This window comes from Parabacteroides hominis (assembly GCF_014287585.1).
GTDB classification, from domain to species: Bacteria; Bacteroidota; Bacteroidia; order Bacteroidales; family Tannerellaceae; genus Parabacteroides; species Parabacteroides hominis.
In genome coordinates, this window is the sequence record NZ_JACOOJ010000031.1 from 1 (window position 1) to 57671 (window position 57671).

General features: G+C 47.1%; 43 protein-coding genes, 1 tRNA gene and 1 pseudogene (1 of these 45 running past the window's edge). 22 read left to right on the plus strand and 23 right to left on the minus strand.

The features are described from left to right. The first annotated feature begins 119 nt into the window (after positions 1-119). The 3 genes from H8S65_RS15165 (at position 120) to H8S65_RS15175 (ending at position 5135) form a co-directional block, all read left to right on the plus strand. Positions 120-2879 (plus strand): SusC/RagA family TonB-linked outer membrane protein, encoded by a 2760-nt coding sequence (locus tag H8S65_RS15165; RefSeq protein WP_255489244.1) that lies wholly within the window; start codon positions 120-122, stop codon positions 2877-2879. A 20-nt stretch (positions 2880-2899) separates the two neighbouring features. Continuing rightward, entirely contained in the window at positions 2900-4327 is a 1428-nt protein-coding gene (locus H8S65_RS15170) for a RagB/SusD family nutrient uptake outer membrane protein (protein ID WP_186930742.1), read from the plus strand. Positions 4328-4478: 151 nt separating this feature from the next. Further along, positions 4479-5135, plus strand: coding sequence for a hypothetical protein (locus tag H8S65_RS15175; RefSeq protein WP_186930743.1), 657 nt, complete (start codon positions 4479-4481; stop codon positions 5133-5135). A 114-nt stretch (positions 5136-5249) separates the two neighbouring features. Here the strand turns inward: H8S65_RS15175 and H8S65_RS15180 are convergent, their stop codons facing one another. From H8S65_RS15180 to H8S65_RS15200, 5 genes are all read right to left on the minus strand, one after another. Beyond that, entirely contained in the window at positions 5250-6623 is a 1374-nt protein-coding gene (locus H8S65_RS15180) for an MFS transporter (protein ID WP_186930744.1), read from the minus strand. A 104-nt stretch (positions 6624-6727) separates the two neighbouring features. Then, positions 6728-9580 (minus strand): aminomethyl-transferring glycine dehydrogenase, encoded by a 2853-nt coding sequence (gcvP, locus tag H8S65_RS15185; RefSeq protein ID WP_186930745.1) that lies wholly within the window; start codon positions 9578-9580, stop codon positions 6728-6730. Positions 9581-9593: 13 nt separating this feature from the next. Further along, positions 9594-10232 (minus strand): MBL fold metallo-hydrolase, encoded by a 639-nt coding sequence (locus H8S65_RS15190; RefSeq protein WP_186930746.1) that lies wholly within the window; start codon positions 10230-10232, stop codon positions 9594-9596. After that, entirely contained in the window at positions 10229-10900 is a 672-nt protein-coding gene (gene rsmG, locus H8S65_RS15195) for a 16S rRNA (guanine(527)-N(7))-methyltransferase RsmG (RefSeq protein ID WP_186930747.1), read from the minus strand. Before rsmG ends, H8S65_RS15190 begins: the two co-directional genes overlap by 4 nt. Before the next feature lie 36 nt (positions 10901-10936). Then, positions 10937-11788, minus strand: coding sequence for a DUF3298 and DUF4163 domain-containing protein (locus H8S65_RS15200; RefSeq protein ID WP_186930748.1), 852 nt, complete (start codon positions 11786-11788; stop codon positions 10937-10939). Positions 11789-12401: 613 nt separating this feature from the next. Here H8S65_RS15200 and H8S65_RS15205 point away from each other — a divergent pair. From H8S65_RS15205 to H8S65_RS15230, 6 genes are all read left to right on the plus strand, one after another. Beyond that, a complete protein-coding gene (locus tag H8S65_RS15205) occupies positions 12402-13208 on the plus strand; it encodes an FAD:protein FMN transferase (protein ID WP_186930749.1) in 807 nt (268 codons plus the stop codon). Continuing rightward, positions 13205-14527 carry a Gfo/Idh/MocA family protein gene (locus H8S65_RS15210; protein WP_186930750.1) on the plus strand — a complete coding sequence of 441 codons (1323 nt, stop codon included), beginning with the start codon at positions 13205-13207 and terminating at the stop codon, positions 14525-14527. The genes H8S65_RS15205 and H8S65_RS15210 overlap by 4 nt, the downstream gene beginning before the upstream one ends. Before the next feature lie 2 nt (positions 14528-14529). Then, a complete protein-coding gene (locus H8S65_RS15215) occupies positions 14530-14760 on the plus strand; it encodes a hypothetical protein (protein WP_186930751.1) in 231 nt (76 codons plus the stop codon). A 160-nt stretch (positions 14761-14920) separates the two neighbouring features. Further along, entirely contained in the window at positions 14921-16936 is a 2016-nt protein-coding gene (locus H8S65_RS15220) for a beta-L-arabinofuranosidase domain-containing protein (RefSeq protein WP_186930752.1), read from the plus strand. Positions 16937-17015: 79 nt separating this feature from the next. Beyond that, a complete protein-coding gene (locus H8S65_RS15225) occupies positions 17016-17288 on the plus strand; it encodes a hypothetical protein (RefSeq protein WP_186930753.1) in 273 nt (90 codons plus the stop codon). Further along, positions 17278-17628 (plus strand): type II toxin-antitoxin system RelE/ParE family toxin, encoded by a 351-nt coding sequence (locus H8S65_RS15230; RefSeq protein WP_186930754.1) that lies wholly within the window; start codon positions 17278-17280, stop codon positions 17626-17628. The genes H8S65_RS15225 and H8S65_RS15230 overlap by 11 nt, the downstream gene beginning before the upstream one ends. A 46-nt stretch (positions 17629-17674) precedes the next feature. Here H8S65_RS15230 and H8S65_RS15235 read toward each other — a convergent pair whose 3' ends face one another. Continuing rightward, the gene (locus tag H8S65_RS15235; protein ID WP_186930755.1) at positions 17675-21628 is read right to left on the minus strand and encodes a hybrid sensor histidine kinase/response regulator transcription factor; all 3954 of its coding nucleotides are present in this window, start codon (positions 21626-21628) and stop codon (positions 17675-17677) included. Between the two features lie 218 nt (positions 21629-21846). On the opposite strand from H8S65_RS15235, the gene H8S65_RS15240 reads away from it, so the two are divergent. The 3 genes from H8S65_RS15240 to H8S65_RS15250 are packed head-to-tail and all read left to right on the plus strand — an operon-like array spanning position 21847 to position 28521. Next, positions 21847-24801: a glutaminase domain-containing protein gene (locus H8S65_RS15240; protein WP_186930756.1), complete on the plus strand. Its 2955-nt coding sequence runs from the start codon at positions 21847-21849 to the stop codon at positions 24799-24801. Positions 24802-24851: 50 nt separating this feature from the next. After that, positions 24852-26663: a glycoside hydrolase family 2 protein gene (locus tag H8S65_RS15245; RefSeq protein WP_186930757.1), complete on the plus strand. Its 1812-nt coding sequence runs from the start codon at positions 24852-24854 to the stop codon at positions 26661-26663. A 4-nt stretch (positions 26664-26667) separates the two neighbouring features. Continuing rightward, positions 26668-28521, plus strand: coding sequence for a glycoside hydrolase family 2 TIM barrel-domain containing protein (locus tag H8S65_RS15250; protein WP_186930758.1), 1854 nt, complete (start codon positions 26668-26670; stop codon positions 28519-28521). 1800 nt (positions 28522-30321) lie between these two features. Here H8S65_RS15250 and H8S65_RS21125 read toward each other — a convergent pair. Then, a pseudogene (locus H8S65_RS21125) lies at positions 30322-30483 on the minus strand (acyltransferase family protein); the annotation flags it as partial. A 7-nt stretch (positions 30484-30490) separates the two neighbouring features. Further along, a complete protein-coding gene (locus tag H8S65_RS15255; protein ID WP_186930759.1) occupies positions 30491-31180 on the minus strand; it encodes a DUF421 domain-containing protein in 690 nt (229 codons plus the stop codon). Positions 31181-31364: 184 nt separating this feature from the next. On the opposite strand from H8S65_RS15255, the gene H8S65_RS15260 reads away from it, so the two are divergent. Genes H8S65_RS15260 through rseP form a run of 6 tightly spaced genes read left to right on the plus strand, consistent with a single transcriptional unit; the run spans position 31365 to position 37208 of the window. Beyond that, positions 31365-31970 carry a DUF4290 domain-containing protein gene (locus H8S65_RS15260; protein ID WP_186930760.1) on the plus strand — a complete coding sequence of 202 codons (606 nt, stop codon included), beginning with the start codon at positions 31365-31367 and terminating at the stop codon, positions 31968-31970. Further along, on the plus strand, positions 31967-33271 hold the full coding sequence (gene murA, locus H8S65_RS15265) for a UDP-N-acetylglucosamine 1-carboxyvinyltransferase (protein WP_186930761.1): 1305 nt from the start codon (positions 31967-31969) through the stop codon (positions 33269-33271). Before H8S65_RS15260 ends, murA begins: the two co-directional genes overlap by 4 nt. A gap of 11 nt (positions 33272-33282) precedes the next feature. Beyond that, positions 33283-33804, plus strand: coding sequence for a ribosome maturation factor RimM (gene rimM, locus H8S65_RS15270; protein WP_186930762.1), 522 nt, complete (start codon positions 33283-33285; stop codon positions 33802-33804). A 15-nt stretch (positions 33805-33819) separates the two neighbouring features. After that, a complete protein-coding gene (locus H8S65_RS15275) occupies positions 33820-34692 on the plus strand; it encodes a M23 family metallopeptidase (protein ID WP_186930763.1) in 873 nt (290 codons plus the stop codon). A gap of 5 nt (positions 34693-34697) precedes the next feature. Further along, the gene (locus H8S65_RS15280; protein WP_186930764.1) at positions 34698-35846 is read left to right on the plus strand and encodes a 1-deoxy-D-xylulose-5-phosphate reductoisomerase; all 1149 of its coding nucleotides are present in this window, start codon (positions 34698-34700) and stop codon (positions 35844-35846) included. Between the two features lie 27 nt (positions 35847-35873). Then, on the plus strand, positions 35874-37208 hold the full coding sequence (gene rseP, locus H8S65_RS15285) for an RIP metalloprotease RseP (protein WP_186930765.1): 1335 nt from the start codon (positions 35874-35876) through the stop codon (positions 37206-37208). Between the two features lie 589 nt (positions 37209-37797). Here the strand turns inward: rseP and bioD are convergent. The 14 genes from bioD to H8S65_RS15355 all read right to left on the minus strand — a co-directional run bounded on the left by bioD (position 37798) and on the right by H8S65_RS15355 (position 53482). Continuing rightward, entirely contained in the window at positions 37798-38475 is a 678-nt protein-coding gene (bioD, locus tag H8S65_RS15290; protein ID WP_186930766.1) for a dethiobiotin synthase, read from the minus strand. A gap of 6 nt (positions 38476-38481) precedes the next feature. Then, positions 38482-39246, minus strand: coding sequence for a malonyl-ACP O-methyltransferase BioC (gene bioC, locus H8S65_RS15295; protein WP_186930767.1), 765 nt, complete (start codon positions 39244-39246; stop codon positions 38482-38484). Then, positions 39234-39899, minus strand: a complete 666-nt coding sequence (locus H8S65_RS15300) for a DUF452 family protein (RefSeq protein WP_186930768.1) — start codon at positions 39897-39899, stop codon at positions 39234-39236. Before H8S65_RS15300 ends, bioC begins: the two co-directional genes overlap by 13 nt. Beyond that, positions 39896-41041, minus strand: coding sequence for an 8-amino-7-oxononanoate synthase (locus H8S65_RS15305; protein ID WP_186930769.1), 1146 nt, complete (start codon positions 41039-41041; stop codon positions 39896-39898). Before H8S65_RS15305 ends, H8S65_RS15300 begins: the two co-directional genes overlap by 4 nt. 1 nt (position 41042) lies before the next feature. Next, positions 41043-42323: an adenosylmethionine--8-amino-7-oxononanoate transaminase gene (gene bioA / locus H8S65_RS15310; protein WP_186930770.1), complete on the minus strand. Its 1281-nt coding sequence runs from the start codon at positions 42321-42323 to the stop codon at positions 41043-41045. Continuing rightward, positions 42320-43300 carry a biotin synthase BioB gene (bioB, locus tag H8S65_RS15315; RefSeq protein ID WP_186930771.1) on the minus strand — a complete coding sequence of 327 codons (981 nt, stop codon included), beginning with the start codon at positions 43298-43300 and terminating at the stop codon, positions 42320-42322. The genes bioA and bioB overlap by 4 nt, the downstream gene beginning before the upstream one ends. Then, positions 43297-43710 carry a hypothetical protein gene (locus tag H8S65_RS15320; RefSeq protein ID WP_186930772.1) on the minus strand — a complete coding sequence of 138 codons (414 nt, stop codon included), beginning with the start codon at positions 43708-43710 and terminating at the stop codon, positions 43297-43299. The genes bioB and H8S65_RS15320 overlap by 4 nt, the downstream gene beginning before the upstream one ends. A 21-nt stretch (positions 43711-43731) precedes the next feature. Then, positions 43732-45411, minus strand: coding sequence for a peptide MFS transporter (locus H8S65_RS15325; protein WP_186930773.1), 1680 nt, complete (start codon positions 45409-45411; stop codon positions 43732-43734). A gap of 21 nt (positions 45412-45432) precedes the next feature. After that, positions 45433-46500 (minus strand): DUF4831 family protein, encoded by a 1068-nt coding sequence (locus tag H8S65_RS15330; protein ID WP_186930774.1) that lies wholly within the window; start codon positions 46498-46500, stop codon positions 45433-45435. Between the two features lie 220 nt (positions 46501-46720). Then, positions 46721-47083: a DUF3244 domain-containing protein gene (locus tag H8S65_RS15335; protein ID WP_186930775.1), complete on the minus strand. Its 363-nt coding sequence runs from the start codon at positions 47081-47083 to the stop codon at positions 46721-46723. Positions 47084-47201: 118 nt separating this feature from the next. Further along, positions 47202-48917: a tetratricopeptide repeat protein gene (locus tag H8S65_RS15340; protein WP_186930776.1), complete on the minus strand. Its 1716-nt coding sequence runs from the start codon at positions 48915-48917 to the stop codon at positions 47202-47204. Positions 48918-49193: 276 nt separating this feature from the next. Continuing rightward, positions 49194-50705 carry an NAD(P)H-hydrate dehydratase gene (locus tag H8S65_RS15345; protein WP_186930777.1) on the minus strand — a complete coding sequence of 504 codons (1512 nt, stop codon included), beginning with the start codon at positions 50703-50705 and terminating at the stop codon, positions 49194-49196. A 75-nt stretch (positions 50706-50780) separates the two neighbouring features. Further along, positions 50781-52115 (minus strand): sensor histidine kinase, encoded by a 1335-nt coding sequence (locus H8S65_RS15350; RefSeq protein WP_186930778.1) that lies wholly within the window; start codon positions 52113-52115, stop codon positions 50781-50783. Beyond that, positions 52112-53482: a sigma-54-dependent transcriptional regulator gene (locus H8S65_RS15355; protein WP_186930779.1), complete on the minus strand. Its 1371-nt coding sequence runs from the start codon at positions 53480-53482 to the stop codon at positions 52112-52114. The genes H8S65_RS15350 and H8S65_RS15355 overlap by 4 nt, the downstream gene beginning before the upstream one ends. 479 nt (positions 53483-53961) lie before the next feature. Here H8S65_RS15355 and H8S65_RS15360 point away from each other — a divergent pair, with 479 nt between their 5' ends. Continuing rightward, positions 53962-54294 (plus strand): DUF5053 domain-containing protein, encoded by a 333-nt coding sequence (locus H8S65_RS15360; RefSeq protein WP_186930780.1) that lies wholly within the window; start codon positions 53962-53964, stop codon positions 54292-54294. Positions 54295-54516: 222 nt separating this feature from the next. On the opposite strand, the gene H8S65_RS15365 is transcribed toward H8S65_RS15360, so the two are convergent. Further along, positions 54517-54592: transfer RNA gene (locus H8S65_RS15365), tRNA-Gly, on the minus strand. 77 nt (positions 54593-54669) lie between these two features. Between H8S65_RS15365 and argB the strand changes: the two genes are divergently transcribed. The 3 genes from argB to H8S65_RS15380 form a co-directional block, all read left to right on the plus strand. Beyond that, positions 54670-55437: an acetylglutamate kinase gene (gene argB / locus H8S65_RS15370; protein WP_186930781.1), complete on the plus strand. Its 768-nt coding sequence runs from the start codon at positions 54670-54672 to the stop codon at positions 55435-55437. 261 nt (positions 55438-55698) lie between these two features. Continuing rightward, a complete protein-coding gene (locus H8S65_RS15375) occupies positions 55699-57168 on the plus strand; it encodes an ATP-binding cassette domain-containing protein (protein WP_186930782.1) in 1470 nt (489 codons plus the stop codon). Between the two features lie 11 nt (positions 57169-57179). After that, positions 57180-57671, plus strand: partial view of a DUF6057 family protein gene (locus H8S65_RS15380; RefSeq protein WP_186930783.1) — the 5' portion only. The gene runs 1260 nt beyond the window's last position; only the first 492 of its 1752 coding nucleotides appear in the window; the start codon lies at positions 57180-57182; its stop codon lies off the right edge, out of view.

Here is a 57671-nt window from a genome sequence, read left to right on the forward strand (position 1 = left end):
TTTCTTGTTATTTGATCAGTGTTTAAAAGATTAAATTTGAAAGTTAATTATATTAAGTGTTTCGCAAACATAAAATCAATATAATACTGTAAAAATAGTGACGTAGTTCTGCTAAGACTCTGTTAATTTCGTTTGTGGGAATGGTGAGTCAACAGGTGAGAATACAGTCAGGACTAATGACAATAACTTTAGCCGGTGATAATAGAATATTGGATGAGGTGGTCGTTGTCGGTTATGGGACAACACGTCGGGAAGCGAAGACAGGATCTATTACTTCCGTTTCGAGTGAAGAACTTTCCGAGTTGACGGCTTCTTCTTTTGATAAGATGTTAGCAGGTAAGATGGCTGGTGTCCAGATAACTTCCAATTCCGGTCAACCCGGTGCTAACTCTGAAATCCGTATTCGTGGTATCAGTTCAATCAATGCTGGCAACGAACCTTTATATGTTATTGATGGTGTCGCGGTTATGTCTGGAGAACAAGGCACTTTTACAAACACCTCAAATGCTTTGGCTATGATCAATCCAAATGATATAGAAAGCATTACAGTATTGAAAGATGCCGCTGCCGCTTCTGTTTACGGTTCACGTGCTGCGAATGGTGTTATTTTGGTTACTACGAAGTCGGGAAAAGAGGGAAAAAGCCGTTTTACAGCTCGTGCAAAATATGGTGTTTCTTCTTTGGCAAATGATAATAATTACCGTGCGATGAATGGTCAGGAACTTTGGACATTCCGCCGTGATGCGCTTATCAATGCCGGTTATAATCCTGATGATTCGGAAATGGGATCTTATTATTATCCGCAGAATATGTTGCAGCAGCCAATGACTGATTGGATGGATCATTTTACCCGTGCCGGACATTTGCAAGAATATGAAATTTCAGCAACGGGAGGAAGTAATAAAACTTCTTATTTTAGTTCTGCTTCCTATCATAAAAATGAAGGTGTATTTTATGGAATTAAATTTGAAAGGATTCAGGCACGTGTAAATGTTGATCATGAATTGAATAAATATTTGAAGACCGGTGTCCGTGTGAATGTCGGTTATTCGAATAGTGAAGACGTCGCTATGCAAAGTTTGTATTATTCCAATCCTATTTTTGCAGGAATGACTATTCAACCTTGGACAAAACCTTATAATGAAGATGGTAGTCATTCATTGAATATTCCGGAAAATAGTAATACGAATCCAAGGGCAACAGCCGAATATGACAAGCAGTATGCAAAGAAATATAGTTTTAACGGAAACATGTATTTGCAGTGGACTCCGATAAAAGGTTTGGTTGTCAAAACGACCAACTCTGCCGAAATGAGTTTTGTGCAAGGTATGCGTTACTGGAGTCCTGAAACCAATTATGGTGTGGCAACGACTCAGACTGATAATAATCAATATCGGTTGTTGACTACGTCAAACACTATTACTTATGAAAATGCATTTTTAGAAAATCATAATTATCGTGTCTTGGTTGGCCAGGAAGCATTACACCGGACTTGGTATCAAGATTATGTATATGCAGCAAATGTGGATGGTGGTATTCCTCATCCTCAAACGTCGGCATCCCCAACTGCGGAACATTGGGAAGAGGCGAGTACTATGATGTCTTTCTTCGGTATCTTAGACTATAACTTTGCGAGTCGTTATTATTTGCAAGCCTCTGTTCGCTGGGATGGTAGTTCACGGTTCGGAAAAGAAAATATTTGGGGAACTTTTTATTCGATAGGTGCATCTTGGAACTTGCATAATGAACATTTTATGGAAGATGTAGATTATATCGATTTGTTAAAACTTCGTGCCAGTTATGGAGTGAACGGTAATAATAATATTGATGATTATCAGCAATATGCAAAATATACTGCTGCCCTTTATAATGGTGTAGCCGGTTATTTATTAAATTCTCCGAATAATGATTATTTATCGTGGGAAAAGAATAAATCCTGGAATATTGGTATTGATTATAATTTCCTGAAACATTTTTCCGGTAGTATTGATTTTTACTCCCGTAAGACGACAGATATGTTGCTCGACCGTCCTTTGTCAAGAACGACCGGTTTTACTTCTCAAATGCAAAATGTCGGTTCATTACGGAATACCGGAGTTGAATTCCAGTTTGACGCAAATATAATTGAAACAAAGGATGTACAGTGGAATGCAGGTATTAATATTTCGCATAATAAGAGTAAGATTCTGGATCTGGCAGGCGATGAAATGATTGGCGATGCTGACTATGGAGCCTTGAAGTATATTAAAGGAGAAAAGTTATTTACTTTTTATTTGCGTGATTATCAGGGAGTAGATCCGGAAACTGGAAATGCTATGTGGATGGATAAAAACGGCGAACTTACCAATAAAATTAGCCAGGCTCGTTATATTAACGCTGGTAGTCCGGAGCCGACTGTCACGGGTGGTTTCCATACGGATGTAACTTGGAGAGGTATTACACTGAATGTCCAGTTGGAGGGAAAATTTGGAAATAAAATTTTAATTTCGGAAAATAGTTATTTGCATTCGGATGGCCAGCAGATGTCAATGAACCAAGCTGCAAGTGCTATGAATTATTGGAAACAGCCAGGTGATACGAATTGTAGTCCCAAGCCGGTAGCTTGGAACTCGACAAGTTCGAATTCAAGCGTATCAACACGTTTCTTAGAAAACGGTAGTTATGTGAGAATAAAAGATGTTACATTGGCTTATACTTTACCGAAACAATGGTTGTCTATGATCGGCGTCAATAATTTAAAGGTCTATGCAAGTGGTATGAACGTTTATACGTTTCATGATGTAGATTATTTTGATCCTGAGCGTGGTGTGAAAGGTATGGGATCTGGTATTTATCCGATGACTAAGTCGTTTGTATTTGGTTTGGATGTGACATTTTAATAATTAAAAAAAGAATGAATATGAAAAAGATAATGATATATGGGCTGTCGCTGTTGACACTGGGACTTTCTTCCTGTAATGGTTTTTTGACGGAAGAACCTGTTACGGAGCTTGATACGGAAACAGTTTTGTCAACTTACGAATCGTTAAACAAAGCGATGCTTGGCACGTATAGTGCCTTAAATGATGGAACTTGGTATGGTGCAGGTTTCGTGTTGAGTTGCGAATTACGTTCCGGCAATGCAAAAAATCCGACAAATACGGACTTTACTTCCGGACGATATATAAATGAATATAGTTGGGTCTATCTGGATTCTAATACGTCGGGTTTATGGAACTATGCCTATTTTCTAATTGCTCAGGCAAATAATATAATTAACAATGTCGATGGCAAAGAACTTCCGGATGTGACGACTCAGGATTTGAATAATATTAAGGGGGAAGCGATGTTTTTACGTGCGTTATCTTATTTTGATCTGTTACGCACGTATGCACAACCTTATACTTATGCTCCACAAAGTCCGGGAGTTTCCATCACATTGGTTGTAGATAAAGATGCACGCCCTTCTCGTAATACCGTGGCTGAGTGTTTCGATCAGGTTGTAAAAGATTTATTAGAAGCGGAAAGCCTGATGGATGACGAGTATACGCGTTACGATGCAGCCGATCCTTATTCTGTAGTCAGCAAACCTGCTATTTGGGGCTTGCTCTCAAGAGTGTATTTATATATGGGCGAATGGCAAAAATGTGCAGATTATGCTACGAAGGTTATAGATAGTGGCCTATTTAGTATCTTTACGGAAAGTCAATTGCCAAATGTCTGGGGAAAAGATGCTTCGGATGGAGGAGAAGTAATTTTTGAAGTGTATGGCAGTGATAAAAATTATTATAACGAGTATTGGGAAGATATTTCCTGGATGACGAATCCGGATGGATATGCTGACGTTGCATCTACTGCCGATTTACGTGATTTGTATGAAGCTGGTGATGTTCGCCTTAAATTATTCAAGTCTCACAAAGAGGCTCCTGATCATTTCTGGACGACAAAGTATACCGCAAAGGATGCTTCATCAAGGCCGTCTTATGCAAATATTGTAGTACTTCGTCTTTCGGAAATGTACCTGAACCGTGCAGAAGCATTGGCTCATGGTGCGACTATTGCCGGAGCAACAGCCGACGGTGATTTGTTGGCAATTACTTCAAACCGTGGTGCTTCGCCTGTTACGGCTACATTGGAAAATATCTTGTTGGAACGCCGTAAAGAACTTGCTTTTGAAGGGCATTTGATTTACGACATGGCTCGTACCGGAACATCTTTGCATCGTGTCGATTATCAGGGAGCTGCAGATGCTAAAGATATTGAGTTCCCAAGCTACCGTTGGGCATTGCCAATCCCAAAGAGTGAAATGGATGCCAATCCCAACATGGTTCAGAACGATGGTTATTAATTAATAAGGGGGGGGAGGCGGTATGTCAAAAAAACTCTTGTTTCCGCGTCGAGCGCGGGAACAGGACATTTTTGACACACTTCCATTTCCTCTCTGATAATATTTAATGAGTATGAACTGGTTTGTCAGAATAATAATATTGATTTGTTCTATGTCGTGGGGAATGGGCTCGTTGAATGTAGTTTCCGGTTCCGGCTATGCCCCAACGACAAAGTGGCCTTATTTATATGAAGATTTTGTGGATGGAACCGTTTATTTCTCGAAAGAACAGAAGACGAAGCACATGAAATTGAATGTGCATCTGCAGAATTGCACATTACATCATCTGGATGGAGACAAAGTTCTGCAATCTGATCCTCGTAATGTTGAATTGATCCGGATAGGAAATGATCAATTTGTTTATATGAACGGCGAACTGGTTCGCCTCGTTAAAACAGACAGAGAAGTTTCTTTAGTAAAATTGGTCAAAGCTGATATGGCAGCTTTGTCAAGAGGAACATCTGGAGCTTATGGTATGAGTACGGATGTTTCAGCCGTAAATCAGTTAACCTCTATTCAATTGGGAGGTATCTCGAATCTGAGCCATGTACAGATGAAACTTGAAAGGAATGATGGCAAGGATCTTCCTTTGATAGAAGAATACTATTTTATTTTTGGTGACAAGATCGTAGAGGCGACTCGCAAAGAAGTTGAAAAATCCCTTGGTGATAACGGTAAAACGAAATTGAAAGCATTTGTAAAACAAAATAAGATCAAATGGAAAAATGAAGACAGTTTGGTAAAGCTATTGGAGTTTTTCCGGCAGTAAGAAATATCCTAACGTATATACACATTTATCAAGTATTAGACACACATTGATAGAAGGCCAGGGTTTGTAGTGATACAAGCCCTGGCTGTTTTGTTTCATTAAGAGCGGTCATTTTTATTTCGCATCCAGCCTCTTTACCACCTGTCCGTAAATGATAAGCGCTAAAGCAGAAACCAATGCGATCGCCCCGAAATAATACCAGATGTAATGCGCATGCGCACTGGCGGCTACCCATTCTTCATGTGTGCTGAACAACGTCGGTTCCGGGCAATATTTGCTTAGCAGGAAGCCGGAAAGGCCGAAGCCCAGGATGGAGGAAAGGAAAGAGTGCAAATGGCTGAATCCCAGATAAAGCCCTTCTTCTCCTTTCGGGGCCTGCAAAGAGAAATATTCGAGGAAGCGGGGAGAGATGAAAGTCTCGGCCAATCCCTGAAAGACAATGCCGACCACCATCATAAAGGCAACCGGGTGCATCCCCAGGATAGTGGAACTGCCGTCCAGCATATTACCGGAAGCCATGCATAAAGCAGATACCGGCATGATGAACATCCCGATGGTCATAGACGTCAGTGCGGTTTTCTTTCGCATCAACTGAGTGACCAGGTTGACCGTCAGGACTACGACCAACGGATTCACATTCGCATACCACGAAGGAGAAGCCCCTTCGCCTGCCAGGCGAAGTACATATTTAGGCATTGTCGCATATAACTGGTGTTGCACCATCCAGAATCCGGTAATGATCAGGATCAGGATTATGAGACGCCCGTTGCAGCAGACTTTTAACAATGCCTGCCAGATTTGGCTGAATGTTTTTCCTTCACCGCTATGCTGGCTGCTCTTGTAGAAGAACCAGATCGCCAGTAAAGCCAGAAATGTCATGGAGGCAGAGAAGTAGTTCAGCGTGATAAGCCCCTCGTTTCCGAGAGCTTCGCGGAGCGGCTTGACAATCGTCTTACCGGAGAAAGCACCGATGTTAACCATTGCGTAAAAGATAGAGAATCCTTTGGCACGGGTTTCGGGAGTCGTCTCTTTGGCTACCGTTCCGGAAATCACGCTCTTGATGAAAGCACCACCGCATACGATCAGGATCATAATCGGGATGATCCCGTATTGCAGGTTGCTTTCTAACAGCCCGGTGAAAGTGGTGGTCGTTCCGTATTGCACCAATCCGGCAGACTGTAGCCAAGTCGGATAGACGGCCAGTCCCAGATAGCCCAAAGTGAGCAGGGCGAAAGCTATCAGCATGGAGTTGCGGAAACCGATCTTATCGGCAAGTGCTCCGGCGAAAGTAGGGAACAGATAGAGGCAGGCAGAAAAGACACCGGCGATACCGGCCGCCTGAATGTCATTGAATCCGAGAATCCGGCTTAGATAAAGGGTGATTACGATGAAAACGCCGTAGTACGCGGCACGTTCGAAGAGTTCAACGGTATTTGCTACCCAAAATGCTTTACTGAATTTGATTTTCTCTTTAGTTGTCGTGTTCATTGAATTTGTTGTTTGTTATTAAAAAAAATAACGCAAACGGCGGGGAAAGCAGATGAGAAAATAAGAGCTGCGTTTTCGTGCCGTTTGCGTTATACCGGTTTATATTAAATTTCGCATGCGCAAAGTGTCGGGATCAGGTTGCGGTCGCCATACGCATTGTCTACGCGGGCCACGTTAATCCAGAATTTACTGTCGTGCAACCATTCCAGCGGGAAGGCGGCCTTGCTGCGCGGATATTCGTGTTTCCATTCGTCGGCTGTTACTTCGTATTCCGGATGAGGAGCGTTCTTCAGCACGTTGTCTTCCTTCGAAGCCTTGCCTTCTTCCACTTCCTTGATTTCGTCCCAGATACATTCCAACACTTCAACGAAGCGATCCAGTTCGGCTTTGCTTTCGCTTTCGGTCGGTTCGACCATCAGAGTGCCGTGGACCGGGAAGGAAAGAGTAGGAGCGTGGTAACCGAAGTCCATCAGACGTTTGGCGATATCGCCTTCGTCGATACCCGAACGTTCTTTTACCGTGCGACATTCCAGGATCAGTTCATGGCCGACGCGGCCTGTAGCACCTGTGTAAACGATTCCGTAAGTGTCTTTGAATTTAGCCGCCAGATAGTTTGCGTTCAGGATCGCAGTCTTGGTGACCGTTTCCAAACCTTCTGTTCCCAGCATGCGGATATAAGCATACGTGATCGGCAGAATGCCCGCGCTGCCATAAGGTGCTGCGGAGACTGTGTTCAAGTCGTTGCCCCACAATACCGGATGCTGCGGCAGGAACGGTACGAGATGTTCGGCAACGCAGATCGGACCTACTCCGGGACCGCCGCCCCCGTGAGGAGAAGAGAAAGTCTTATGCAGGTTCAGGTGGCAGACGTCAGCACCGATAGTACCCGGATTTGTCAGGCCGACCTGAGCGTTCATATTGGCTCCGTCCATATAGAGCTGGCCGCCGCAAGCGTGCACAATGTCGCACATTTCCTTGATGTCCACTTCGAAGATACCGTGAGTAGACGGATAAGTGATCATGCTGGCAGCCAGGTTGTCCTTGTTGGCTTCGGCTTTCGCACGGAAATCTTCCAGGTCGATATTCCCCTTGTCGTCACATTTTACTGTTACGGTCGTGAACCCGCACTGGATTGCACTTGCCGGGTTCGTGCCGTGGGCGGAAGCGGGAAGCAGGACGATGTTGCGATGTCCCTGCCCGATGCTTTCCAGGTAAGCCCGGATCACGCGCAGACCTGTGTATTCGCCGGCGGCTCCGGAATTCGGTTGCAACGTACAGCCTTTGAATCCGGTGATCTCGCACAGGTAAGCCGATAAGTTTTCAATCAGTTCCTTATAGCCTTCAACCTGTTCTTCCGGCGCATACGGATGGATATTCATGAATTCCGGGCGGCTGAGCGGCAGCATGGTCGATGCCGGATTCAGTTTCATTGTGCAAGAACCTAAGGATATCATCGACTGGGCCAATGAAACATCCTTGCGTCCCAGACGGGTGATGTAGCGCATCAGCTCCGTTTCGGTATGATATTTCTTGAATACGTCTTCCTGCAGGAATTCGGAAGTACGGGTGAATTTCGGATCGAAATAAGTCTTTTCGGGAACAGCCTCTTTCAGCATGTAATCCTTTCCGGCTGCCCCGGCGAAGATATACAATAATACGCCGATATCGGTAGGCTGAGTCGTTTCGTCCAAGCTGATGCCGACCTGTCCGGCTTCGAAATAGCGCAGGTTCACCTTGCATTCGAGTGCGATTTCGCGGAGCGCATTAACGGAAACATGTTCCGGCAATTGAATTTTCAGCGTGTCGAAATAATCTTTGTTCAGTTGCTTGTAACCTAATTTTTCCAGTTCGCCCGCCAGGAAACCGGCAGAAGCGTGGATGCGTCCGGCGATGTTCTTCAATCCTTCTGCCCCGTGGTATACGGCATAGAAACCGGCCATCGTGGCAAGCAGGGCTTGAGCCGTGCAGATATTGGAAGTCGCTTTTTCACGTTTGATATGCTGTTCGCGTGTCTGTAAAGCCAAGCGATAAGCCGCATGTCCATAGGCATCTTTGGAGATACCGATGATACGTCCGGGGATGGAACGCTTGTATTCGTCTTTCGTAGCAAAGAAAGCGGCAGACGGGCCGCCGTAGAACATCGGGATACCGAAACGCTGGCTGCTCCCGAACACGACGTCCGCTCCCCATTCTCCCGGAGGAGTCAGCAAGACGAGGCTCATCAGGTCGGCAGCAACGGCGACACGTGCTCCGCCAGCATTGGCACGCGCGATAAATTCTTTATAATCTTCAATCGAACCGTCGGCATTCGGGTACTGGACAATCGCCCCGAACACATCCGGAGTGAATTCAAATGTCTTGTAATCGCCCACTATAACCTTGATGCCTTGCGGGATCATGCGGGTGTTGATAACGGCCAGTGTAGAGGCAAATACGTTTTCGTCGACAAAGAGCGTATTAGCTTCAGACTTCACCTGCGCACGGCTCCGGCTTCCGTGGAACATGGTTGCCGCTTCGGCAGCAGCTGTCGCTTCGTCCAGGAGGGAGCAGTTCGTTAGCGGCAGGCCGGTCAGTTCCGCAATAACAGTCTGGAAATTCAGCAAGGCTTCCAGGCGTCCCTGCGAAACTTCTGCCTGGTACGGAGTGTAGGAAGTGTACCAAACCGGATTTTCAAATACGTTACGTTGGATAGGAGCGGGGCAAACCGTGTCGTACCAGCCCATTCCGATATAAGAAGTAAAGACTTCGTTCTTGGAAGCCAGCTCGGAGATGTGTTCTGCGAACTCACGTTCCGTCATGGGTTCGGGAAGGTTAAGCGGCTCTTTCAAACGGATGTCGGACGGGATGGTCTGATCGATCAACTCGTCAACCGACTTGACGCCGATGGCTTGCAGCATGGAAGGAATGTCTTCTGCCGAAATGCCAACGTGGCGGTTTACAAATTTATTTGTGTCCATAATATTATGTAGTTTATAAATAGGGATTATTAAAATTTTCATCGATGACTCTTGTCTCCGGCCCGTGTCCCGGATAGATTACTGTCTCGTCGGGAAGCGAAAGGAGCTTGTCGCGGATAGCGGCGACCAATACTTCCTGGTTTCCGCCCCAGAGGTCGGTACGACCGATGCTTCCGGCAAACAGCGCGTCGCCGACAATCGCAAAGCCGTTCTTTTTGTTATAGAAAGCGACACTGCCGGGTGAATGTCCGGGAACAGTCAGCACTTGAAGTTCGGATGTGCCGAACTTGATGGTTTCGCCTCCTACGATATACTTTTCAACCGGGACGTTCTCGACATGCTGACGCAGTCCGAACAGCTTGGCCTGTTCGTCAGGAGAGGGCAGTTTCTCGACATCCAGCTTGTTCGCTTCGGGTTTCAAACCGTATGTCTTATATATAAAACCGTTTCCGAATACGTGATCCACGTGCAGGTGAGTGCAGAGCAAATGCTTTAACGTCAATTTGTTTTCGAGGATGAAGCCTGCCAGCTCCTTTTCCTCTTCCTTGCGGCAGCAGCCACAATCGATCAGCACGGCTTCGCGTGTATCATCATACAGCAGGAATGTATTCTCCTGGAAATAATTGAACTCAAACAATTTTATTGTAATCATAACGGTACGTAAACAACTTTTTTAGTTTGGAAAAATTCTTCTTTAAAATGGTCACTCAGGCTGAGGCTGACAGCTTGTTTGCGGAATGGCAATATTTCATGCTGCAACTCTCCTCCCTTCAAACAAATCAAACCATTGGGAAGTGCATTTTGTTGTTCTTTTTTTATATTCTTACGAGCAATTTTTACCAGATCGGCCAGCGGCATGACGGCACGGCTCACGACAAAGTCGAACAATTGCTTTTCTTCTTCGGCGCGGCAATGGCGGAAAGTGACGTTTTTCAGACCGATCGCTTCGGCTACGGCTTGTCCGACTTTGATCTTTTTCCCGATACTGTCTACCAAATGAAACTGTACTTCAGGATGCAGGATCGCAAGCGGAATGCCGGGAAAACCTCCTCCCGTACCGATATCCATAACTGTCGATCCTTTTTTGAATTTCAACATCTTCAGGATGCCCAGCGAATGAAGCACGTGATGCAGGTACAGATTCTCTATATCTTTGCGTGAAATTACATTGATCTTGGAATTCCAGTCCGAATATAAGTCGAACAAGGCATCTATCTGTACCTTCTGTTCATCGGTCAGTTCCGGAAAATAACCCTTTAGAATTGTCAATTGACAATTGACAATTGACAAATTAGGGGGATTTGCTATGTTGTTGTCCATATATATATTTATGAATAGGCTTTTTAGTATTCTACTTTAATTGTCAATTAGTTTCGCGATCGGACTGTCTTTCTTCAATAGATATTGGATTTCCGCGTAGGGTAAGAACACATTTGTTTCTCTTACTACGTAAGCGGCGATCTCATATTCATTAAAGGTATATGTGATGCCGTTCCCGTCGACCAGGAAATTACCGTTCGGAAAGATTTCTTCGACACTGAAGAACCCGATGTTTTCGAGGTCTTTCGGATTCTCCACCTTGTTTTGTTTGGCAATATGGTCGATTAATATCTGTGCGAGGCTGTCCTGGAAGTTTTCGATGAAAATATCTTCTTCCGTGATCGCATTGCCTGTTTTCAGGTTGATCACATGGTTGTTGTAGGCATGCGAACCGTGTGCGCCGCCTGTATAGTTTTCAAAACTTACGGTGTAGCTCAGAATGTCATTCTGGTTGTAGACGATTTCGTCCGACGACATTTCGAAATAAGAGAACCAGGCTCCGACCGGCAGATCGTCCTTCTTTTCCAGTTCCGCCTTGAAATCGGCTTCCAGCTCTTTATAGTTATTCAGATAATCTTCCGTGTATTTGGCGACCGCCTCTTCGGGGGACAGGTTTTCGTAATTTTCGCCGAAGTAGGAGAGGACGAAATCATTCTGCATCTTTTTCAGAATCTCTTTATCGGAGAATTTGGCAGGATAGGTGAAGTTCAATTGCAGGTTGCAATTGGGATTATCCGGATTATCCAGCAGGTGATAGGTCCGATCCACCCGGATGGAATCGAATTTGATATCATTATCGGCCGTTCGCTTCGTGTTTGTATTGCAACCGGTTACGAACATTCCTAAAAGAAAAAGCGCAATCAAATTTTTACATATTTGTGTACTCATCGGAATCATAGATTTTAGATAATACTTTTAGATGCAAATGTAAGCTATTATCTTGTAATAAACGAATGGCAGGTTTCTTTTTTCAGCGTCGGCCACATCAAAATGGTATTGGCAGGCAACTTTTTTGATACGTAATAAAGCCTGTTTTTCAAGTAAAAAAATACAATATTCCCTCCTAAAAACCAATAAATAATTATGTCGCTGATATTTAGCCGGTTGTCGGATTATGTGTTTCTTAAAAAATATTACCCTTGCGGATAATTTGAAATAAACGGGGTAGAAAAACAAAATATATGCCATGTTGTTTCGATTTGGACCAATGGGTATTCGTACGTTTATTACAATAAGGTCTAAAAAAACGATAAGCTAAATGCCTACGCTCCGAATCGCCGCGACGCCGGGCGAAAACGATGTTTATGCCATCGTCGTGAATCCGGAGTTCTGTTTGGCGAAGATTGAATTGTAAATGTTTTAAACGAAAATAAACGCTAATTAGGCAACCTTTTGAGAAAAAGGTTGCCTAATTCTATTCGTAAAACGAACAAATCCCCTATATTTGCAAAGTGTGTACGCACACCTCTTTTGTACCATGTAAAAAAATAGCAAATGGCTTATGTCTTATTCTAACTACTATGCGGCTTCCGGGCTTTTCCATGGATCCATGTCGTCGGTAATGGGAACGCAGTTCGACATCCTGATGGTCGGCAGCGATCCCTGTCTTCTTGGTGCGGTCTGGGAAAAGGTCGAATCGGAAGTGCGGCGGCTGGATAAGATGCTGAACCGGTTCGATCCGGAGAGCGAAGTTTCGTTTGTTAACCGGGAAGCCGGGCATTATCCGGTGACGGTTGGGGAAGAGCTTTGGAATATATTGCAGAACTGCAAGCGTTACAATGAGTTGACGGAAGGATATTTTGATATAACTTTGCAGGGATTCAATCAGGTATTGTTGACGGAGGAAGATAAAAGCATTTTTTTCTTTTCCGAATCTTTACACATTGATCTCGGCGGGTACGGGAAAGGATATGCGCTTGCTAAAATACGGGAGCTGTTAGAAGAAAACGGGATCGGCAAGGCGCTTGTCAATTTCGGGAATAGTTCGGTCCTGGCGGTCGGTACGCATCCGTGCGGCGAATATTGGCCGATCGGCCTTGACAATCCGTTTACGAAGGAGCGGGTGGCCGATTTGAAGTTGTGTGACAGTTCGCTTTCGACATCCGGAAATATGCCTTCCCATCCGCGCCACATCGTGAACCCGCATACGGGAGCATTCGTGGATGATAAGAAAATGGTGTCGGTGGTGGCGAAAGATCCGGTAGTGGCGGAGATCCTGACAACTGCCTTTATGATTGCCGGCGATGAGCGTATTCCGGTAATCGCGTCTCAATTTGATATTTATGAAAAACATGTATATAAGTTATGAAAAATGATGAGAATTCAGTCAATTTAAGCCGGCGGGACTTCTTCAAGGAGCTGGGAATGATTGGGGGGGGCGGTGCGCTGCTTTCCGCGTTTCCCTGGTTGCAGTCCTGCAGCGCTGACGATAAGGCACAGATCGCGAAGGAAAAAGTGCGGATCGGATTTATCGGTACAGGTTCACGCGGACAGTACCACCTGAATAACCTGAAGACAATTCCGTATGCCGATGTGGTTGCCTTGTGTGATAATTATCCTCCCCACCTGAAAGAGGCTTCGGCCCTTTATCCGAAAGCGAAGACGTATGATGATTACCGGAAACTTTTAGAAGACAAAGACGTGCAGGCAGTCATGATCGCCACTCCGCTCTACGAACATGCGCATATCACGATCGATGCCTTGCATGCAGGCAAGCATACGTTTTGCGAAAAGTCGATGGCGATGACGTGCCAGGGCTGCCTGGATATGTACAATGTCTTTAAAGAATCCGGCAAGGTGATGTTTATCGGCCAGCAGCGTTTATATGATCCGAAATATATAAAGGCGATGGAAATGGTCCATGCCGGCTTGTTGGGAGAGATTAACTCGATACGGGCATACTGGTTCCGCAATAACGACTGGCGCCGTCCCGTTCCTTCTCCCGATTTGGAACGTAAGATCAACTGGCGTTTATATAAAGACTATTCATGCGGCCTGGTGACGGAGTTGGCTACCCATCAGTTGCAGGTGGGAAACTGGGCGTTGAAGATGCTTCCCGAAAAGGTGGCAGGCATGGGAGATATCGTCTATTGGAAGGATGGTCGCGAGGTGTATGACAGCATCAATTTGATTTACCATTATCCGAACGGCGTGAAGATGACCTACGAGTCGATGATAGCCAACAAGTTTTATGGCCTTGAAGAAGAGATCATGGGCAGTAAGGGCACGATGGAACCGGAGAAAGGCAAATATTATTTTGAGGATGCCGAACCTGCTCCCGGTATCATGCAGTTGATCAACCAGATCGAACATGGGATTTTCGACAATGTTTCATTTGCCGGTCCGAGCTGGGTGCCTGAAACGGCATCGGTAAACAAGGGGCATTTGATCATGGACAATGTCACGACGATCAGCGGACAGTCATCGGTAGGTGCTGCCGGCGACGGTTCTGTCGAGTTGGTTACCGCTTTCTGCGAAGCTGCCATTACCGGCAAACCTGCTCCCGACCTGGTGGAAGAAGCCTACTATTCTTCTGTTTTGGGCTTGTTGGGCTTGCAGGCGATCGATGAAGGACGGGTGATTACTTTCCCGGATGAATATAAAATACCGTATCTAAATTTTGCATGATTATGAAAGAAATCGTATTATCTGTAAAGAGACAAAAAACGGAAATCAAGATATTCTGTGTCTGTATCGCGCTCGCTTATCTGATGAATATTATCTCTATCATCACATACGGTACAAGTTGGTCCGAACTCTGGACACAATCGCTCTGGATGCTGCTCATCACGTGTGGCTTTTACGGGTTGTCGGTCGTGCTCCGGTTGCTGTATTACGGCATCCGGCAGTTAAGAAAATAAGGAAACGTGGCGCAGGCTCTCTTTTGCCGTCTGCTGAAGCAGGCGGTAAAAGAGAGCCGTATTTTGGAATTTGTTTGCATGATCCGTGAATGTTTTTGATTGATTTCTTATCCTGTTTTCCTGTCGGATTGGTTTCCTTTGTGCAATAAATCTGATAAACATGAAAAAGACGATTTTACTTTTCACGATTCTGTTGGCGTCATGCGCCGGCAACCAGACACAAGAGATCCGGACGGTGGAACGTTTGTCTACCGCATCCCGTAATGACTACTATGTAAGCAACCGGACCCCGTTACAACCCCAACAATTTATTAAACTGCCTGCCGGAAGTATAGAGCCGGAAGGCTGGATCAGGCGGCAGATCGAATTACAGAAGGACGGCCTTTGCGGCCATTTAGGAGAGATCAGCGCCTGGTTGCAGAAGGGCGACAATGCCTGGTTGAAGAACGGAGGCGAATGGGGATGGGAAGAAGTGCCTTATTGGCTGCGCGGGTACGGCAATATGGCCTATGCCTTGAAAGACGAGACGTTATTGAAGGAAACGAAGTTCTGGATAGATGCCATCCTGGCAAGCCAGCGGACGGATGGCAATTTCGGACCTGTCCACCTGAATAACGGCAAGCAGGATTTCTGGCCGAACATGATCGTCCTTTGGATCATGCAATCCTACCATGAATATACGAACGACAGCCGGGTGATCGACTTCATGACCCGCTATTGCCATTATCTGCAAACGGTTCCCGACGACGCTTTCCTCTCCAGTTATTGGGAGAACAGTCGTGGAGGGGATAATCTTTGGAGCGTGGTCTGGCTGTATAACCGTACGGGCGACGAGTCTCTTCTTCCGTTGGCCGAAAAGATTCACCGGAACACGGCAGACTGGACCAAGTCGACCCAGCTTCCGAACTGGCACAATGTGAATGTCGCCCAGTGCTTCCGCGAACCTGCCACCTATTATCTGTTTACAAAAGACTCGGCGATGTTAGCTGCCAGCTATAATGTCCAGAGCCTGATACGCCGTGCTTTCGGCCAGGTTCCCGGCGGAATGTTCGGGGCGGACGAGAATGCCCGTATCGGCTTCTTCGATCCCCGGCAGGGAACGGAGACTTGCGGTTTCGTGGAGCAGATGGCGTCCGACGAGATCATGCTGCTCATCAGTGGCGATCCTTATTGGGCCGACCATCTCGAAGATGTGGCGTTTAACAGTTACCCGGCTTCGCTGATGCCTGATTACCGTGCGCTCCGTTATCTGACCTGCCCGAATATGGCGATCAGCGACTCGCGCAACCATCATCCGGGGTTGGACAATTCCGGCCCTTTCCTGGCGATGAACCCGTTCAGCAGCCGTTGCTGCCAGCACAATCATGGTTTCGGCTGGCCTTACTATGTCGAGCATTTGGTCTTGGCGACGCCGGACAACGGGGTAGCTGCCGTTTTATACAATTCTTGCAAGACGAATGTAAAGGTGGGCGACGGGACGGAAATCAGCCTGCACGAACAGACGAATTATCCGTTTGAGGAAATGACGCGTTTTACGGTCGGAACATCCGAAGCCGTATCTTTCCCCTTCTACTTCCGTATTCCGTCCTGGTGTAAAAACGCGTCCGTCCTGATTAACGGGAAGCAGCAGCAGGCGACGCTTGCTCCCGGAACCTATGCCTGCATCGAACGGGAGTGGAAAGATGGCGACGAGGTTGTTCTGAACCTTCCGATGGAATATGCCGTTCGCCGGTGGCAGGTAAATAAGAACAGCGTCAGTGTCGATTACGGTCCGCTCACGCTCTCTTTGAAGATCGATGAAGAATATATGCAGATGCCGAGCACCGAAACGGCTGTCTGGGACTCCAAATGGCAGGAAGGGGCAGATGCTTCGGCCTGGCCGACATTCGAGATCCTGCCGAAGGGCCCGTGGAATTATGCCTTGAAAGTCCAGTCGCCCGTCACGCTGCAGCGCAAAAGCTGGCCGTCGGACAACAATCCTTTCACGCTCTCTTCCGTTCCGATGGAGTTCAAGGCGCAGGGACGTTTAGTCCCGGAATGGAAGATCGACGAATACGGCCTGTGCGGAGTTCTGCCCTATGAAAACGCCCGCAAGTCCGACCGCCTGGATGAAATCACGCTGGTCCCGATGGGTGCTGCCCGGCTCAGGATTACGGCTTTCCCGGTGGCGGAATAAGTATAGGGTGAAATGATTTTGGACAAAGAAATAAAAAAACGTATCTTTGTCCGAAATCATAACTCATAAATCTCCCGATATGGCAACATTAGATATAGATGCGCTTCGCATAGAACTCATGCGCGACATACTTGATACCGACGATCTGGAAGTATTGAGAACCGTTAAGCGTTCCCTGACCCATGCTCTTGCAAAAGTGAAGCAGCAGCAGGTAGTCCGGGAAGAAGAGGTGGAATATATCAGCAAACAGGAAATATTGAATGGCATTCGTGAAGGGCTGACTGAATTCTATCAGGCAAAGAAAGCGGGAAAGGAATTGCCTGATGCGGAGGACTTGTTCAATGAACTATAAGATCAAATATATCTCTGTATTTGCTAAAGAACTGAAACGTCTTGGCAAGAAGTATCGTTCCATGTCGCAAGATTATGCTCGGTTAATAGAAGAACTCCATGCCAACCCCCAAGCCGGCGTCAGCCTTGGCGGCGGTGTCCGCAAGGTACGTATGGCAATTGCCAGCAAGAACAAAGGCAAAAGCCACGGGGCCCGCGTAATTACCTTTACTTACTCCGTCGACGAAGAAACCGGAACCATCGTTTTGCTGTATATGTACGATAAAGAAGAGCGCGAAAACATATCGGCAGCCGAAATCACCCGTCTCCTTGAACAAGTGAAGACAGAAAACGGCCTTTGATCTTGCCGGTCTGACTACAATTTTTATCCCTGCAATATATTCAGTATTAAAGAGTCGTCTGTTTCAGATACTCCGACGGGCTTTTCCCATACTGTTTCTGGAAACAAGTCGAGAAATAGGCGGGGGAGGAGAAGCCTACCTGGAAAGCGATCTCGTTGATGCGGTTCTCTCCGTTCTGCATCAGCAGGATCGCTTTCTTCAAGCGGGCGATGCGGATGAAATCGTTCGGGGAAAGACCGGACAGGCCCTTGACCTTTCGGTAGAGGCTGGAAGTGCTCATTCCCATCGTGTCGGCAAGCATTTCGACGGAAAGGGCTTCGTTGCTGAGGTTCTTTTCCAGGTAATTGTTCAGTTTGCGGAGGAAAATATCATCAACCTGTGAAACGGCGAGGGAGGCAACCGGGGCGAGCGGTTTTTCTAAGTAAGTTTTGTTTAGCAGTTCCCGGCTTTTCAGGAGATTGCCGACCTGTGCCGTCAGCAGTTCGATGGAGAAAGGCTTTTCCATATAAGCGTCGGCTCCCGTGTTCAGCCCTTTCAGGCGCGATTGCAGGTTGTGTTGCGCCGTGAGCAGGATAAACGGGATATGGCTGATATTGACATCGTTTTTAACTTCGTTGCAAAGTTCGAAACCATCCATAAGGGGCATCATGACATCGCTGATGATCAGGTTGACCGTGTTCTTACGGACCAGGTCGAGAGCTGCTTTTCCATTTTCGGCTTCCAATACCTGATACGTCTCTGCCAGTTCGCGGGCGATGAAACGGCGCATGTCGTCCTGGTCCTCGACAATCAGAACGACTGATTTGCCTGCTTCGGGCAAGGTCACCATTTCAGGCTTCTCTTTTTCATTTCCGGCAACAATCCGGAAACTGTCTTCCTGCTGTTCGGGCAGCATCAGGACGAATTGGTTCAACCCGCCGGGTGTTTGCCGGTAGAACAGTCTGCCACGGTGGAATTCCGTCAAAGAATGCGCAAGCGATAGGCCTATGCCGCTTCCTAACTGATTTTCTGTCTCTTTAAGGCGGTAGAACGGATTGAATATGTTTTCCGCTTCGCTGTCGGGAATCAGATGCCCGTCGTTGGTGACGAGCAGGGTGAACATCCGTTCTTCGCCTGCAGGAGGAAGCAGTTCGAGCGCGATCCGGCTGTCTGAATATTTCAGCGCGTTGCTGACCAGGTTGCTGACGATCTTGGAGAATGCTTCCCGGTCCAGGCAGGCCTCGAAAGGCAGTTCCGGCAGTTTGGCCGTGAAATCCTTGTTTTCCTGTTCGAAAGCCGGGCGGAACGGATGCAGGATCGTTTCCAGCCAGAGGACGACATCGGTCGTGACATAGTTCAGTTTGAACCCTCGGCTTTCCGTCTTGCGGAAATCCAATAGCTGGTTGCTGAGGTCTAACAGCCGTCCGGTGTTTTTCTCGATAATCTGCAAGTTCTCCTGTGTGGCGGGCGTTCCGTCACCCGAACGAAGGATTTTTTCCAACGGGGCCTTTATCAGGGTGAGCGGTGTCCGTATTTCATGCGTGATAAAGGTAAAGAACTGTATCTTCGCATCGTAAAGCTCTTTCTCTTTCTTGCTTTCGAATATTTCGCGGTTGATGCGGTGTTTCTCTTCCAGTTTGGCTTTTTTATAGTTATACCAAAGTACGATCAACAGGCATAAGATCAGAAAATAAATGAGCAATGCCCATCCGGTAGCCCAGAACGGCGGTGTCACCGTGATGCGGAGATTCGTTTCGTTGTCTTGCCAAACCCCGCTGCTGTTGGTCGATTTTACCCGGAAAACATAGTCGCCGGGCGACAGGTTGGCAAAGGTCACGTCTTTATTCTGCTTCATATAAATCCAGTCCTTGTCACTCCCTTCCAGGCGGTAGGCATACTGGATCGCGTCCGGCGAAGTGTAGCTCAATGCGACATACGAAAGGGTAAAGGTGGAACGGTTATGCGGGAGTTTCAGTTCTCCGCTTTTCATAATCCGGTTGACATTATATTTAGGAGCGCCGATGCGGTCGTCCTGCACGTCTATGCGGGTGATGCACAGGGACGGGGAGTAAACATCTTCCTTGAAATCACGCGGATTAAAAGCGATCATTCCGTTGATGGTTCCCATATACATGGTTCCGTCCGGCATCTTGTAGGCGGAACTGTAGTTGAATTGCGTTTCGGGCAAGCCATCCGTGTATGAGTACGTTTTCATCACGTATGTTTCCGGGTTGAAACGAACCAGCCCGTTGGCCGTTGCAATCCAGAAAAGCTGTTCGTCATCTTCCAGGATACGGTGTACGATATTGCTGGGTAGCCCGTTTTCGACCGTGATGCGGTTGAATGAATCCGATATCTCGTTATAGAGGGAGAAACCGTAGACGGTTGCCACCCAAATCCGGTTTTTCGAGTCTTCGAATATGGAAGTCACGTTGTTGTCGCCGATGGTCTGCGACCGCTCGCGGTTGGATGTATAATGCGTGAACTTCTTATCGGCTTTGGAGTATCGGTAAGCTCCGGAGGTGGTCGCAATCCAGATGTCCCCTTTGGTGTCTTTGTAGATTTGGCGTACCATCGACTTGATCTCTGTTCCCCAGGGAACGAACCGTTCTTCTTTTTTATGGAAGAGGACAAGCCCTTCGGAAGTCCCGATCAGGATTTCGTCTTCAGACAATTTGCAGAAGCAGAGTATGAAGTCCGCCGGCAGCAGATTATCGGTACTGCTCCGGGTATATCGTTTGATGATTTTGCCGGAAGGAATGTCCAACAGGTCGATTCCTGTATTGAATGTTCCGACCCATAGCTGCTGGCTGTCGGCAAGCAGGCCGTGGATATTGGTGGCTGAAAGCGGGTGAGAGGGGTTGGTTCGGGAGAAGTTCGTGATCTCGCCGGTAGCCGGATTATAGCGGTTGATCCCGTTGTCTTCCGTTCCTAACCAGAGGTTGCCGTACTGATCCGGACAGATTTCACGCACGGCATTTCCCGGCATTCCCGGATGGGTTTTCCCTCCGATAAAGTATTTAAACGGAACATATTCTTTGGGAAGATAGTTGATCCCTCCGAAAAAGGTGGTGACCCATATCCCCCCTTCACGGTCTTTTGTGATCGAATAGACCGCATTGTCGGAGATCGTATATTCGTTTGTCAACGACTTTTGCAGGTGCGTGATGCTCCGGTCTGCCATATTCAAGATATAGACACCGGATTCGGATGCGATCCAGTAAGTATTCTCACTGCATTGTCTGATGTCGCGGACCTGTATGTCCGGAATGATCGTTTCCGTTTTCCGGCTGCGTCTCTCGTAAAACTTGAGTCCCGCCCGGTCTGTCCCGACCAGTATTCCCCAGTCCGGCACGATACAGAGTTTGGACAGGTTGATCGGGTTTTCTTTTTCCTTTTCGGTCAGTACCGGGATGCGGACGAATTTGTCTGCCTCCGGTTTGTAGAAAAACAGGTCGCTACGTCCGGCGAGGATCGGTTCGCCCTCTTCGTTCATTGCGATGTCTATCAGGTTTATCTGCTCACCTTCGGGATAGAAGTGCGGACTGCTTTCGCCTGAAAGGGCATAACGGGCGATCCGGTTGTAGCTCATCAGCCACAGATTACTTTTTCTGTCTTCCCGGATTTGCTGGAAATATTCCGGGGCGTTGTTGCTGTCGGAAAAGGTCAGGGGATGGAAAGTATCTGTTTGGTAGTCGTAATAGCAGGTGTGGGAATAGGTGCAAACCCATATCCTGCCGGTCGAATCTTCAAAAAGGCTGATGATCCTGTCGTTCGGCAGGCTTTCCGGGTCGTACGAGTTGTAGCGGTAGATACGGAACTGGTGGCCGTCGAAACGGTTCAACCCGTCGTCCGTCCCGAACCACATGAATCCTTTTTTATCCTGTAGGGCACAGTAGACCGTGTTGTGCGACAATCCCTGTTTGTTGGTATAGTGGCGGAAATACAAATCGTGTGCCTTGCCGGAGTAGGGAAGGAGCAGTAAAAGCAAGCCTGTTATGGTAGTCAGGAAAAGTCTCATACAAAGTAGTTGTTCTTCTGTTGTGTGGCACAAAAATAGGTAAAAAAACGCTATTTGAGAGGCATTTGTGCTATTTTGATTGATAATTGAAAGCTTCTGATTGATCCTTGAAAGAGGTTTGAACGGCCCGGAAATATCTTTGCATCAGAATTTCAGACAAAGAGATTTCAAGTTTTATGAATATCATGAATGTTGTGTTTTATTATATATATGAAAGAATGAAGAGAACCTCTCTGATACTATTGGTTTGCTGCCTTTGGATGCTGAACGTATCCTGCGGTTCAGGGAATTTGTTTCAGCCGGATAAGAAGAACACCCTGCGTGCTCCTTCTTATCCACTGATAACAATCGATCCTTACACCAGCATCTGGTCGTTTGCGGACCGGCTGAATGAGGATGCGACCCGCCACTGGACCGGAAAGGAACAAGGGCTGTTAGGCGTTATCGAAGTTGATGGGGTCTCTTATCGTTTTATGGGAAAAGAAGCACCGGAGGAGGGAACTCCGGTGCGTTTTGAGAAAGCCGCGGTTCAACAGTCGGTGAACGTCCTTCCGACACAAACCTATTATACATTCGAATGTGGTCCGGTCTGTCTGGATGTCGTTTTTACGTCTCCTCTTTTGTTAAATGACCTGGATCGTATGTCTACGCCTGTCAACTATATATCCTGGCAGGTTCGTTCCACGGATGGAAAGGCGCATGAAACCCGCCTGACGGTCGAGGCTTCTCCTTCTTTAGCCGTCCATTCGGACGATCAGGCCGTGACAGTAGCCTTTGAAGAGGAAAATGGCATTTCGTATCTGAAAGCAGGAACCGTCGAACAGCCCGTGCTGGCACGTAAAGGAGATGATGTCCGGATCGATTGGGGATATTTCTACCTGGCCGCCCGGACGGAAAAACAAACGGAGATGAAAGTGAGCGACCGGAAACAACTTGTTTACAGTCGCGATATGGAGACAGTGTCCGATTCCCCCCGATCCGGTTTCCTGATGGTCGGGTATGATGATTTGTATTCGATCCAGTATTTCAAAGATAACCGTATGGGATATTGGAAACATAACGGAAAGAAAAACATCCGGCAGGCATTCGAAGGATCGGCTGAAGAATACCGTTCGGTTATGGACCGCTGCCGGCATTTCGACACTCGCCTGATGGAAGATGCGGAAGAAGCCGGAGGAAAAGAATATGCGGAACTTTGTGCCGTCGCTTACCGCCAGGCGGTAGCCGCCCACAAACTAATAGAAGACAAAGACGGAAACCTGCTGTTCCTTTCCAAAGAGAATTTCAGCAATGGTTCGATCGGTACGGTCGATGTGACATATCCGTCCGCCCCCTTGTTCTTGCTTTATAACCCGGAATTGCTGAAAGGAATGTTGAATCCGATTTTCCATTACAGCGAAAGCGGGCAATGGAACAAGCCTTTTGCCGCCCATGACGTCGGGACCTACCCGCATGCCAACGGGCAAACGTATCCGTTCGATATGCCGGTTGAAGAATGCGGGAATATGTTGATTCTGACAACAGCCATCGCTTTGCGTGAAGGCAATGCGGATTATGCCCGTGAACATTGGAAAACATTGGGTGTTTGGGCTAATTATTTGTTGAAAGAAGGACTTGATCCGGAAAACCAGTTGTGTACGGATGATTTTGCCGGACATCTGGCCCATAATGCCAACCTTTCGATAAAGGCGATCATGGGGATTGCCGGATACGGAAAGCTGGCCGAGATGTTGGGAGATAAGGAAAAGGCAGTCCGGTATATTTCAGCCGCTCGCAAGATGGCGGAGAAATGGGAACGGATGGCTGACGATGGAGATCATTTCCGGCTGACATTCGACCGGGAAAACACGTGGAGCCAAAAGTACAATCTGATTTGGGATAAAGTTTTGGGTTTGCATATCTTCCCTGACAGGGTTGCCAGGAAAGAAGTCGCTTTCTACCTGAGCCGGCAACAACCGTTCGGCCTTCCGCTTGACAGTCGCAAGACCTATACCAAAGTCGATTGGATATTATGGACAGCTTGCCTGGCTGATACACAGGAGGATTTCTCCCGGTTTGTATCGCCTGCCTATAAATATGTGAACGAAACCGAACCTCGCGTGCCTTTGACCGACTGGTACGAGGCGACCGATGGCCGGTCCATCAATATGCGTGCCCGTTCGGTGGTAGGCGGCTTTTTTATGAAGATGTTGGAAAAGCAGATGTATAAACCTTCTTCCCGTCCCGAACCGGCGGAAGAACCGGTTACGGAGGCCAAGAGCACTTACCGGAATCCGGTGATCGATTACAGCTTGCCTGATCCGACCGTTATCAAAGCCGGCGATGGCTATTTCTACCTGTATGCAACCGAAGATATCCGCAACACGCCGATCCACCGTTCACGCAACTTAGTGGATTGGGAGGAAATCGGGACGGCTTTCACGGAAGAAACACGTCCGACCTTCGAGCCGAAAGGCGGTTTGTGGGCCCCGGACATCAATTATATCGACGGACGGTATGTGCTCTATTATTCCATGTCTGTCTGGGGAGGCGAATGGACCTGCGGGATCGGAGCCGCTACGTCCGACAAACCGGAAGGGCCGTTCATAGACAAGGGGCCACTGTTCCGAAGCAAGACAATTCAAGTTCAAAATTCTATAGACCAATTTTTCATGGAAGATAACGGGAAAAAATACCTGTTTTGGGGTAGTTTCCGCGGTATCTATGGGATAGAGCTGTCGGGAGACGGCCTATCTGTTCGGGACGGAGCCAAAAAAGAACAGGTTGCCGGAACCGCCTACGAAGGTACTTACATCCACAAAAGGGGCGATTATTATTATCTGTTTGCCTCGATAGGGAGTTGTTGTGAGGGATTGAAAAGTACCTATACTACAGTTGTAGGCCGTTCTGACAGCCTGTTCGGCCCGTACACGGACAAACAGGGACGACCGATGATGGAAAACCATCACGAAATACTGATTCATGGGAATGATGCTTTTGTCGGCACGGGGCATAACTCGGAAATCGTTACGGACGACCGTGGGAACGACTGGGTCCTCTATCATGCCGTGAGCCGGGCGCATCCTACCGGACGTGTCCTGATGTTGGACCGGATCCGTTGGGAAGATGGCTGGCCGGAAGTCGAAGGGGCAAGTCCTTCGCTGGAAGCGGAAGCACCGGAGTTTATTTATTGAAAGTTGAAAATTGAAAATTGAAAGTGATAATCAATTACAAATCATAAATCATGAAAAAGACCTTATTAGCATGTTGTGCATTGGCACTGACTTTGGGCGCACAGGCTCAATGGAAACCGGTAGGAGATAAGATCAAGACACCGTGGGCGGAACAGGTGAACCCGGCGAATGTCCTTCCCGAATATCCCCGTCCTCAGTTGGAACGCGGCGATTGGCAGAACCTGAACGGTGAATGGGAATATGCCATCAAACCGGCGGGCGATGTAGAGCCGGCAACATTCGATGGCAAGATTTTGGTTCCTTTTGCTGTCGAATCCTCTCTTTCAGGCGTTCAGAAAGAAGTAGGCGAAAAGAACGAATTATGGTATAAACGTACTTTCTCCGTTCCTTCAGCCTGGAAAAATAAAGATATCGTGTTGAATTTCGGTGCGGTGGACTGGAAAGCGGACGTGTTTGTAAACGACATCCTGATCGGCTCCCATAAGGGCGGTTTCACTCCGTTCTCCTTCAACATCACTCCGTATCTGACAGGAAAGAGCAACCAGAAGCTGGTTGTCCGCGTTTGGGATCCGAGCGATAAGGGTTTTCAGCCGCGAGGTAAACAGACTTCCCGTCCGGAAGGTATCTGGTACACGCCTGTGACCGGTATCTGGCAGACAGTATGGTTGGAACCGGTAGCTGCTGCCCATGTGACTTCCGTGAAGTCTATTCCCAATATCGACAATAACACGCTAAATGTGACGGTTGGGACTTCCTGCGACTGCAATTCCGGTATCGTCACCGTGAAGTTGTTGGACAAAGGACAGGTAGTGGCTTCCGCAAAAGGCGTTCAAGGAAAGGAATTGCGTTTGTCCGTGCAGAACCCGACACTCTGGAGCCCGTCCAACCCGTATCTATATGATATGACGGTTTCTTTGTCAAAAGACGGAAAGGTGCTGGATGAAGTAAAATCATATACGGCTTTCCGCAAGATTTCTTCCAAACGCGATGCCGGCGGCATTATGCGCATGCAGTTGAACAATCAGGATTTATTCCAGTTCGGCCCGCTGGACCAGGGATGGTGGCCTGACGGACTTTATACGGCTCCGACGGATGAAGCATTGCTGTTCGACATCAAGAAAACGAAAGACTGGGGCTTCAATATGATCCGTAAGCACGTGAAAGTGGAACCGGCACGCTGGTATTATCATTGCGATAAGGAAGGTATCTTAGTATGGCAGGATATGCCGAGCGGCGATCACGGCTCTTACATCTGGGATCACCACGTGTATAACGGTGGAAAAGACAATGAACGTACGCCTGAATCCAAGGCCAACTATTACCGTGAATGGAAAGAGATCATGGATCTCTGCATCTCCAATCCTTCCGTAGTCGTTTGGGTCCCTTTCAACGAGGCCTGGGGACAGTTTGAAACGGAAAAAGCGGCCGAATGGACAAAAACTTACGATCCTTCCCGCCTGGTAAACCCGGCAAGCGGCGGTAACCATCGTCCTTGCGGTGATATCCTGGATTTGCATAACTATCCGGCCCCCGATATGTTCCTGTTCGACCCGGTACGTGTGAATGTGTTAGGCGAATACGGCGGAATCGGCCTTCCGGTGGAAAATCATCTGTGGTGGAACAAACGTAACTGGGGTTATGTGCAGTTCAAGAACAGCGACGAAGTGACGGCTGAATATGTCAAATATGCCAATATCCTGAAAGATTATGTGAAACGTGGCTTCTCTGCCGCTGTCTACACGCAGACAACCGATGTGGAAGGTGAAGTAAACGGTTTGATGACATACGACCGCAAAGTGATCAAGATCGACGAAGCTGCCGTAAAGAAAGCCAATCAATCGGTTATTAACGAATTAAAGTAAAAGCATGAAACGGATTAGCATAGCTTTTTTATCTCTTTTTCTGTGTGTGGCCTCTGTCTGGTCCATGCCGCGTCCCGAATATCCCCGTCCGCAGTTCGAGCGGGCGGATTGGGTCAACCTGAATGGAGAATGGACCTGTTCGTTTGATTTCGGAGGTTCGGGGATGGAGCGCGAGTTCTATAAATCGAATGGTTTTGATAAGAAGATCACTGTTCCTTTCTGTCCGGAAAGTAAATTGTCCGGCATAGGATATACGGATTTCATCAATCATTTCTGGTATCAGCGTCCGATCACGATCCCGCAGGAATGGAACGGAAAGAACATTCTGCTTAATTTCGGTGCGGTCTACTATAAATCGGAAGTCTATATCGACGGCGTTCTGGCCAACCGTCATTTCGGCGGGACCTCTTCGTTTGCCGTGGATATTACTTCTTTGGTAAAGCCGGGCCAGACACACAGTCTGGTCGTCTATGTGGAGAACGACGTGCGTGGGGCCAAGCAAGCTGCCGGCAAACAGAATCTGCAATACGCCTCTTATGGCTGCAACTATACCCGTACGACCGGCATCTGGCAGACGGTCTGGATGGAAGCTGTCCATCCGGAAGGATTGCAATCGGTTCAAGTTCTGACAGATATCGACCAGCAGCAATTGGTTGTCCGTCCCCGTTTCTACAAGGAAGCAGGAGGAAAATTGCAGGTGACGCTGAAAGACAATGGCAAGGTAGTTGTCGACCGGACGGTTTCGGCAAGCTCTCTCTCTTCCGTGGTTCTTCCGGTCAAGAAGATGAAAACCTGGAGTCCGGAAAGTCCTTTCCTCTACGATCTGGAGTACAAGGTTTTGGATAAGAATGGAAATGTAGTTGATGAGGTCAATGGTTATGCCGGTATGCGCAAGGTGCATATCGAAGGCAATAAGATTTATCTGAACAATAAGCCTTACTACCAGCGTCTGGTGCTCGACCAGGGATTTTATCCCGACGGCATTTGGACGGCTCCGAGTGACGAGGCGCTGAAACGGGATATCGAACTCTCTATGGAGGCAGGTTTCAACGGAGCACGCCTGCATCAGAAGGTTTTCGAAGAACGTTTCTATTATTGGGCGGATAAGATGGGTTATCTGACTTGGGGGGAAGCTTCCAGTTGGGGGATGGATTGTAACGATACGGAAACGGCTCGTAATTTCATTACCGAATGGAGTGAAATTGTGCAGCGCGACCGTAACCATCCGTCACTCCTGATCTGGACGCCGACCAACGAGGAGTTCTGGCCGGACCGCGTACAATATCCGCGTCTGATGCACGACCTCTACAACCTGACGAAAATGATCGACCCGACGCGTCCTTTCCACGGGGCAAGCGGCGGTACGCATATCGCAACCGATATCTGGACCGTTCATAACTACGAACAAGACCCCGCCAAGTTGAAGGAAAAGCTGTATAACGGCGGCAAGCTGATGGAAGCCCCGAAATGGGAAATCCATCTGATGCCGATGAATATCGGTTATAACGGCCTTAAATATACCGACCAGTATGCTTTCCCGGAATACAAGAAGGATATGCCTTACCTGGTGGATGAGTTCGGCGGTATCAAATGGAATCCGGCACAGCAGATGGAAAGTGCCCAGAATACATCCTGGGGATATGGCGAAGCTCCCCGGTCGCTGGAAGAGTTTTACGCTCGCCTGGAAGGCCAGGTAGATGCGGTCTTGTCTCTTTCGAATGATATTTGGGGATATTGTTATACGCAGTTGACGGATGTGGAACAGGAGCAAAACGGTATTTATTATTACGACCGTACACCTAAGTTCGACATGAAACGCATCCACGCTATTTTCAGTAAGACACCAGAATCAAAATAATAACGGACTAAATTATTCAAAGATCCGAATGGAAACTCCACTGCATCCGAATGCGGTTGGGATTTCCTTCGGATCTTTCTTTATTATCCGCTTTAACATATCCGTCAAAAGGCGGATTCACCTTTTGATGGATATGAATCATAAATGCTGATTTATCGGCATAAAACATGGATGACATGGTTATACAACATAATTTCGTTCCGTAGGGGCAGGTTTCAAACCTGCCTGATAACATGATTATATATTTGTCGATATTGGGCGGGTTTCAACCCCGCCCCTACTTATTGTATGGTTTTCCAAAATACCCATTGGTCTGGATCGAAACAGTAGCGCATGAAATTTGATTTTATACCCCGTATATTTCAAATAACCCGCAAGGGTAATATTTTTTAAGAAACAAGATATTTGGCAATAGCCTGACTATTAACAAACTATGGATATCTGCCTTTTTTGTAGGGCTTCTTGTATTTTTTATCATATATAAATCCGTTTAGAATAGGTTCATTTCTTGGAGATGTGAACCTAAATGTTCCACAAAAGAACCAGGTTCGCGGATGAAACAGATTAAAGCAGATTTAAATTATTTTATCCGTGCTTGTGATTATAGTGCAAGGCTGTGCTCTGGGCTATGTCCTGTCGGGCAGCCTTAAGACGAGGCTTTCCTCATACCGCAGGCTCTCTTTTGCCGTCTGCTGAAGCAGACGGATAGATGATTGTTCCGGCTTTGCCGGTTCCTCTGTGGGTTTTAACCCCCTTTAAATATAATCCATAAAAGGGGCTAAAGCCCACAAAGGGAGAGGCTTAGCCTCCAGGCCTTTTAAACCGTCTGCTGAAGCAGACGGCAAAAGAGAGGCGGATGGGGCTTGGGGATGCCGATACTGATAGCTATACTTATGTAAGAGGCGGTATCGGACATCCCAAGAGAAAGCGAAGCTTTCTAAGAAAGGCCTAAGCGGACGGGCGTCAAGCGGAGGGTGAAGGCGAAGCGGCAGGAGCCTGCGCTGTTTGAGCGAAGCGAGTTTCGCAGGCGACAGCGGAGTCTTTGCCCGGAGTAGCCACGTGTTAAGCCTTGACTTTTTGGTTACTTTTGGGTCAAGCCAAAAGTAACGGATAAATCATCATTTAACGGTTCACATCTTCTTACAAACCGAATATGATTTTGATATGGTATCTTGAATCAATAGTCATTAAACTTTGTTTTTGAAAAAGAATGTTTATCTTTGTTGCATAATTGCCTTACAAGAGTTGTAGCGACAACTCCGGGCAATGTTAAATTTAGAATAAAGCATTTTAACGTATTATTCCGTACCCATAAAATCCCCATTTTAGCACGGCGGGATAATGACAACAAAATGCTCACGTCGATTGTATATACAGAGAATGTATAATTTAATCTGGCGTGGGCTGTTGTTTATTATCTACGTGCGTGGCATGGGGATGCCTATGGGTTGGATAATGACGGCAGTTCCACGCCTTATTTGTGCGTTGTCGTCTTTGTTTATCCATTGCTTACATATAAATTAATATATCAAACATTTTTTTTGAAAAAGGTGTGCCGGTGGCCTTACATCACTGGCAAGGTTTAATACAACAACGCCCGTTCGTGAGAATAGGCGTTGTATTTTTTTGGGTAATATTGAAAATAAGAAGTATGCAAGAAACGTTTAACATTGGGAGCCTTAAAGACAAATGCCGCGAAAGCCTTCCGCTTTCCTCCCGCGATCAAATCGAATTGATGTGGAACCTGCGGGAGCCTTACCGTTGGCTTCATGGCATACGGGAGATAGATGGGCGAAGGGATCACGTGCTTCTTGCAATGAAAGGTTTGATACGTTTGTTCATTGGCTTTTCAAAATAGTAGTAGGAAAGCAGGCTGAGCAGGATTATAATGCCGAACAGAACCGGAAGCGCAATATACCATGTTATATGAAAGCTGCTGCCCTTTTGCCATTCCGAATGAGTATCTTGTTCAGGCGGAAATTTCCGTTTTCTCGTTATCCGGAATGAGCGTTACACCTCCGTTCTGGATTTCTCCGTCCCGTGAAACGATATAAAAACCTTTACGGGGTGTCCATTCGACACAGAAAAGCTGGGAAATATCTTCGAATCCCAATTTCTGGAGTTCTTTAATCAGCCATTCTTCCTTGCGATTGGCATTTTCAAGTGAGCTTTCCAGGATTGATCCGTTGTTGATAAGAAGATAAGATTCGGATAGATCGTTGTGGACGGAGACGGTCAATTTTCCGTTTGTTTCAAAACGTACATCGTCTACATCGAACATAGAGAAAATCCCTTTCTCGCATAAAAGTGTGCGGAATTGTTCCATTTCCAACCCATTCCTGCGGAAAACTTTCATGTTGAGCACACCGTTTTTAACAATATAAACCGTATCTCCTTTGATGATTTTCCGCATGATTTTGAATCGCAAGCTGTAACGGATCAGCATATTGAAAAAAGTCCATACGGCAAGAGCAAAGATGAGATGCCATACATCCATATCGGGATTGTAGATTACACCCCCTACTAAGGCGCCGATTACGAAAGCGTTGACCGTGTCGAGCGGGGTTATTTGTGCCATTTGCGCTTTCCCGGAAAGACGGAGAAAGAATAATACACCCAGCATCCCGATGATTAGTTTTACAGCTATTGTCCCGTACATAACTTTGTTGGTTTTAAATATTGTATTTAAAATAACAGGAATACATTGTAAATGTTGCTTATTATCGGTACGACACTTTAGGGAGACTGCTTTTTATAGGCTTTTCTTAACACTCTGCGGAATAGGAGCCGTATTGTTTAAATCAATTATAATCTGTAACTTTGCCGAATAAACAGAATTTGTAATGAAATATAATACAGAAGAAAAGAAATTGGCTATGCCCGAATATGGACGCAATATACAGAATATGGTGGACTATTGCATTACCATTCAGGACAGAGAAGAACGTAAACGCTGCGCAGACACTATAATCAACATTATGGGAAACATGTTTCCCCATCTACGTGATGTAAACGACTTCAAGCATATTCTTTGGGATCATCTGGCTATTATGGCCGATTTCAAACTGGATATCGATTATCCGTATGAGATCGTCAAGAAAGAAGATCTTTATTCCCGTCCGCCCCGTATTCCTTATAACAACCAGCGCATCCGCTATCGTCATTATGGCAAGACGCTTGAAAAGATGATCCAGAAAGCGACCGAGTTCGAGCCGGGAACAGAAAGAGACCAGTTGATCAAATTGCTGGCTACCCAGATGAAGAAATCGTTCCTGACCTGGAACAAGGAGTCCGTAGACGACCGGAAGATTTTCAAAGACCTCGACGAACTGTCCGAAGGCCAGATCGTATTGGATGAAGAGGTGCATAAGCTGGCGGAAAGCCGTGATATACTTGCTCGCAACAATACGAATGCCGGAAAGAAAAACTATTCACGTAAAGGCCGATGAGTTCATTTGTCATAGAAGGCGGTTACCGGTTGTCCGGTGAGATTGTTCCGCAGGGCGCAAAGAATGAAGCCTTGCAGGTCATTTGTGCAACTTTGCTTACGCCGGAAAAAGTGACAATCCATAATGTGCCGGATATCCTGGATGTGAATAACCTGATACAACTCCTGCGCGACATGCAGGTGAAGGTGGAACATCCTTCTGCCGATACCTATACTTTCCAGGCCGATGCTGTCGACTTGAACTATCTTGAGACAGACGAGTTCTTGCGTAAAAGCGGTTCCCTGCGCGGTTCGGTGATGATTGTCGGCCCGCTGGTCGCCCGTTTTGGCAAGGCGCTGATCCCGAAACCGGGAGGCGATAAGATCGGGCGCCGTCGTCTGGACACTCACTTTGTCGGCATTCAGAAGTTGGGGGCTTGCTTTGGTTATGACCCCGACCGCCAGCTCTACGAAATAGAAGCGAAGAAGCTGAAAGGCGCTTATATGCTGCTCGATGAGGCTTCGGTGACCGGTACGGCCAATATCCTGATGGCGGCTGTGCTCGCGGAAGGAAAGACAACGATTTATAATGCCGCCTGCGAACCTTATCTGCAACAACTTTCTTCCATGCTGAACCGTATGGGAGCCCGTATTTCGGGTGTCGGCTCCAATCTGTTGACGATTGAAGGGGTAGAGGCGTTGGGAGGCACTACACATACGATCCTGCCGGATATGATCGAGGTCGGCAGTTTTATCGGAATGGCCGCTATGACCGGTTCCGACATCACGATCAAAAATACAGGCTATGATATGTTGGGGATTATTCCCGATTCATTCCGCCGCCTGGGAATCACGGTCGAGCAGATCGGTGACGATATCCATGTCCCGACACATGAATCCTATCAGATCGAGACTTTTATCGACGGCTCCATCATGACGATTGCCGATGCTCCCTGGCCGGGACTGACGCCGGACTTGCTGAGTGTCTTCCTCGTTGTGGCAACGCAGGCTGTCGGCAGCGTGCTGATCCATCAGAAGATGTTCGAGAGCCGCCTTTTCTTTGTCGACAAACTGATCGACATGGGGGCGCAGATCATTCTTTGCGATCCGCACAGGGCGACTGTGATCGGGTTGGGCAATCGTTTCAAACTGCGCGGTTCCAATATGGTATCTCCGGATATCCGTGCCGGTATTGCCTTGCTGATCGCGGCGATGAGCGCCGAAGGAACCAGCCATATCCACAATATCGACCAGATAGACCGCGGATATCAGAATATTGACAAACGGTTGAACAGCATCGGGGCGCGTATTACCCGACTTTAAACATTCTTGTCATGATTAAGAAAGAAGATGTTTTCAAGATAGGACAGTTTGCCAAACCTCACGGCATAAAAGGGGAGATCGCGCTGGTTACGAACAGTGACGTGTTTGACGATTCGGACGATCCGTATATCATATGCGAGATGGACGGAATCCTGGTCCCTTTTTTCATCGAGGAGTACCGCTATAAGACGGATACCGTCATCCTGCTAAAGTTGAAGAATGTGGACGACGAGAAAGCGGCCCGTGAATTTTCCAACCGCGAAGTCTTTTATTCGCTCGATGAAGTGGACGAGGACGACTTGGTGGGGGATATGACATGGGACAGCTTTATCGGCTACCGGGTCATAGACGAACATCAGGGTGAAATCGGCGAGGTTACCGATGTCGACGAGTCGACCATCAATGTGCTTTTGCAGATCAATCATAACGGCCAAGAACTGTTGTTGCCTGCCGCCGAGGAGTTGATCCTGTCTGCCGATCATGAAAATAAGACGCTGACCGTTTCCGTCCCGGAAGGTTTGCTGGATTTATGAAATTGACGAATACACATGGCACGAAAGCAAAGACGAACAAATAAGAAATCATTCTGGCACCGGATCAGGTTTAAATACAAACTGTCTTTCTTCAATGAAGGAACGCTGGAGGAAGTATGGTCTTTCCGGTTGTCGCAGCTTTCCGCGTTTGCGATGTTAGGCTTGTTTGCTTTCCTGCTGATCGCCTTTACCGCCTTTATCATTATTAAGACGCCGATACGCAACTACCTGCCGGGTTATCTGGATGTGGAAGTCCGTAAGGAGATCATGCAGAATGCCCTGCGTGCCGATTCGCTGGAAAGGATGATACAGATACAATCTCTTTATCTGAATAATGTGGCGGGTATCTTGTCGGGGACGATGCCGGTCGATTCGATTCGGGAGATCGATTCGCTGGCGCGGGTGAATCCTGATTATGAGATTCCGCAGACGAAGGAGGAAAAGAAATTTATAAAGGATTTCGAAGAGGCAGAAAAATATAACTTAGCTGTCCTGGACCCGAATCCGGTTCCGACCGACGGTGTCTTTTTCTACAAGCCTGTAAATGGAGTGGTCTCTTCCCATTATGATGCCAACATCCGGCATTATGGCGTCGACTTGGTTGCCGCCCCGAAAGAAAGCGTACTGGCGACGTTGGACGGCACGGTGGTCTTTGCCGGTTTCGATCCGAACTCCGGGAATGTGATACAGGTGCAGCATAAGAACGGTTTTTTATCTATCTATAAACATAACGAATTATTGCTGAAAGAGGTGGGCGACCGCGTCGTTGCGGGCGAGGCCATTGCTCTGGTAGGCAATACGGGCAAATTGTCGACCGGCCCGCATCTCCATTTCGAGTTGTGGTATAAAGGCGGTCCGGTCAATCCCGAAGAATATATAGCATTTTAATACGCATGAAAAGAAACTTGGCCATTTTAGGCTCTACAGGTTCTATCGGAACGCAGGCTTTGGAGGTAGTCAGCGAACATCCCGACCTTTTTGAAGTGTATGCTCTCACTGCCAATAATCAGGTGGATCTGCTGATCAACCAGGCACGTAAATATATGCCCGAAGTGGTGGTAATCGCCAACGAGCAGAAATATCCCGAATTGAAGGAGGCGCTGGAAGACCTTCCCATCAAGGTATGGGCGGGTTCGGAGGCCATTGCACAGGTCGTGCAGTCGGAACCGATCGATATGGTGCTGACGGCGATGGTGGGATATGCGGGGCTGAAACCGACGATTGCCGCGATCAAAGCCGGTAAGGCGATCGCGCTGGCAAACAAGGAGACGCTGGTGGTGGCGGGCGAACTGATCACGGCCCTGGCTGTCGAACACAAAGTGCCTATCCTGCCCGTCGACTCTGAACATTCTGCCATTTTCCAGTGTTTAGCGGGAGAGTGGGAGAACCCGGTGGAAAAGATATTGCTGACGGCTTCCGGCGGCCCTTTCCGCACCAGGACGATGGAGGAACTGGCGGTCGTGACCAAGGCACAGGCGTTGAAGCATCCGAACTGGAGCATGGGCGCGAAGATCACGATCGACTCGGCGTCGATGATGAACAAGGGGTTCGAGATGATCGAGGCGAAGTGGCTGTTCGGGGTTACGCCGGAACAGATACAGGTCGTGGTGCATCCGCAGTCGGTGATCCATTCGATGGTTCAGTTCGAAGATGGCGCGGTGATCGCCCAGTTGGGTATTCCCAACATGAAACTTCCGATCAGCTATGCTTTCTCTTATCCCAAGCGGTTGCACAGCAAGGCGCCCCGTCTGGATTTCACCCAATATGCAACGCTAACTTTCGAGGAGCCGGATATGGAACGTTTCCGTAACCTGGCCTTTGCCTTCGATGCGGTCCGCCGGGGCGGAAACATGCCTTGCATCCTGAATGCAGCCAACGAAGTGGTGGTGGCCGCTTTCCTCAGTGACAAGATCGGTTTCCTGCAGATGAGCGACGTGATCGAGAAAACAATGGCGAAAGCCTCCTTCATCCCTGTTCCCACTTACGAGGATTATGTGGCGACCGATGCGGAGGCACGGCGGATTGCTGCCGGATTATTTTAAAACGTATATAAATTTAGAAACAGATAGATGGAGACATTTTTAGTTAAGGCCCTACAGCTCATTTTGAGCTTATCGATATTGGTGTTGGTCCACGAGTTCGGGCATTTTATCTTTGCCCGTATCTTTAAGGTCCGGGTAGAGAAATTCTACCTTTTCTTCGACCCGTGGTTCTCGATTTTCAAGTTCAAGCCTAAGAACAGTGATACGGAATACGGTGTCGGCTGGCTTCCCTTGGGAGGTTATTGCAAGATATCCGGTATGATCGACGAAAGCATGGACAAGGAGGCGATGGCACAGCCGCCGAAGCCTTATGAGTTCCGTTCCAAGCCTGCCGGACAGCGTTTGATGATCATGGTTGCCGGTGTGCTGTTCAACTTCCTGTTGGCGTTGTTTATTTATTCGATGGTGTTGTTCACTTGGGGCGATACTTTCCTGCCGCTGAAAAATGTGAAGGCCGGTATGGACTATAGTGAGACTTTCCATAACGTAGGATTCCAGGATGGCGATATCTTGTTGAAAGCGGACGATACGGAGTTGGAGCGTTTCGGTGAAGACTGTTTCCGCCATGTCCTCAATGCACAGACCGTAACGGTTCTGCGTGACGGTGTTGAAACGGTTATTCCCATCCCTGAAGATATGGCACAGCGCGTCATGCGGGATAAGAAAGGCTTTGCTTCTTATCGTTTCCCGATGGTCGTGCGCGAATTAGGTAAGACGGAAAGCGGCGAATCGCCTGCCGCTGTTGCCGGTTTGCAACCGGGAGACAGTATCGTGTCTATTAACGGCATCGTAACCCCTTCTTTCTACGAAGTGGGTGAAGTGCTTGCGCAAAACAAGGATAAGGATGTCTCGGTCGGCTTTTACCGTGCCGGTGTCCCGCAAACGTTGACGTTGCATACGGATACGGTCGGGAAAATGGGTGTTTATCCTGTTTCCCCTTTTGATATGTACCAGACGGTGACTCGTAAATATGGTTTCTTCGAGTCTTTCCCTGCCGGTGTCATGTTGGGGGTGAACACGTTGAAAGGTTATGTCAGCGACATGAAATATGTCTTTACGAAAGAAGGAGCTTCCAGCCTGGGCGGTTTCGGTACGATCGGAAGCCTGTTCCCGGCGGAATGGGATTGGCAGGCGTTCTGGATGAAGACGGCTTTCCTCTCCATCATCCTCGCCTTTATGAATATCCTGCCGATTCCGGCACTGGACGGCGGACATGTGATGTTCCTGCTCTACGAAGTGATTGCCCGCCGCAAACCGAGCGACAAATTCCTCGAATATGCGCAGATCACCGGGATGTTCCTGTTGTTCGCTTTACTGATCTATGCTAACGGAAACGACATTTTCAGGTTCTTCTTCAAGTAGATATTTACGGCCAATGCACAGGGTGATTCGTAACCCCTATGTATTGGCATATTGAAAAATCCTGCCTTTGGGATGGAAAAGGGATGCCTGCCGGTTTGAAGACGGATAACTGTCGGTCGGAAAGGCGATCGTGGCCCGGTGTGAAAAAGCCGGTAAGCTTTTGTCGGAAAGGTGCATACTTTTTCCAGGATAGGTTATAACCTTTTCGTGGATAGCCTATAGGCTGTAAATTTCAGCTCCCGTCCCATAAATTTCAGCCCGTGTCCCGTAAATGACACCTCATGGACTGTTTTTATTCAAGTTGCGTTCACATTCACATCGCTTGTAACCGGTTGAATTATACCTGTTTGCTGTGAAACCTAAGGGTTCACAGCAAATGGCAGGAAGACAGGCGCTTATACGGGTTGTGAATGTGAAACCTGATTTGTCAAATTAACTCTCTTCCACGATCCACCGCTCTATGTTTCGGGTCTGGGAGGAAAAGTTCCGTGTCACGTTCGGGCTTCTGTCCGGCTATCGCAATTATTGGGATGATGCAAAGACGGGGATACTTTTGAACTGGTTTCGCGTAAAAGAAGGAAAGAGAGACCTATAGCAGGCTGCTGGTGTCTATCTCAACCGTTCCTGCCGATGCTTCCGAAAGTGTGATAAGGGCGGTTCCGGGAAATTCCTTCGCCAGGTATCGGGTGAGGTATTCCAGTGTGTTGGCGGTTATCAGTTTGTCTGTGGGAGGGTAGAGGTTGTAAACGACTGCCCGGACCTGAATCCCATATTGCTTGCAGGCGTAGAGACTTAATAAGGTATGGTTGATGCTGCCTAACTTGCCGGAGGTCACTAAGATAACCGGGTAGCCTTGCTCTTTTACATAGTCGATGGCGAGCGAATGGAAATCGTTCGGGACCATTAATCCGCCTGCGCCTTCCAGTAAGACGTATTCATATTTTTCCTGTAGGCGACGGGTTGCTTCCGTGACGACGGAGAGGTCGATTGTCCTTCCGTCTTTCTCCGCGGCCATATGGGGAGAACAGGGGTAGGTAAAGATGTAGGGGCAGGTCAATCCGGCTTTATCCTCTTCGGTGAAAGGGATTCCCTGTATTTTCCGGTGCATTTCGATGTCTTCCGATACTTCTGTACAACCCGTTTGGATCATTTTCTGGGTGATGACTCTTTTTCCTTTTCCCGCCAATGCGCATGCGATCATGCCGGTGGCGAAAGTTTTACCGATATTGGTATCGATTCCTGTAATAAATAAGACTGTTCCTTTCATATTGTTTTATTTTTTTACTGCTAATATATAAAGTGGGCGGTATGTGAGTGTCACTTGACCGTCGGTTGTCGCGAATTGTTCCGGATATTGTTTGCAGAATGATTCCTGCCGGCCTCTTGTCCAACGGCCGTTTCCGGTCGCCGTGACGCCGGTTGCTTTCAGGTGTCTCAGTACGTCTAGCGGGGTATTGAAGGTGAGGACGATTGTTTCCTCTTCCTGGTGAAGCAGGTCGAAATCTGCTGCGGATAGCCATTTGGCAAGTGCATCGGAGGTCGGGTACGCGAGTCCTTTTCCTGTCAGTTCTTTGATCTCGTGCAGGTTGCCTGGAACAAAAGTGCTGAACAGGAGCGTACCTTGCGGCACCAGTAATCCCGATAGTTTATGGAGAAACGCTTCCGGTTCCTTTATCCATTGGAAAACAGAGGCGGATGCAATCAGGTCGAACTTGCCGGGGAAGGATAGCGTTTCGGCATCCCCGGCTATGAAGCGGGGAGGGGAGCCGGGGAAGAGCCGGTCTGTCTTTTCCCGGCAGTCCTCGCAAAGATCATTCAATATCCATTCGTCAATGCGGCATTGTTGTTTCAGCGCCCCGGTGAATCCGCCCGTGCCGCAACCGATTTCCAGCATCCGTCCGTAGCGGGCATCCGCCTGATGAGGGAGGAGGGAAGCGAGCTTCCGGCTGATACGGTGTTGGGCATCGGCATGGTTGTCGTAGCTGGACAAGGCGCGTGTAAAGCGGATCTGTATGCGTTTAGCTTCTATTGCTTCCATATTTCATTCCATTGTTTCCATAAATAAAAAGGATAATGGGGAGCCTCTATCTCGGTTACCGGACAACGGTCTTGCCAGAAGGCATGCAGGTTAGCGGCAGGGAAGATCCGGTCATCGGAGGAGATAAGGATATGTGTCCATCTGTTAAACAAGGGGGAAGCGGATGATGCTTTCTTTATTTCGGTGTACAGGTACTCCAATTCTTCCCGGATGTCGGCGAGCGGGCGGGGCGGTATCTGTTCGTAGGCTTGCAGGAGGTCCCGTTTGCCGCACATCCTCCGGTTGAAACGGTGCATGCCTTCCCCGGTTATGTTATCCAATGTCCCCCGGAAGATCGTTTCCGGTATGCCCCACCGGTCATGGATGGGGCAGGGAGTCCCATTGACGGCAACAGCCTCGGTGAAGGATATTTGCCTTTTACCAAACACGACCGATGCAACCCATACTCCTAACGACCAGGCTACCAGGCGGATTTCCCGGTAGCCGGAAAGGGCTTCTCCTTCAAATTCCATCCCCCGGTAGTCATGGCAAATCCAGAGATCCGTATCCGGTTCCGTTTCCAGATGCCGGAATACTTCAGGAGATGCCGCCCAGCCTGAAAAGACAAGAAGGAGCTTGCTGTTGCCTGCTTTTATTTGTTTATGTATGTTCATTTGCCAATATTCATTATCAATTCTTTAATTTCCTCTTCGGTTATGTCGGCTGTTAATGAGAAACGTATTCGTGCCGTTCCTTTGGGAACCGTGGGAGGGCGGACGGGGAGGCAGTAGAAGCCTTTCCGTTGCAGGCAGAGGCTTGTCCGGATGCAGTCCTCGTTTTCTCCAATAATGAAAGGGATGATGTGGCTTGCCGATATTTCTCCCCCTTTCCCTTTCAAGGCTTCCGAAAGCAGGTGGCTGGTAACGGACAGGCGGAGCCGTTCGTCGGTAAAGCCGGGAAGTTTCTCAAACAGGAACTTCGTCCAGGCGATTTGGGCAGGCGGGAGTGCCGTACTGAATATCAGAGGCCGCATTGTGTTGACCAGGTATTCCCGGACCGTCCGGCTGCACAACAGGTAGGCTCCCATCGACCCCAAAGCCTTTCCGAAAGTACCGACCAAGAGATCTATATCACGGATGCAATCCTGCTCTTCGGCGATCCCCAACCCGTTTTTTCCCCTTACACCGATGGCATGTGCTTCATCCACATAAAGCCATGTATTCGGATAGCTCTTCTTTAAGGACACCAGGCGGCGGAGGTCGGCGACATCTCCATCCATGCTGAAAATACTTTCCGTAACGATAAAAACCTGCTCATATTCATGTGCGTATTTAGCCAAAAGCTGTTCCAGATGTCCATTATCGTTATGGCGGTAGCGTTGGTAAGGTGTGCCGCTCAACAGGATGCCGTCGATGATACTCGCATGTACCAGTTTGTCCGCCAGGATCAATGACTGTTTATCCGTCAAGGCGGGAAGTATTCCGGTATTGGCATGGTAACCGCTATTGAACAGCAGGGCGGCTTCGCGTCCGAAGCGACCGGCCATCAATTCTTCCAGTTCGGAATAGACCGGGAAATTCCCTGTCAGTAACCGGGAAGAGGAGGAGGAGAGCGGTAGGTCGTTTTCCTGCAACTGTCCGATAAACTCGTTCCGCAAGTCTTGCCGGGACGAGAGTCCGAGATAGTCGTTGGAAGATAGGTTGAGCATTGTCTGCCCCTCTTTTTCGATCCATTTGCCGCGATGGACGACATCGGGAAGACTGCGCAGGTTACCGGAAGCCTTCAGTTTCTCCAATATATTGTTATAATCTTTCATCTTATTTTGATTCTAATATAGTCAGCAACCCTTTTGTCAGCCTCGACAATTCCTCTTTCGTGATGATAAAGGGAGGCATCAGGTAAACCAGTTTTCCGAACGGACGTACCCAGATGCCCTCTTCGACGAAACGTTTTTGCAAGACGGCCATATTCACAGGCTCTTTCATCTCGATCACGCCGATGGCTCCCAATACACGCACCTCTTGTACGCCGGGTAAGGATATTGCCGGAGTTAATTCTTCCCGGAGTTGTGCCTCTATGCTCTTTACCTTTTCCTGCCATCCGCTTTCCAGCAGGAGAGAGACCGATGCCGATGCGATCGCACAGGCCAACGGGTTCCCCATGAATGTAGGCCCGTGCATGAAACAACCAGCCTTGCCATTGCAAATCATGTCGGCTACGGGTGTGCTGGTGATGGTTGCCGACAGTGTCATGTAACCTCCCGTCAATGCCTTGCCGATGCACATGATGTCCGGTTCTACCCCGGCCCATTCCCAGGCGAAAAGGCGTCCGGTACGTCCGAATCCTGTAGCGATTTCATCAAAGATCAGTAATACCTGATGCCGGTCGCACAATTCGCGTGCGGCTATCAGGAATGCGGGAGAATAGAAATACATGCCGCCTGCTCCCTGAACGACAGGCTCAAGGATCAAGGCGGCGATCTCTCCTGCATGCTTCTCTAACAAGTCTTTTAAAGGTTCGATCGCCTTTTCGTCCCATTCCTCCCCGAATTTGACGGAAGGCTGGGGTATGAAATACTGTACGGGCAGGCTTCCGGCAAAGATCCCATGCATGCCGGTAACCGGATCGCAGACAGACATCGCGTGCCAGGTATCACCGTGATAACCGCTGCGGATGGTCGCGAAAGCGTGTTTCTCCTGTTTTCCTTGCGATTGCCAATATTGGATGGCCATCTTCATGGCGACTTCCACCGCAACGGAACCACTGTCGGCAAAAAATATCTTTTCCATGGAGGGAGGTAGCAGCGGGAGCAACTTGGCTGCCAGTTCTACTGCCGGTTCGTGGGTAAAGCCTCCGAACATGATGTGGCTCATCTTATCCAACTGTGCCTTGGCCGCTGCATTCAACACCGGATGATTGTAGCCATGCACGGCAGCCCACCACGAGGACATGCCGTCGATCAGTTGGCGACCGTCTTTCAGGGTGATCGTAACCCCTTCCGCATGTTCGACCGGATAGACCGGAAGCGGATCGATTGTCGATGTGTACGGGTGCCAGACGTGCTCCCGGTCAAAATGGAGTAATTCTTCTGTCGTCATCTTTCCCAATCTGTATTTTCGGTTAATGAATATCCTTCGGAGGCGAAAAGGATTTTGTCTTCTTCCACCCGGCTCCCGATAGTTGTCAGCAGGTCGCCGATGATCGCCGAATTGATACCTATGTAAAGGGCTTTGCGCTGTACCTTTTCACTCAGCCCAGCCCGTCCGCCTGAGAAACGCAGGTAAGCATTCGGGTTGATGAAGCGGAACAGGGCGATCGTGGTCAGGAACTCTTCGTCCGTCAGGGGATGTGCCTTTTCCAACGGTGTGCCGGGTATAGGTTGCAGGAGGTTCAACGGAATAGAGAGAATCCCTTCCTTTTGAAGCAATAAAGCCATCTCGATGCGCTGCTCAACCGTTTCGCCCATCCCGATTATCCCGCCTGAACAGATACGGAAACCTATTTTCCGTGCCGTCCGGATCGTTTCGAGTTTCTGTTCCGTCGTATGGGTCGTACAAAGGGTACGGAAATAGGAGGGAGCTGTTTCTATATTGCAATGGTAATTTTCCGTTCCGCTGTCGTAAAGGGCTTGAAGCTGCTCAGGGCTTAGAAGTCCCATCGAGGCACAGCACTTGATGTTGCAGGCTTGCTTGATGCGACGTACGGTTTCCGTAATCTTCACCATATCTTTGTCCGAAACCTTCTTCCCGCTGGTGACGAGTGCAAAACGGCTGATCCCTTGCTTATGGTTGTGCGTAGCGTGACGGATACATTCTTCTGCCGGCAGCAGGGGGTAAAGCGTCACGTTTGTTTTATAATGTCCGGACTGTGCACACCATTTACAGTCTTCGCTGCAATTTCCGCTTTTGGCATTGATGATGGAACAAGTGTCGAACTTGTCCCCCATGAAATGGCGGGTGATCTGATGGGCTGCTTCGTACAGGTCTTCTTTATCCGGGGCGGCAGCCAGTTCTCTTGCTTGTTCTTCGTTGATCATGCCACCGGAAAGAACGTGTTGTTTGAGTGTTTCAATCATGTAATTTCGTATTTGTATAAACGAAAATCGCGGAAGGCCTTCAGTTTATAACTGAGACCTTCCGCGATTTCGGAAATGTTATCTTTTACTGTATGTGCGTACGATGCCGCAGGCTGGCTTACAGTCTGGACAGGACATACGGTTTGCAGGAACAGGAGGGACAGAATACTTCCCGAACTGTCAGGACAGCATGTATTTCCCTCTTCTTCGGCTTCCCCTTCACCTGTCTTGTCAAAAGTGAGCACGGATGTATGGATGGAACCGTTTTTGGCCTGAAACCGTTCGGATACATTGGCCGACAATTGCCCGATCGTAACAGCACGTTGTATACTGATGAAAGCAGCATACCTCTTCCGGCTCCACCTTCTGAAGCGGAGAGCGACAGGTTTATATGTATACTGCTTCCTCATGAGTCAAATATGGGCTTCTTGTTATTTTGCTACTTTTTCCAGTTTCTTCATGATAGAGAACATGAACAGGGCGGCGACAAGGCAACATACGATCAGTACGCCCCATACCATCCATAACTGCATATTTCCCCAGATATTACCGATAACACCTACCAGCTTGTTGCCTAAGGCAGTGGCAACGAACCAGCCACCCATCATCAAACCTTTGTATTTAGGAGGTGCAACCTTCGACACGAATGAAATACCCATCGGAGAAAGCAGCAATTCTGCAAATGTCAATACCAGATAAGTAGAGATCAACCAGTTCGGTGAAACAAGTTGGCTGCTTTCGATGCCGTTTGCTGCAACTTCGTCCGGTGTCGGCAATCCCATCGAACCGATTGCTAAGATCGTGAAGCCGATGGCTGCGATCAACATTCCCAATCCGATCTTACGAGGGGCGGAAGGTTCTTTGCCTTTCTTTGCCAATGAGCCGAATATAACCAAAGATACCGGAGTCAATGCGACAACGAAGAACGGGTTGAACTGCTGGAAGATCTGCGGCAGGATTGTGATAGACGGGTCCAAAGTCGTATAGTTGATGCCAAGCAATGCCAAAGCACCGATAAATACGGCTGTTGAGATTGTCTTTGCCTTGCTTGTTACAGACTGGAAGATCGAGAATCCGGAATAAACCATGACAATCAGCAATGTCAGGTTGATGATGCTGAATCCTAAACGATCCAAGCCGGATACGGAGTTAGCCGTATAGTCGCGGGCAAAGAATGTCATTGTCAGACCGTTCTGATGGAAAGCCATCCAGAAGAAAATAACAACGGCGAATACCAGACACAAGGCGATGATACGCTGTTTGGTTTCTGCCGGAGACAGTTCTTCAACCTGTTGCTGAGTCGTAGAGGTTGCGGCAGCAGCTTGTGCCTGCTTGGTATTCACGTCTGCATGTTTGAATGTAGAACGGAAACCGTAATAAATGGCAATAGAGAGGATTAAAGATATACATGCGACACCGAAGCCATAATTATAGGCTTCCGATAATTTATCGATATAAGTTGTAGAGAAAGCTGCCAGGTCACCACTGAAGTTTTGTGCCACTTTCAGTGATTCAAGCATTTCTGTCCCTTTTTCCGTAATTGTGCCGTTCAGGAACTGGTGAGCCAGTGAAGGTATTTGTCCTTCGTAAGTCAGGTTTGACTTGGCCAGCATCCAGTTTGTCATTTCCGTAGCCATTGTCGGCGCGTATAATGCACCGATATTGATAGCCATGTAGAAAATACTGAAAGCAGAGTCACGTTTGTTTCTGTATTGAGGTGCATCGTAAAGGTTACCGACCATTACCTGCAGATTCCCTTTAAATAAACCTGTTCCTAAAGCAATCATGGTTAATGCCCCGAACATCATCCATTTAGCGGAATCATTACCTGCGGGAATCGACAACAGCAAGTATCCTAAAAACATGATAAAGATACCGCTTGTTACCATCTTTCCGTATCCGAACTTATCGGCAAGCCAACCACCTATCAGCGGAGTGAAATAGACTCCTGCCAGAAAGGTTGAGAAGATATCCGAGGTCTCGGATGCGGTAAAACCAAATTTTGCTTGTAAAAATAGTGTAAAGATTGCGAGCATGGTATAATAACCGAAACGCTCGCCGGTATTCGCTAAGGCTAACGCGTATAAACCTTTAGGTTGTCCTTCAAACATAGAATTAAAATTGTTAGATGATTATTGAATGATTTGTTTTATTGCACCTGTTTCCGGGTAGAAATAAACTTTTACCGGAGCTTTTTTGTCTTCAAACATAACGGGGGCGAGTCCTTCCCGTGTACCGAACTGGGTAATTTGTGCTTCGCCTTTATAAAGTGTTTTTTTGTTCATGCTGATTTCGATGCTGGCTTTACCCGGTACATTATATATAATGCCCTTTAGTGATTTTTCTTTCTTTTCAGCCTCTTTCGGATCTAAAACAGGAGCGCGGTCGATGGCCTTTAAGTTCATATATACAGGTGCTCCGCCCAAATCATCGGCATCCACGATACCGAGCTGGGGCGAGAAGCGGAATAATACTTCTTTATCGAGGTTGTCGAAAGGTACAATCGTCACTTCGTAGTCACTGACCTCCTTTGTTCGGATGCCTGTGAACAAGTTGGTTAACGCTTTTTCCTGCTCTTCCAATTGCTGGATGACCAGCTTCATCGCTTCGCCGTCGGGCGGGAGGTTATCGGCGTCTCCCGTAAGGATGTTCATACGGCTTTCGCGAATACGGTAAATTTGTTTGGCTGCCACTTCTGCCTGCTTGGCTGTAGATCCCGCCATAAGCAACTCTTCTGAAAAAACAGAAGCGTCGGTTACTTTTACCGGAGCCTGGTTTTTCTTTCTTGCTGCTTCCAGTACGGATTCTTCGGGAGTGTATTCGGCGTTGATGGAACATAGCAGTCCGTCTTCTGTCAAATATGCGTATGGAGCGACTGTACCGGCTTTGAATTCAACGATAAAAGTGTTGTCCGCATCGGGCACGCCTTTGTTGATCAAGCCGATCTTTCCTAATTCGTAATAGACCTTATCTTCTGTGATAGCGTCTTTTACACCTAAATATTTTTCTGCGTATTTATAATAGGGACCTGCTTTGCAGGTTACTTTCGTGACTTCTGCATCTACAACCAGAGATGTTTTAGGAAGTGAATAAGTTATGCCGAAATTATTTGCCTTAACGGCATTTTTCTTTACAACTTTTGTCTGAGCCATAATGGGTAAACTAAGGAGCAGACTGGCTATAATGATTAAATTCTTCATATTCTAATCTAAGTTTAATCTCTAATAAATGATTGCACAAAACTATGAAATATTTTGTTAGTAACCAACCGGAAAAGCCTCTTTTCCTCTTTTAGATTAGAGAAGATGTAAAGAACGGTCCCAAGGCGGCGGAAAAGGAGATCGAGATATTTGGCCTGGTTAAATCACCGCCCGGGACTGTTCTTATACATTACATGTAAAGGGAATTACACGTAACTTGTTATTTTATGGCAAATTCACCAGTTAAATAGCCGAGTTCATGAGTGAATGACAATGTATAATCGCCATTTTCTGCATTCAGGATAACGGACTTGCTTTGCGGAGCAGATGCGGAAATGCATTCTTCGTAAACTACTTTTCCAGTTTTGTTGTCTGTAACTTTTACAGTCAGATCAGCAAGCGGATTCACAAAGTTAACTGTTAATACCTTTCCTTCGATGGAGGCTGTAGGAGGTGCGGGAACTACGGAACGTATGTCTTGTATACTCCATTCTCCTTTTGTAGGAATAGTATCACAAAATGCAAATTGTGTACAGAAGATACCACACACAATTAAAACCAAAGTTGAAATTAGATGCTTCATAATATTAAATAAGATTTGTTTTACTAAAAGTCAAAATTGAGATTTTGGACAAAGGTAAATTTCTCGTCATTATGAAGCATATATTTTTGTTGACAAAAATGTGACAAGTTCTAACTTCTTATAAATCAGATATAAACTTATCGAATTTTTCTGTATTTTGAGGCTCTCCTGTGAATTTTCTATACAGCCTTCTACGGCATTGGGAGACACCTGAACTTGTTATATGCATAATAAAAGCGATTTTTTTTATAGATAGTTGCATTTTTACAAGATAGCATATGTGTATTTCTTCTATCGATATTTGTGGATAAAGCTTTATGAGCCGATTTGTGAAATCTGGATATGTCGCATCAATCAGCTGGTGTAATTCTTCCCATTCACTGGAACTTAGTTGGATTTCATCTTCCCTATGAATCTTGATATATATGGATGAGTTGTGAAAATCTTTTTCTAATAAACGAATTGTTCCTTGCTTTTCAAAAATCTGCCTGTTTTCCATTTCAAGCATTAATTTTCTTGCTTCATATAGTTGTCTTTCAACTTCACTCATTTTTTTCTGTTTGGAATGGAGCATTTCTGTTAATTGTGAAATTTGTTTCTTATTATCTTCGATGTATTGTTGGCTACGTTTGTATTGTTCTTTTTGTAAATCAACTAAACGTTTCTTTTTTTGTTGTTCTTTTTTGATAAAAAAGAAGCTAATCCCCAATATGATAGAAAATAAAATAATGATTTGATATATAAGAACCATCCTTTGGGTTGCTTTTTTTTCAAATTTATTCTTTTCTTTAGCTATATGTTGGTAATTGAACATGCTTTGAGTTAATCTTATATTTTCAAAATGGGAGTGACTTGTAATTGAGTCTCGTAGCTCTTCGTATTTTTTTGTATACTCAACGTATTTAAGAAGTTCTTGTTCTTTGAGTGCGATTTGGGCCAGACGTTGAAAACTTCCTGCTTTTGTGTATATATAAGAACTGTTGGAACTAAGGGTTAGATAATATTTAGCAGAATCAATGTTATTTAAGGAGTAAAAAAGCTTGCCTTTAGATAAATTTATAGGATCTATAGTCTTGTCTATTGCGAATTTGAGTGCTTCATTTATATATTTATCAGCTTCTGCATAATTGCTTTTTTCAAAATAAGCATTACCGAGATCTATAAATATAGACGATATAATGTATGGAGTTGCAAACTTTGTTGCTTGTTTATAATATATTATTGCACTATCTAATTGATGAGTCTGAGAGAATATACGTGCAATATTTCTTAGAGCAAAAGCCGTTTTTACAGAATCTGGCTCTAACTCCAAATATGACAAGACTTTTTTATACATAGGTAATGCCATATCATTGATATCCTGATATGCATATAAAGTACCTAAATTGTTGTAAATTTTAATCAGGAGAGTATAATCTTTTGAATCTTCGCCAATCTCCAAAGCCTTTAGATAATATTCTTGTGCCTGTAGAGCGTCTTGCAAATCTGAGTTTACACGTCCTAAGTAGTAGTAGGCTAACATGGAACGCTGTTTATCTTGGTTTTTCTCAAAATACGTCGCCGCGATTTTAATTAAAGAGTCCGAAGTATGTGTGATATAATTCAGGTCTTGAGCCTGGGTTAGGAGCAGGCAGTAAGTTGCATGATCCTTTTCGGACAGTTGGTTGACGTTTTCTATTTTATTCAGGATACTTAAGGCGCTGTCCGGTCGTTCTTCTATGATTTTCTCAGCTTCGAGTAGCATTGGGGCCTGTACCTGATTACTGCAAGCACCCATGAACAGGAATAAAACAATGGCTACAAGCGATGTGATATGTAGTAAAAGCTTTTTCATTTCTATCTCCTTTAATTATGGATTCGAATATACTTGTTTTCGGGGAAAAAACGATTTATTTGCAATAAAATGTTTTAATCATTTTATTTATTTGCTTCGATTTATAAGAAAAAGGCCTATTTTTTTGTAAATACAGTAGCAGATTAGTGGATCATACAACAAAGAAGGTATGTCAAAATCCCGTTTTGTCATGGCGGACCTGATCTTTGAGTCCGCCATGACAGAATAGTGAATTTTGGCACAGCCCCTTTGTCGAGTTGAATAAATGGAGTGATTTTATTTTATTTGCTTGAACGCTTTTCCCAGCATATCCGTGATATCACTGGCGATCATGCTCTCTTCGGAGCGGTAGACGGCAGCCAGATCACCGGCTGTACCATGAAGGAAAACACCTGCAACGGAAGCCGTTTCAGGTTCTAACCCTTGTGCGAGCAATGCCAGGATGATGCCAGTCAAAACATCGCCACTGCCGGCTGTAGCCATACCCGGATTTCCACAATTGTTGAAATAAACGTTTCCGGTAGCTGTACAGATTGCCGTATAAGCCCCTTTCAGGACGACACAAACCTGATGGTCGATAGCGAAAGCCTGAGCCTTTTTCAGCCGTTCGTATGAATTACTGCTTTCACCCGCTATCCGGTCGAATTCTTTGGGATGCGGTGTCAGGATGCTGCGCGGAGGGATGCGTTTTAATAAATCTTTATTGGCTGCGACCAGATTCAACGCGTCGGCGTCGATCACAAGCGGTTTTTCCACTACTTGGAGTAGCTGTTCGAGTGCTTTGGCGGAATCCGGGTGTTTTCCCAAACCAGGCCCAATCGCGATAGAGGAGTAGGCTTTGATGCCGGAAACAGAGCTGAAATGATCTTGATGTTGGTCCAGGTCAACCATCGCTTCCGGAAAAGCGGTCTGCAAAATCTGCTCGCCCCGTCCGGGAATGTGGACGGTCAGCAAGCCGGCCCCACTTCTAAGGCAGGCTTTAGCGGACAGGAGAGCAGCTCCCATCTTTCCGTGGCTTCCGGCTATCAGAAGCGCATGCCCGAATGTCCCTTTATGGGCAAAACGGTTACGGGGTTGGAAGACAGCGGCAATATCCTCTTCCGTCACCAATGTGAATTGTGTCGGAGTGCTGGCTATGATTTCCGGGTGTAACAGAATATCCAGCACTTTCCATTCACCGATAAATTCTGCATTTTCAGGAAGCAGGAACGCCAATTTCGGGAAACCGAATGTCAGTGTCAGATCGGCATGAATAATAGAGTCCGGATCGTTCTTGCGGTTATCTTCTCCGAACAGGCCGGAAGGAATGTCGATCGCAACGACGGTCGCATCCGATTGGTTGATATATCTCACCATTGCGGCGAAACCGCCGGTTAAGGGGCGGTTCAGGCCGGAACCGAACAAGCCGTCTATCACGACATCCCGCTCTTCCAGTTCGGGCGGGACAAAATCGTTCACGACTTCCGTGAATTCGATCTTTTCCATATGGAGCAACCGTTGTTTGTTCAGCTCGCAATCCTCGGAAAGACGCATGGTCGGATTGAACAGATAAGTTTCCACCCGGTAACCGGCATCCGTCAGCATACGGGCGATTGCCAGTGCATCGGCTCCGTTGTTCCCTTGTCCGGCAAATACGATAATACGGGTTTGTTTGGAATAGCGGCGGCAAAATTCACTTGTAAATACGGTTGCCGCGCGTTCTACCAAATCGATAGAGCTGATCGGTTCGTTTTGAATGGTATATTTATCGAGCTCTCTGACTTTATCTGTTGAGAATATCTTTATCATATCTATCTGTTGTCTTTGTTTCTTTGTGCATACAAATGTAGGAATATTACTTTTCTCTTGAAAGAAAAGTTTTGCTTACTTTTGAATCGAGCCGAAAGTAACGAAGAACCGGCTGCCTTGTCCGTCCTCGGATAAAACGGACAAATCTCCTTTGTGCATGTGCATGATCTGCCTGGAAATACTCAGTCCGATGCCGGAGCCGGAAGGTTTGGTCGTGAAGAATGGGATAAAGATACGTTCCTGAACTTCAAGCGGTATGCCTGTCCCGTTGTCGCTCACCCGGATAAAGGTTTTGCCCTCTTCGTTGATGCCGGCAGACAATTCGATCTGTGGTTCCGGGCAATGGCGCGTTGCATCCAAAGCATTCTTGATCAGATTGATCAGCACTTGCTCGATCAGCCCTTTGTCGGCAATAACCTGTAGGTGTGCTGTCGCGGGAACGATTTTAATCTTGTCTTCCTGGTCTTTGAACAGGAGGCTGATGTCGTTCAGGAAATTGTTGACCGGTATAATCTCCGGAACAGGCATCGGGATGCCCGTTACTTTCCGGTAACTTTCGACGAAGCGCACCAAGCCGCTGCTTCTGCGGAAAATCGTTTCGACAGCCTGGTTGATCTCTTCCCGGTCTTCCGCATCGGCTCCCGGTTCATCCATGCATTTGCTCCGGAGCAGTTCGGACAGGGAAACGATCGGCGTCATGGAGTTCATGATCTCGTGCGTCAGAACCCGGATCAACTTCTGCCAGGCTTCCGTCTCTTTGTTTTCCAGGACGGAGCGGATGTTTTTCATGCTGACGACCGTAAGCGGCTTGCCCAGGACGACAAAAGATATGGCTGAAAGGATCAACTGCGAATATTCATCTTTCCGCCGGACTTGCAGGATGGACAATTCGCCGGGATGCAAAGTGCGCAGGCGGGCGGGAAGTTCCGGGTAATAGGCGGCCAGGTCGTCGATCGTTTCGGCAAAGTTCAGCCCCGTTTGTATCTTGAAAGCCTGGTTCATCCATTCCACCTGTCCGGTGTCGGAGTAGACAAACACGGAAAGGTCGATATGGTTTGCCAAAGCCTGGAAATATTGCAACTGGCTTTCCTTCTCCTGCAAATGTTTCTTGTAATGTTGCAAAGCCTCTTCCATAACCTTCACCATGTCTTGCGGAATCTTGTCGTTCTGTTCCTGCAAAGGAGTTCCGGAGGCGAGGAAATCGGAATAGCGCATCGACCAGATAAACTGCTTGAACAACCGGTCGCTGCGCTCCATCAGGCGGAACAGGTAATAGCCCTCGATCAGTATCAAGGCAGACGTGACGATGGCGGAGATGTAAAACCGGAAAGCGACAAGTAGCCCGAACGCCACGCTGGTCGCCAAGAGGAGAAAGATCAATCCGGCCGCTTTTTTCGTATAACGTTTCATAAGCCGTATTTTTCCAACCTCCGATATAAAGATGTACGCGTGATACCAAGCAGGCCGGCTGCCTGTGTCATATTCCCGGAACAGTGGCGGAGCACTTCCTGTATCGTGTTTTTCTCCAGTTCTTCCAGGTTGAACTTGCCCTCTTTGTCCTGGGAGTTGGAAACAGGGAGGCGGAGCATGAAATCGTCATATTGCAATTGCCGGGTTTCGGAAAGGATCACGGCGCGTTCTATCACATGTTGCAGTTCGCGCACGTTTCCCGGCCAGTTATACTGTTTCAGCAGTTGATCCGCTTCGTCGGAGAAGCCGTCTATCTCTTTTTTATACTTTTGGCAGTAGCGTTGCAGGAAATGCCGGGCGAGAAGCGTCACGTCGTTTCCCCGTTCCCGTAAAGGCGGGATGGTGATCTCGATCGTATTGATCCGGTATAACAAGTCTTGCCGGAAATATCCTTCCTGTACGGCTGCGTGCAAGTCTGTATTGGTGGCAGAGATCAGGCGGATGTCGATCGGTATTTCCTGTGTGGAGCCTATCCGGTTTATTTTACGTTGTTCGATGACTGTCAGTAGTTTGGATTGGGCCATCAACGGCAGATTCCCGATCTCGTTCAGGAAAAGCGTGCCGCCGGATGCGATTTCGATGCGCCCGGATTTACTCTTGTCCGCGTCCGTAAACGCTCCTTTCTCGTGACCGAACAGTTCGCTTTCGAACAGTTCGTGTGGGATGCTTCCGAGGTCTATCGGGATGAACGGTTCTTTCCCGCGTCCGGATTGTTTGTGAAGCGTGTAGGCGATCAAGTCCTTCCCTGTCCCGTTTTCTCCCTGCAACAGAATGTTGGCATCTGTATCTTTCAGCTTTTCAAGCGTCCGGAACACGTTTTGCATGGCTACCGATTCACCGATCACCTCTGTCTCCGGCTCTGTCGCAGTTGTGAGCGCTGACTTTTGCGCCTTGAGCGTCCGCACTTCCGAACGGCTGAAACTAAGTTCGAGAGCAGACAATACGGTTGCCAGCATCTTTTCGTTCTGCCAGGGTTTAGGGATAAAGTCGGTTGCGCCGGCTTTGATGGCACGTACGGCCTTCTCTGTGTCCGAGTAGGCGGTGATCAGGATAACGACAGTTTCCGGCGAGATTTCCAGTATCCGTTCCAGCCAGTAGAAGCCTTCTTTGCCGCTGACGGCATCCGCCGTGAAATTCATATCCAACAGAATGACGTCATATTGGTTTCTGGACACCAACCGGTTGATTTCTTTCGGATCGGAACAGGTGGTGATGCTTTCCACGCGTGGACGCAGTAACATCTTTAGAGTGAATAGGATATCCTCGTTGTCGTCTACTATCAGAATCTTTCCCTGCCGTATTGCCATTGTCTGTCTATTGCTTTTTGCCTTCAAACATACAGATAATTTGCGAATCCCTGCTATCTAATCCCGTTTTTCCTGGCGGATAATCGTAAATACCTGGCGAGTAGCCGGCATTTCCTGCCGGAATGTTTGCCTGTCGACAATTGTCGGCAAACCTGCTCACAACTGTCGGCAAGCCTGCTCACAATTGTCGGCAGGCCTGTTGATGATTGTCGGCAGGCAGATATTTGAAGGGGAATTGTACGCCTTCCTGCAAGTCGTGTTGTTTCCATTAGCCGGTTAGCTCTTTGCGTATTTCGATGCTTTTGAGACGCTGGTATCGGACCCGACATTTCAGGCGTTTTTTATGCTTAAGAATGATAATAATAATATTATCAAAATCCTTTGCTGTTGATAATATTATTATTATCTCTGTAATATCTTTAAAACAAGCGTTCTATGCATAGTAACGATGGGTTAAAAGCCCGGATAGAAATGATAAGATGGACAAAGTGAATCGTTTTTTTGAATTGAAGGAACTGTGGAAACAGAGTGCTGAAGCAGATCGTTCCTCCATCGATCGACAGATAACCGAATTGATGGATAGTATGACTGACCAGGAAGTGGAGCTGCTTGCTGTGGGTGTACAAAATGACTTTGACAATATTCATCAGGAAGTAGCTGAAATCAAAGAGCAATTGACGATCCGGGAACGTTTGGAACCAGTATTGCCTTATCTGTCCGTCTCTAAGTTGTCAAAGGATTATTTCAATAAATCTTCCTCTTGGTTCTACCAGCGTTTAAACGGGAATAAAATACACGGGAAAGTTTGTTGATTTTTAGAACGTTGAGGGCTATTGTAGCCCATGAATGCCGGGCTGCGTAAAATTCGAGATCATCAATTCATACCCAACAGGCCGAATCTATGCAAATATACAATTTACCCTTTGTAAAATGAATAGGAGTAAATGAGAATAGATGAAAATGAATTTTCTTGATAAAGAAAAAACACTCTTGACTATCGATTTAGTTGTTTGATAATCAGAGAGTGTTTTCTTTGGAGCGGTAGGCGAGGCTCGAACTCGTGACCCTCAGCTTGGGAAGCTGATGCTCTACCAACTGAGCTACTACCGCGTTGGATGGTGCAAAAGTATATAAATCTTTTATTTTTTAGTACCTTTGGCTCAAAAATTTTAAAAAAAATTATAGGAATGGAAAAGCTTACGCTGATTAAGGTGGGAGGAAAGATTGTGGAAGAAGAAGAAACGCTCCGCAATCTGCTGAACGACTTCTCGCAGGTGGAAGGTTATAAAGTGCTGGTTCATGGGGGCGGACGTTCCGCTACGAAACTGGCTGCACAGTTGGGGATCGAGAGTAAGATGGTGGGCGGTCGCCGGATTACGGATGCAGACATGTTGAGAGTGGTTACAATGGTTTACGGAGGACTGGTCAATAAGAATATTGTCGCCGGCCTTCAGGCCTTAGGCATAAACGCCTTGGGACTGACCGGGGCGGATATGAATCTGATGCGGTCGGACAAACGTCCGGTGGGAGAGGTTGACTACGGTTTTGTCGGTGATGTGAAAGAGGTGAATGCGGGTCTGCTGGCATCCTTAATTCATCAGGGCATTGTTCCGGTATTGGCTCCCCTTACACATGATAAACAAGGACATATGTTGAATACCAACGCCGATACGATCGCAGGAGAAGCCGCTAAAGCTTTGGCAAAACATTTTGAGGTGACTTTGATGTTCTGCTTTGAAAAGAAAGGTGTTTTGAAAGATGAGAACGATGATGAAAGCGTGATACCCGAAATAGACCGTACGGCTTTCAAGCAGTATGTGGAAGCAGGTGTGATTCAAGGGGGAATGATCCCTAAGCTCGAAAATTCGTTTCAGGCGATCGATGCCGGGGTTAAGCAGGTGATTATAACGCAGGCTTCGGATATTCATTTGGGAAAAGGTACGCGTGTCTTTTAATATGTTACTGAATTTGTTGTAAATATTATGTTTTGCAACAAATTTGGGCTGTAAAATGATAATAAGTAAAATTATTTACTATATTTGTGGTGTAAATAGTTTAAGTGTATTTTTGAAACGAACGTTGGGATACTGTACAGGTCTGTTTTTGGTAACTAATTTGCGAAGGAATATATAACAATATACCTGTACAAAATAGAAGGGGGAGCTTGGGAGAGTTTCCCCTTTTCTGTTACCTTTGCTTCGTGTAATAAAAAGGCGATGGAAAATAGGAAAATAATGGTGAATATTCGGAACGTCGTGACCCGCTTGCCGGAACTGCGTTTTGAAGAACCTCTTAACTGGATAATAGAAGAGGGGCAACAATGGGCTGTCATCGGTCCGAACGGTGCAGGCAAAACATTGATTGCCGATGTCATGCAGCGTAAATTTGCATTGAAGGAGGGAGAAGTTACTTTCGGATACGAGGGGAATGTCAGTACCCTGGTGAAAAGCATTGCGTTTAAAGATATTTACTCCCTGGCCGATTGCCGTAATTCTTATTATCAGCAACGCTGGCATTCGACTGAAACGGACGAAGTCCCTACAATAGAAGATATATTAAAAGAAGATGCGGGATCGGAAGATTATCATAAAGTGTTATCTTTGTTCGGCATAGAAGAGTTTTTGCCGAAGAAACTGATCTTCCTGTCCAGTGGCGAATTGAGAAAGTTTTTGATTGTCCGTACGTTATTAAAGCGTCCTCGTGTCTTGATACTGGATAATCCGTTTATCGGACTGGATGCTCCTTCGAGAGGCGTCCTGCTGGAGATGTTGCAGCAAATGACGAAGTTGAAAGATGTGCAGGTAGTTTTACTGCTTTCCAATCCGGACGATATACCCGAAATGATTACGCATGTCTTGCCGGTCAAGCAGCGCAGATGCCTTCCGGTTTACAGCCGCGAGGAATTTCTGAAGCAAACGGATCTGATTGCCGATATGTTCCCGTCCGAAGAAAAAGGCGATTCCGTTCGGTGCGGATCGTTTTCACTTCCGGTTGAGGAACAGAAAGAACCTTCCGCCCATCTCGTCACTTTCAGGATGGAACACGTTTCGATCAAATATGGTAACCGTACGATCCTGAAAGAACTGGATTGGGAAGTGAAAAACGGGGAGAAGTGGGCGTTGTTCGGTCCGAACGGGGCTGGCAAATCGACTTTGTTGAGTTTGATTTATGCCGATAATCCGCAATCGTATGCCAACACGCTTTATCTTTTTGACCGGAAGCGCGGTTCGGGAGAAAGTATCTGGGATATAAAGAAGCGCATCGGATATGTCTCCCCTGAAATGCATCTTTTCTATATGGAGAATGTGCCGGTATTGAATATCGTCGGTTCCGGCTTTTTTGACTCGATCGGGCTGTTCAGGAAATGTACGGAACAGCAGCAACAGGTAGCTTTGGCCTGGATGCGCGTATTCGGTATCGAAGGGCTGAAAGAACGTTCTTTCCTTACGCTTTCTTCCGGCGAACAGCGGTTGGCGCTTTTAGCGCGTGCGTTTGTCAAAGATCCGGACTTGATTATCCTGGATGAACCGTTGCACGGCTTGGATGTGAGCAATAAGAAGAAGGCGGCTGCCATTATCGAGCAGTTCTGTTCGCGTCCGGGCAAGACGCTGATCTATGTCACGCACTATCCGCATGAATTGCCGGCTTGTGTGGATAAACGTTTTGAATTGGTTAAACACGCTTAAGGATTTATCAGATGAAATACAAACTTGTTGCCTTTTGGTTGATCGTTTTCGGAGCTTTGTTTGCTTTTTTGCAAACGAGTTTCCAGTATCATTTTTACTATATAGAACAGAGCCAGCTGTTTTTGTTTTCCGAGTCGTATATTGGGAATAAACTGGTTCTTCCGGGTGGCTTTTCCATGTTGGTGGCGGAATTCCTGGTGCAGTTTTTTATCCGGCCTTATATCGGGGCGTTGGTCACTGCGGCCTTATTGACAGGTGTCGGGATTTGTACGGCTGGTATTGTGAAACGGATCGCGCCTGCTTCGGGGCTTTTTATCCTCTATATGCTACCGATGTTAGCTTTGCTGTTCATGCATTTTGACTTCAACTACCGGGTGCAGGGCACTGTTTGCTATCTGATGATGACGGCCTTGCTTTGCGGGTACATGCGGATAAGGAATGACCTTTTCCGTTTGGTTGCAGGTTGTGTGCTGGTTCCGGTCTTGTTCTGGCTGGCAGGATCG

Bases quoted from the DNA above. Each gene is read 5' to 3' on its own strand.
- H8S65_RS15190 (WP_186930746.1), bottom strand. From the start codon at position 10,232: ATGATTACAATAAAATTGTTTGAGTTCAATTATTTCCAGGAGAATACA.
- H8S65_RS15280 (WP_186930764.1), top strand. From the start codon at position 34,698: ATGAAAAGAAACTTGGCCATTTTAGGCTCTACAGGTTCTATCGGAACG.
- H8S65_RS15215 (WP_186930751.1), top strand. From the start codon at position 14,530: ATGAAAGAAATCGTATTATCTGTAAAGAGACAAAAAACGGAAATCAAG.
- bioA (WP_186930770.1), bottom strand. From the start codon at position 42,323: ATGACGACAGAAGAATTACTCCATTTTGACCGGGAGCACGTCTGGCAC.
- H8S65_RS15320 (WP_186930772.1), bottom strand. From the start codon at position 43,710: ATGAGGAAGCAGTATACATATAAACCTGTCGCTCTCCGCTTCAGAAGG.
- H8S65_RS15350 (WP_186930778.1), bottom strand. From the start codon at position 52,115: ATGAAACGTTATACGAAAAAAGCGGCCGGATTGATCTTTCTCCTCTTG.
- bioC (WP_186930767.1), bottom strand. From the start codon at position 39,246: ATGGAAGCAATAGAAGCTAAACGCATACAGATCCGCTTTACACGCGCC.
- H8S65_RS15230 (WP_186930754.1), top strand. From the start codon at position 17,278: ATGAACTATAAGATCAAATATATCTCTGTATTTGCTAAAGAACTGAAA.
- murA (WP_186930761.1), top strand. From the start codon at position 31,967: ATGAGTTCATTTGTCATAGAAGGCGGTTACCGGTTGTCCGGTGAGATT.
- H8S65_RS15275 (WP_186930763.1), top strand. From the start codon at position 33,820: ATGGCACGAAAGCAAAGACGAACAAATAAGAAATCATTCTGGCACCGG.
- H8S65_RS15355 (WP_186930779.1), bottom strand. From the start codon at position 53,482: ATGGCAATACGGCAGGGAAAGATTCTGATAGTAGACGACAACGAGGAT.
- rseP (WP_186930765.1), top strand. From the start codon at position 35,874: ATGGAGACATTTTTAGTTAAGGCCCTACAGCTCATTTTGAGCTTATCG.
- H8S65_RS15260 (WP_186930760.1), top strand. From the start codon at position 31,365: ATGAAATATAATACAGAAGAAAAGAAATTGGCTATGCCCGAATATGGA.
- H8S65_RS15330 (WP_186930774.1), bottom strand. From the start codon at position 46,500: ATGAAGAATTTAATCATTATAGCCAGTCTGCTCCTTAGTTTACCCATT.
- H8S65_RS15325 (WP_186930773.1), bottom strand. From the start codon at position 45,411: ATGTTTGAAGGACAACCTAAAGGTTTATACGCGTTAGCCTTAGCGAAT.
- H8S65_RS15335 (WP_186930775.1), bottom strand. From the start codon at position 47,083: ATGAAGCATCTAATTTCAACTTTGGTTTTAATTGTGTGTGGTATCTTC.
- H8S65_RS15300 (WP_186930768.1), bottom strand. From the start codon at position 39,899: ATGAACATACATAAACAAATAAAAGCAGGCAACAGCAAGCTCCTTCTT.
- bioD (WP_186930766.1), bottom strand. From the start codon at position 38,475: ATGAAAGGAACAGTCTTATTTATTACAGGAATCGATACCAATATCGGT.
- bioB (WP_186930771.1), bottom strand. From the start codon at position 43,300: ATGATTGAAACACTCAAACAACACGTTCTTTCCGGTGGCATGATCAAC.
- H8S65_RS15200 (WP_186930748.1), bottom strand. From the start codon at position 11,788: ATGAGTACACAAATATGTAAAAATTTGATTGCGCTTTTTCTTTTAGGA.
- rimM (WP_186930762.1), top strand. From the start codon at position 33,283: ATGATTAAGAAAGAAGATGTTTTCAAGATAGGACAGTTTGCCAAACCT.
- H8S65_RS15340 (WP_186930776.1), bottom strand. From the start codon at position 48,917: ATGAAAAAGCTTTTACTACATATCACATCGCTTGTAGCCATTGTTTTA.
- H8S65_RS15205 (WP_186930749.1), top strand. From the start codon at position 12,402: ATGTCTTATTCTAACTACTATGCGGCTTCCGGGCTTTTCCATGGATCC.
- H8S65_RS15180 (WP_186930744.1), bottom strand. From the start codon at position 6,623: ATGAACACGACAACTAAAGAGAAAATCAAATTCAGTAAAGCATTTTGG.
- H8S65_RS15375 (WP_186930782.1), top strand. From the start codon at position 55,699: ATGGAAAATAGGAAAATAATGGTGAATATTCGGAACGTCGTGACCCGC.
- gcvP (WP_186930745.1), bottom strand. From the start codon at position 9,580: ATGGACACAAATAAATTTGTAAACCGCCACGTTGGCATTTCGGCAGAA.
- H8S65_RS15255 (WP_186930759.1), bottom strand. From the start codon at position 31,180: ATGTACGGGACAATAGCTGTAAAACTAATCATCGGGATGCTGGGTGTA.
- H8S65_RS15245 (WP_186930757.1), top strand. From the start codon at position 24,852: ATGAAAAAGACCTTATTAGCATGTTGTGCATTGGCACTGACTTTGGGC.
- H8S65_RS15170 (WP_186930742.1), top strand. From the start codon at position 2,900: ATGAAAAAGATAATGATATATGGGCTGTCGCTGTTGACACTGGGACTT.
- H8S65_RS15220 (WP_186930752.1), top strand. From the start codon at position 14,921: ATGAAAAAGACGATTTTACTTTTCACGATTCTGTTGGCGTCATGCGCC.
- H8S65_RS15345 (WP_186930777.1), bottom strand. From the start codon at position 50,705: ATGATAAAGATATTCTCAACAGATAAAGTCAGAGAGCTCGATAAATAT.
- H8S65_RS15360 (WP_186930780.1), top strand. From the start codon at position 53,962: ATGGACAAAGTGAATCGTTTTTTTGAATTGAAGGAACTGTGGAAACAG.
- H8S65_RS15250 (WP_186930758.1), top strand. From the start codon at position 26,668: ATGAAACGGATTAGCATAGCTTTTTTATCTCTTTTTCTGTGTGTGGCC.
- H8S65_RS15175 (WP_186930743.1), top strand. From the start codon at position 4,479: ATGTCGTGGGGAATGGGCTCGTTGAATGTAGTTTCCGGTTCCGGCTAT.
- H8S65_RS15210 (WP_186930750.1), top strand. From the start codon at position 13,205: ATGAAAAATGATGAGAATTCAGTCAATTTAAGCCGGCGGGACTTCTTC.
- H8S65_RS15235 (WP_186930755.1), bottom strand. From the start codon at position 21,628: ATGAGACTTTTCCTGACTACCATAACAGGCTTGCTTTTACTGCTCCTT.
- H8S65_RS15305 (WP_186930769.1), bottom strand. From the start codon at position 41,041: ATGAAAGATTATAACAATATATTGGAGAAACTGAAGGCTTCCGGTAAC.
- H8S65_RS15240 (WP_186930756.1), top strand. From the start codon at position 21,847: ATGAAGAGAACCTCTCTGATACTATTGGTTTGCTGCCTTTGGATGCTG.
- rsmG (WP_186930747.1), bottom strand. From the start codon at position 10,900: ATGGACAACAACATAGCAAATCCCCCTAATTTGTCAATTGTCAATTGT.
- H8S65_RS15225 (WP_186930753.1), top strand. From the start codon at position 17,016: ATGGCAACATTAGATATAGATGCGCTTCGCATAGAACTCATGCGCGAC.
- argB (WP_186930781.1), top strand. From the start codon at position 54,670: ATGGAAAAGCTTACGCTGATTAAGGTGGGAGGAAAGATTGTGGAAGAA.